General features: G+C 69.2%; 32 protein-coding genes and 4 pseudogenes. 16 read left to right on the forward strand and 20 right to left on the reverse strand.

Annotated features, from left to right (window positions below; translation table 11 throughout):
* Positions 1-706: 706 nt before the first annotated feature.
* From ACFY5B_RS37455 to ACFY5B_RS37465, 3 genes are all read right to left on the reverse strand, one after another.
* The gene (locus ACFY5B_RS37455) at positions 707-1,519 is read right to left on the reverse strand and encodes a type 1 glutamine amidotransferase (RefSeq protein ID WP_389979039.1); all 813 of its coding nucleotides are present in this window, start codon (positions 1,517-1,519) and stop codon (positions 707-709) included.
* A 120-nt stretch (positions 1,520-1,639) separates the two neighbouring features.
* Positions 1,640-3,076: an amino acid permease gene (locus ACFY5B_RS37460; protein WP_389979042.1), complete on the reverse strand. Its 1,437-nt coding sequence runs from the start codon at positions 3,074-3,076 to the stop codon at positions 1,640-1,642.
* A gap of 225 nt (positions 3,077-3,301) precedes the next feature.
* Positions 3,302-4,657: a glutamine synthetase family protein gene (locus ACFY5B_RS37465; RefSeq protein WP_389979045.1), complete on the reverse strand. Its 1,356-nt coding sequence runs from the start codon at positions 4,655-4,657 to the stop codon at positions 3,302-3,304.
* 268 nt (positions 4,658-4,925) lie between these two features.
* Between ACFY5B_RS37465 and ACFY5B_RS37470 the strand changes: the two genes are divergently transcribed.
* The 10 genes and pseudogenes from ACFY5B_RS37470 to ACFY5B_RS37515 all read left to right on the forward strand — a co-directional run bounded on the left by ACFY5B_RS37470 (position 4,926) and on the right by ACFY5B_RS37515 (position 14,969).
* A complete protein-coding gene (locus ACFY5B_RS37470) occupies positions 4,926-5,501 on the forward strand; it encodes a MarR family winged helix-turn-helix transcriptional regulator (protein WP_389979048.1) in 576 nt (191 codons plus the stop codon).
* A gap of 216 nt (positions 5,502-5,717) precedes the next feature.
* Complete coding sequence (locus ACFY5B_RS37475; protein WP_389979051.1) at positions 5,718-7,184, forward strand: aldehyde dehydrogenase; 1,467 nt, start codon at positions 5,718-5,720, stop codon at positions 7,182-7,184.
* A complete protein-coding gene (locus ACFY5B_RS37480; RefSeq protein WP_389979054.1) occupies positions 7,177-8,106 on the forward strand; it encodes a 3,4-dihydroxyphenylacetate 2,3-dioxygenase in 930 nt (309 codons plus the stop codon). Before ACFY5B_RS37475 ends, ACFY5B_RS37480 begins: the two co-directional genes overlap by 8 nt.
* A gap of 29 nt (positions 8,107-8,135) precedes the next feature.
* On the forward strand, positions 8,136-8,981 hold the full coding sequence (locus ACFY5B_RS37485; RefSeq protein ID WP_389979057.1) for a fumarylacetoacetate hydrolase family protein: 846 nt from the start codon (positions 8,136-8,138) through the stop codon (positions 8,979-8,981).
* Positions 8,982-9,023: 42 nt separating this feature from the next.
* Entirely contained in the window at positions 9,024-10,388 is a 1,365-nt protein-coding gene (locus tag ACFY5B_RS37490; RefSeq protein WP_389979060.1) for a pyridoxal phosphate-dependent decarboxylase family protein, read from the forward strand.
* A 158-nt stretch (positions 10,389-10,546) separates the two neighbouring features.
* Positions 10,547-11,353, forward strand: a complete 807-nt coding sequence (locus ACFY5B_RS37495) for an acetoacetate decarboxylase family protein (protein ID WP_389979063.1) — start codon at positions 10,547-10,549, stop codon at positions 11,351-11,353.
* A 19-nt stretch (positions 11,354-11,372) separates the two neighbouring features.
* A complete protein-coding gene (locus ACFY5B_RS37500) occupies positions 11,373-12,863 on the forward strand; it encodes an aldehyde dehydrogenase (RefSeq protein ID WP_389979066.1) in 1,491 nt (496 codons plus the stop codon).
* Positions 12,860-13,567 (forward strand): gamma-glutamyl-gamma-aminobutyrate hydrolase family protein, encoded by a 708-nt coding sequence (locus ACFY5B_RS37505; RefSeq protein ID WP_389979069.1) that lies wholly within the window; start codon positions 12,860-12,862, stop codon positions 13,565-13,567. The genes ACFY5B_RS37500 and ACFY5B_RS37505 overlap by 4 nt, the downstream gene beginning before the upstream one ends.
* 342 nt (positions 13,568-13,909) lie before the next feature.
* Positions 13,910-14,538, forward strand: a pseudogene (locus ACFY5B_RS37510) (MBL fold metallo-hydrolase); the annotation flags it as partial.
* Positions 14,539-14,543: 5 nt separating this feature from the next.
* On the forward strand, positions 14,544-14,969 hold the full coding sequence (locus ACFY5B_RS37515) for a nuclear transport factor 2 family protein (protein WP_389979072.1): 426 nt from the start codon (positions 14,544-14,546) through the stop codon (positions 14,967-14,969).
* Positions 14,970-15,892: 923 nt separating this feature from the next.
* Here the strand turns inward: ACFY5B_RS37515 and ACFY5B_RS37520 are convergent.
* Positions 15,893-16,717 (reverse strand): SDR family oxidoreductase, encoded by an 825-nt coding sequence (locus tag ACFY5B_RS37520; protein ID WP_389979075.1) that lies wholly within the window; start codon positions 16,715-16,717, stop codon positions 15,893-15,895.
* A gap of 139 nt (positions 16,718-16,856) precedes the next feature.
* On the opposite strand from ACFY5B_RS37520, the gene ACFY5B_RS37525 reads away from it, so the two are divergent.
* Positions 16,857-17,744 carry a helix-turn-helix domain-containing protein gene (locus ACFY5B_RS37525; protein ID WP_389979078.1) on the forward strand — a complete coding sequence of 296 codons (888 nt, stop codon included), beginning with the start codon at positions 16,857-16,859 and terminating at the stop codon, positions 17,742-17,744.
* Between the two features lie 31 nt (positions 17,745-17,775).
* On the opposite strand, the gene ACFY5B_RS37530 is transcribed toward ACFY5B_RS37525, so the two are convergent.
* The 9 genes and pseudogenes from ACFY5B_RS37530 to ACFY5B_RS37570 all read right to left on the reverse strand — a co-directional run bounded on the left by ACFY5B_RS37530 (position 17,776) and on the right by ACFY5B_RS37570 (position 28,826).
* Complete coding sequence (locus ACFY5B_RS37530) at positions 17,776-18,270, reverse strand: molybdenum cofactor biosynthesis protein MoaE (RefSeq protein ID WP_389979081.1); 495 nt, start codon at positions 18,268-18,270, stop codon at positions 17,776-17,778.
* Between the two features lie 146 nt (positions 18,271-18,416).
* Positions 18,417-18,731, reverse strand: a pseudogene (locus tag ACFY5B_RS37535) (radical SAM protein); the annotation flags it as partial.
* A gap of 44 nt (positions 18,732-18,775) precedes the next feature.
* Entirely contained in the window at positions 18,776-19,927 is a 1,152-nt protein-coding gene (locus tag ACFY5B_RS37540; protein WP_389979084.1) for an XdhC family protein, read from the reverse strand.
* Between the two features lie 135 nt (positions 19,928-20,062).
* The gene (locus ACFY5B_RS37545) at positions 20,063-22,270 is read right to left on the reverse strand and encodes a xanthine dehydrogenase family protein molybdopterin-binding subunit (protein ID WP_389979087.1); all 2,208 of its coding nucleotides are present in this window, start codon (positions 22,268-22,270) and stop codon (positions 20,063-20,065) included.
* Positions 22,267-23,247: an FAD binding domain-containing protein gene (locus ACFY5B_RS37550; protein WP_389979091.1), complete on the reverse strand. Its 981-nt coding sequence runs from the start codon at positions 23,245-23,247 to the stop codon at positions 22,267-22,269. The genes ACFY5B_RS37545 and ACFY5B_RS37550 overlap by 4 nt, the downstream gene beginning before the upstream one ends.
* 12 nt (positions 23,248-23,259) lie before the next feature.
* Complete coding sequence (locus ACFY5B_RS37555) at positions 23,260-23,910, reverse strand: (2Fe-2S)-binding protein (protein WP_389979094.1); 651 nt, start codon at positions 23,908-23,910, stop codon at positions 23,260-23,262.
* A 57-nt stretch (positions 23,911-23,967) separates the two neighbouring features.
* Positions 23,968-24,585, reverse strand: a complete 618-nt coding sequence (locus ACFY5B_RS37560) for a flavodoxin family protein (RefSeq protein WP_389979215.1) — start codon at positions 24,583-24,585, stop codon at positions 23,968-23,970.
* 1,107 nt (positions 24,586-25,692) lie between these two features.
* Positions 25,693-27,996, reverse strand: a pseudogene (locus tag ACFY5B_RS37565) (S8 family serine peptidase); the annotation flags it as partial.
* 224 nt (positions 27,997-28,220) lie between these two features.
* A complete protein-coding gene (locus tag ACFY5B_RS37570; protein WP_389979097.1) occupies positions 28,221-28,826 on the reverse strand; it encodes an amidohydrolase family protein in 606 nt (201 codons plus the stop codon).
* Between the two features lie 128 nt (positions 28,827-28,954).
* Here ACFY5B_RS37570 and ACFY5B_RS37575 point away from each other — a divergent pair, with 128 nt between their 5' ends.
* Positions 28,955-29,569: a TetR/AcrR family transcriptional regulator gene (locus ACFY5B_RS37575; RefSeq protein ID WP_389979100.1), complete on the forward strand. Its 615-nt coding sequence runs from the start codon at positions 28,955-28,957 to the stop codon at positions 29,567-29,569.
* A 343-nt stretch (positions 29,570-29,912) separates the two neighbouring features.
* Here the strand turns inward: ACFY5B_RS37575 and ACFY5B_RS37580 are convergent.
* From ACFY5B_RS37580 to ACFY5B_RS37605, 6 genes and pseudogenes are all read right to left on the reverse strand, one after another.
* Positions 29,913-30,359, reverse strand: a pseudogene (locus ACFY5B_RS37580) (ISAzo13 family transposase); the annotation flags it as partial.
* A 62-nt stretch (positions 30,360-30,421) separates the two neighbouring features.
* Positions 30,422-31,888: an RICIN domain-containing protein gene (locus tag ACFY5B_RS37585; RefSeq protein ID WP_389979103.1), complete on the reverse strand. Its 1,467-nt coding sequence runs from the start codon at positions 31,886-31,888 to the stop codon at positions 30,422-30,424.
* Positions 31,889-31,982: 94 nt separating this feature from the next.
* A complete protein-coding gene (locus ACFY5B_RS37590) occupies positions 31,983-33,512 on the reverse strand; it encodes an alpha-N-arabinofuranosidase (protein WP_389979106.1) in 1,530 nt (509 codons plus the stop codon).
* Positions 33,513-33,586: 74 nt separating this feature from the next.
* A complete protein-coding gene (locus tag ACFY5B_RS37595; RefSeq protein ID WP_389979110.1) occupies positions 33,587-34,450 on the reverse strand; it encodes a carbohydrate ABC transporter permease in 864 nt (287 codons plus the stop codon).
* Positions 34,450-35,409: a carbohydrate ABC transporter permease gene (locus ACFY5B_RS37600; RefSeq protein WP_389979113.1), complete on the reverse strand. Its 960-nt coding sequence runs from the start codon at positions 35,407-35,409 to the stop codon at positions 34,450-34,452. Before ACFY5B_RS37600 ends, ACFY5B_RS37595 begins: the two co-directional genes overlap by 1 nt.
* A gap of 24 nt (positions 35,410-35,433) precedes the next feature.
* The gene (locus ACFY5B_RS37605; protein ID WP_389979116.1) at positions 35,434-36,711 is read right to left on the reverse strand and encodes an ABC transporter substrate-binding protein; all 1,278 of its coding nucleotides are present in this window, start codon (positions 36,709-36,711) and stop codon (positions 35,434-35,436) included.
* 332 nt (positions 36,712-37,043) lie between these two features.
* Between ACFY5B_RS37605 and ACFY5B_RS37610 the strand changes: the two genes are divergently transcribed.
* Complete coding sequence (locus ACFY5B_RS37610; protein ID WP_389979119.1) at positions 37,044-38,249, forward strand: ROK family protein; 1,206 nt, start codon at positions 37,044-37,046, stop codon at positions 38,247-38,249.
* A 341-nt stretch (positions 38,250-38,590) separates the two neighbouring features.
* Here ACFY5B_RS37610 and ACFY5B_RS37615 read toward each other — a convergent pair whose 3' ends face one another.
* Complete coding sequence (locus ACFY5B_RS37615; RefSeq protein ID WP_389979122.1) at positions 38,591-39,010, reverse strand: hypothetical protein; 420 nt, start codon at positions 39,008-39,010, stop codon at positions 38,591-38,593.
* A 526-nt stretch (positions 39,011-39,536) separates the two neighbouring features.
* Here ACFY5B_RS37615 and ACFY5B_RS37620 point away from each other — a divergent pair.
* The 3 genes from ACFY5B_RS37620 to ACFY5B_RS37630 form a co-directional block, all read left to right on the forward strand.
* Positions 39,537-39,965, forward strand: a complete 429-nt coding sequence (locus ACFY5B_RS37620; RefSeq protein ID WP_389979125.1) for a hypothetical protein — start codon at positions 39,537-39,539, stop codon at positions 39,963-39,965.
* Positions 39,966-40,076: 111 nt separating this feature from the next.
* Positions 40,077-40,718, forward strand: coding sequence for a hypothetical protein (locus ACFY5B_RS37625; RefSeq protein ID WP_389979129.1), 642 nt, complete (start codon positions 40,077-40,079; stop codon positions 40,716-40,718).
* A gap of 36 nt (positions 40,719-40,754) precedes the next feature.
* The coding region (locus tag ACFY5B_RS37630) for a hypothetical protein (protein WP_389979132.1) at positions 40,755-41,195 on the forward strand (441 nt) is incomplete at its 3' end.

Raw genomic sequence — 41,195 nt, forward strand, 5'->3', positions numbered from 1 at the left:
GCGAACCGACAAGCTCGCGATCGCCTACCAGGCCGCACTCCACCTCGCGGGCATCCTCATCTGGACCCGACCCTGACCAAAGAGACAGAACCTAGGTCCTGGCTGGCGGATCATGCTGGCGACGCTGGTAAGCCCATCTTCGCGATGCAGCGCCGCAGCTTTCCTCCGACTTGATCCGCCGGCCAGGCCCCCGGTCGGCCGTCACTCGCCGGCGATCGTCTTCCAAGCTTCCCGGAAGAACGTCTTGCCGGCTTCGAAGAACGCCCCCTTCAGGAAGTCGCGACGCAGCGGCGCACCTGGGAGGACCCGCGCGACACCCCGCTGCAGCGGCTCGGCGACGACCTGCGCGCACCGGCCGGCACGGGCCGAGTGAGCGGGTGAGCCGGCGGGGGCGGGGCAGCACCGGACCGGGCCGTACGGCAGCGCTGCCCCAAGGCGCCTACACACCCGCCGCGCCGGTACAGCAAGGGGCCGACGGCACGCTGGTGGTGGCCTTCCACGGGGACGACGGCCGCCGCGCCACCTTCGACGTCTCCCGGCTGCCGCTGCCGGGCTGGCACCGGGCCACCCGTATCACCGGCAGGCGGTCATCACCCGGAGGGCGTGCGGTGAGGAGAAGGCAGGTGGGGATCGGCGACCAGGACCGTTCCATGGGATCTCAGCGCTCCGCCGGGTGCCCACTCGGTACCTGCTCGCCGCCCTGTCCCTATTCGCCCGGCCCGGTGGCGCGCCACGCGGCGGCCGACCGGTTTGCCGGCGGCTCTGGTGACGGCGGTGCGGCAGGGAGGCCGATGTTTTTGCTGCCGACGGCACGGGCCGGGGAGACCACATGGTCGAGGAAGGCGTCGACCAGGCGGTAGGCGTTCTCCCGTGCCACCGGTTGCATGGCGTGGCTGCATGCGACCAGTTCTTCCGGATCGATGCCGAGCCGCGCGCACTGCTCGGCGCCGCCGAAGTCGACCCAGCGCCGCACGACGGCCGGAATCGCCTCGGGGTGGAACTGGACCCCGAGCGAGTTCCCCACCCGGAACGCCTGGGTGCACACGTCGTTGCGGGCCATTTGCGTGGCGCCGGGCGGCGGGACGCAGCGGTCGTAGTGCCACTGCATCCAGGGGCCGGGCGGTATCAGGGCGGGGTCGTCGGTGTGGATGTCGACCCAGCCGATCTCGGGACGCGGGGCGGCCTCCACGGTCCCGCCGAGGGCGATGGTCAGTGCCTGGGCGCCGAAGCAGATGCCCAGTACGGGGATGCCGTGGTGGTGAGCCTCGCGCAGCAGGGCGAGTTCGCCGCCGATCCAGCCGCCGACCGTGGCCTCGTCGTACACCGACCAGGGGGCGCCGAGCGACACCACCAGGTCCCAGCCGTCGGCGTCGGGGAAGTCGAACCTCAGGTGGGGTGTGTGGTGCCGCTCATACGGGACGACTGTGAGGAGTTCGAGTTCGTACCCGCGCTGGACGAGCCTGTCTCCTACCAGTCCGGGCTCCGTCACGTGGTCGTGCCGGATGACGAGTGCACGCACGAGGAGCTCTCCTTCTGCGGAAGTTGGGGGGCTGGCGCAGTTCCGGTGTGTCCCCAAGGCGCTCAGACGCCGTAGGGAGGGTGTCGGCAGGGCTGCAGCCGCCGTCGGGGGAGACTCGCGCTACGGCTTGGCCTGGTTCCTGGCCCATGCGGTGCGGATGGCCGCGGCGATCAGGACGAGTGCGGTGAGGGCGGCGGTGGAGAGCAACTGGGTGCGTGCGTCGGTGTCGGTGCACATCAGGGCGAGGACACCGGTCATGCCGGCCAGGGCGGTCCAGCTCAGCCAGGGGTGGCCCCACATGCGCACGGTCGGCGTCCCGCCGGGGGTGTGCTCGGCAATCTTGCGAAGGCGCAGTTGGGCGAGGGCGATGGCGATCCAGACCACGAGGATGATGGCGCCGATGGTGTTGAGGAGGAAGGGAAGAACGCGGTCGGGGGCGAGGAAGTTGAGGACGACCGCGATGAAGCCGAAGGAGACGGAGGCGAGGACGGCCACGCGGGGGACGCCTCCGCGGGAGACGTTCAGGAGACTTTGTGGGGCGTCGCGGCGCTGGGCGAGGGAGAAGGCCATACGGGAGGCGCCGTAGAGGTTGGAGTTGAGTGCGGAGAGCAGGGAGGTGAGGACGACCACGTTCATCAGTCCGGCGGAGGCCGGGATACCGATGCGCTGCAGGACGCTGACGAAGGGGCTGGTGGCGGCGGAGGCGGAGTTCCAGGGCAGCAGCAGCACCATCAGGGCGACGGAGCCGATGTAGAACAGCAGCAGGCGGGCGATGACGGTGCGGGTGGCCTTGGCGACGGCCTGGGAGGGGTCGGGGGATTCGGCCGCGGCGATGGTGACCAGTTCCATGCCCCCGAAGGAGAAGACGACCGCGAGGAGTCCGGTCAGCACGCCGCTGATGCCGTGCGGGAGGAAGCCGCCGTGGCTGGTGAGGTTGGTCAGTCCCACGGGGTGGCTGCCGGGCAGCAGGCCGAAGACGGCGAGGGTGCCCAGGACGAGGAAGACGACGACGGCGGTGACCTTGATGGCGCCGAACCAGAACTCGAACTCGCCGAAGTGGCCGACGTTGAAGAGGTTGACGGCGGTGAGGGTGGCCATGAAGGCCAGGACGTAGGCCCACTGAGGTACGGCCGGTATCCAACTGTGGGCGATGGCGGCCGCTCCGGTGGCTTCGGCCGCCACGACGACGACCAGGAGCCACCAGTACAGCCAGCCGACGGTGAAACCGGCCCAGCGGCCGAAGGCTTTCTCGGCGTAGACGGAGAAGGATCCGCTGTTGGGCTGGGCGACGGCCATTTCCGCGAGCATGCGCATGACGAGCACCATGAGCAGGCCGGCCAGGGAGTAGGAGATCAGGATGCCGGGTCCGGCGGTGTGGATACCCGCTCCGGCGCCGAGGAACAGGCCGGCGCCGATGGCGCCGCTGATGGCCAGCATGGTGACGTGGCGCCGCTTGAGGCCGGTGCCCAGGACGGGGGCGCCGGGCTGGGGGCTGTCCTCGTTCTGTGAGTCTGCCGGGTGGGACGGGCTGTGGTCGGTCGACGTACGAAATGCCATGGGTAAACCTTCGCAAGGGGTGGACTGGCGTACGGACACGGCATCCCGCTGCGGCGGGGTGCGGCGAAGGGCCCGGCCCGCGCAGTGCGGCGCGGCAGGAGAAGGCCGCGACAGGCATGCGGGGGCTGCGCTGCGGCGACGGGCGGTCGGCGGGACGCAGGTGGAAGGAGGGCAGGGCGCCGAGCAGGTGCGGAACCCTGTGGTCGAGTCAGGGATGTGGGGCTGTCAGTTGATCTGGGCGTACTCGCGGAACTCCCAGTCGGTGACGTGCTTGTGGAAGCGGGCGAGTTCGTCGCGCTTGAAGGTGAGGAAGGCATCGACGAAGGACTTGCCGAGGATGTCGGTGAGCTGGTCGTCGGCCTGGAGGGCGTCTAGGGCTTGGCCGAGGTCGGTGGGCAGCTTGGTCGCGGCGTCGGTGTCGGCGGCGTGGCCGGTCGCCGGGGCGGGAGGCTCGGTGGCGGTGGTGATGCCGAGGTGGATGGCGGCCAGGAGCCCGGCGATGGCGAGGTAGGGGTTGGCGGTGGCGTCGCCGAGGCGGACCTCCAGCCGGGAGGCGGCACCGCGCTCGGGCGGGATGCGCACCATCGCGTTGCGGTTGTCCAGGCCCCAGTTGATCAGCCAAGGGGCGGTGGTGTGGGGGCCGAACCGCTTGTAGGAGTTGACGGTGGGGTTGAGCAGCGCGGACAGAGCGGGCGCGTGGGAGAGGACGCCGGCCAGGGCGTGACGGGCAGTGGCCGAGAGGCCGTGGGCGTCGCGGGGGGCGTCGAAGACGTTGGTCCCGTCCGCGTCGACGAGGGAGACGTGCAGGTGGAAGCCGGACCCGCCGCCATCGTTGAACGGTTTGGCCATGAAGGTCGCCAGCCGACCCTCGGCGCGGGCGAGTTCCTTGACGGCGGCCTTGAACCGGAAGGCACGGTCGGCGGCGTCCAGGGCCTCGGAGTGGTTGAGGTTGATCTCGAACTGCCCGCCGTCGAACTCGCGGTTGCCGCCGCTGACGTCCAGACCGAGCGCGTGCAGGGCGCGCGCGGTGCGCAGGAGGTGCCCGTCCGGGTCGGCCCGGCGGCCGGTGGTGTAGACGTTGCCCGGGGCGGGGGCGTAGCGGCGCCACCCGGTGGGCGCGTCGGTGTCCGGCTCGAGCAGGACGTATTCCAGTTCCGGGCCCACGAGTGCGGTCAGGCCCGCGTCGTTCAGGCGGGTGAGGACCTGGCGCAGCAGGTCCCTGGGCGATTCGGGCACGCTGCGGCCGGTGGCCGGGTCGAGGACGTCGCCGATGCACCACGCCACGTTCGGCTCCCACGGCAGCGGGACGGCGGTGTCCAGGTCTGGGCGCACGAGGATGTCCGGCATGCCCGCCTCCAGGCCGCCGGCGATGTCGGAGTGATCACCCAGGGCGCCGGTGTGGTAGACGGCGCGGCTGAAGGCGAGACCGTGTCCGGCAGCGTGCGGCAGATGGTGCAGCAGGATGTCCCGGCTGCGGTCGGACCCCATCAGGTCCGGGTAGGCGACGCGGAGGACATCGATCCCCAGGGCGTCCAGCGCCTCCATCGTCTGTCGGACCTGAGGGTCTGTGTGGGCGCTCAAGGATGCTCCAGTGGTGCGGCGATAAGCAGGATTCTGTCCGATGTGCCCGCGCGGTTTCTGCGGCTCGATGTCCGGCCGATGGCGTCAGGGGCAATCATTTGACGCCAAACGATAAGAGCCGGACGCACCGCCCACAAGAGGGTCAGTAAATTTTGCTCACTTCCATCCACTGACCGAAGGCCACTGCGGCCGAGTGACTGCGGGATACATTTGGCAGCAAACGAACATGTCGGCGGCTCCGCGTCGCCCCGACGCGAAGGAGGGCCCTGTGCCCGGGCCTCGTCGATCCATCACCGAGACCGAGCAGGTCATACAGCAGCGGCTGGGCGGCCTGGTACTGCAGCGCGAGGCCATGGCCGCCGTGGGCAACATCCACCGGGCCGCCGCGGCCGTCCGCAGCCATCTGGAGAACTCGGTGCTCCGCCCACATGAGCTGACCTGGACCAGCTTCGTGGTGCTGTGGGTGCTGTGGATCTGGGGCGAGGCCGAGACCCGATCCGTGGCCGAGGAGGCGGGCATCTCCAAGGGGACGCTGACCGGCATCGCGCGCACTCTCGAACCGCGCGGCCTCGTGGCCCGCTCGCCCCACCCCGAAGACCGTCGCCGGGTCCTGCTCTCCCTGACCCCCGAGGGGGAGAAGCTCATGGAAGAGCTGTTCCCGGCCTTCAACACGGAGGAGGCGTTCGTCTCCGCCCCGCTCAGCCCCGAGCAGTGCCTCCAGCTCGCCGACAGTCTGCGCGCCATCGTCGGCCGCCTCGAAGAGCACGGCGAGCAGCGCCGGCGGGAGCTGCTCGCCGGTGAGGACCTGGCCCCGCGGCGCTCGGGTCGCCGCCCGCGCCCGTAGCCGCGCCGCCGAAGTCCGGCCTGCCCGCGGCGCGCTCGGCCTCAGGTGCCGCGATTCTCGTCAGAGGAGGCGTGCACACTCCCGGCGCAGGGGGCCTCTGCCCCCACGCGGGCACACCGCCTCGTATCGTTTGATCCCAAATAATTTATCGGACATCCCTTGACACTTCCCAGCTCCCGTTATTTATTTGGGGCCAAACGAACTGGAGGTTGGGACATGACCCGCGATCCCGAAGCTGTCATCGCCGGGGTAACCGTTGACACCCGGCACTGGATCGGCGGCGAGCGCGTCGCCTCCACCGAGACATTCACCGACATCTCGCCGATCGACGGCAGCGTTCTAGGTGAGATCGCCCGGGGTACCGCGATGGAGGCCGCTGCCGCGGTGGCCGCCGCGAAGGCCGCTTTCCCCGGCTGGGCCGCCACCTCGCGCGCCGAGCGTGCCCGGATCCTGCACGCGATCGCCGACGGTGTGGAGAAGCGTCTGGAGGACCTGGCGATCGTCGAAACGTGCGACAACGGTGCCCTGCTGCGCTCCCACCGGCGCGGTGTGATGCCCCGAGTCGCGCACAACTTCCGCTTCTTCGCCGACTGGCTGCTGAAGCTGGACCACGAAGACTTCGAGACGCGCGGCCACACCAACCACGTCAACTGGGATCCGGCCGGCCCCTGTGTGCTGATCACCCCGTGGAACGCCCCATTGATGCTGGCCACCTGGAAAGTCGCCCCGGCGCTCGCGGCCGGCAACACCGTGATTCTCAAGCCCGCCGAGTGGTCCCCGCTGACCGCCTCGCTGCTGGCGGACATCGCCACCGAGGCCGGTCTCCCCGCCGGGGTGCTGAATGTCGTGCAGGGCTATGGCTCCGAGATCGGTGACGCGCTCACCTCACACCCCGACGTACGGCGCATCAGCTTCACCGGCTCCGTGCCCACGGCCAAGCGGATCTCGGCCTCGGCCGCCGCCAACCTCACCCCGCTCAGCCTCGAACTGGGCGGGAAGTCACCGCTGCTGGTGTTCACCGACGCCGACCTGGACCTCGCGGTCGACCTGGCGGTGGAGCAGTACGACAACGCCGGACAGGTCTGCCTGGCGGGCACCCGGCTGCTGGTCCAGGAGCCGATCGTCGAGGAGTTCACCCGCCGCTTCGTGGAGAAGGCGAGCGCCCTGAAGCAGGGCGACCCCCGCGACGAGGCCACCGACATCGGCCCCAATATCCACACCCGCCAACTGGAGAAGATCGACGGCTTCGTGCAACGCGCGCTCGCCGCCGGGGCACGCGCGGTCATCGGCGGCCACCGCAAGGACGGCCAGTACTACGCGCCGACCCTGCTCACGGACGTCGCCCAGGACTCGGAGATCGTGCAGGAGGAGGTCTTCGGGCCGGTACTGACCTTGCAGACCTTCACCACCGAGGAAGAAGCCGTACGCCTCGCCAACGGCACCCGCTTCGGGCTGGCCGCCACCGTCGCCACCGGTGACCCGGAGCGCGCCGAGCGCGTCAGTGGACAACTGGTCGCGGGCACGGTGTGGATCAACTGCTTCTTCGTCCGCGACCTCCAGGCCCCGTTCGGCGGTTCCCGCCTCTCCGGGGTCGGCCGGGAGGGCGGCACCTGGAGCTTCGACTTCTACTGCGACGTCAAGAACACCGTCACCGCCCCGAAGGGATGGCAGGACCATGGGTGAGATCGTCGGGGCGGGCCTGCTCGCCCATGTCCCCACCATCGTGCTCCCGAAGGAGGAGCGGCTGGCGCTGAACGAGGGCAAGGAGATCACCCTCGTCACCGGCCTGCAGCAGCTTCGTGAAGACGTCTTCGAGCGCGACGACTACGACACGGTCGTCGTCCTCGACTCCCACTGGGCGACCACGGTGGAGTTCGTGGTGACGGCGCAGGACCGACGGGCGGGGCTGTTCACCTCCGAGGAGCTGCCCCGCGGCATGTGCCGGATGCCGTACGACTTCCCCGGCGACCCCGAACTCGCCCACAACATCGCCTCGTTCGCCGACAAGCGCGGCACCTGGATCACCGCGATCGACGACGACTACCTGCCGATCTACTACGCCACCATCAACCTGTGGAAGTTCCTCGGCGAGGGCCTGCCCGGCAAGCGGTGGGTGACCATCGGCGTCTGCCAGACCGGCGACATGGAGGACCACCTCCGCCTCGGCCGCGCCCTGGCCGACGGGATCGCCGCCACCCCGGGACGCAGGGTCCTCGTCATCGCCTCGGGCGCCCTCTCGCACACCTTCTGGCCGCTGCGTGAGATCCGGGAGCACGAGGCCAGCGACCCCGCGCACATCTTCACGCCCGAGGCCCGCGCGGCCGACGAGAAACGCATCGCCTGGTTCGAGGAGGGCCGGCACGACAAGGTCCTCGACACCATGGACGAGTTCTGGAAGTACAAGCCCGAGGCCAAGTTCTTCCACTACCTGATGATGGCCGGCGCCCTCGGCGAGCAGGACTGCGTGGCGAAGGCCCGCCGGTACGGCGAGTACGAGAACTCCGTCGGCACCGGTCAGGTCCACCTCTGGTTCGACCGCCCGGCCACCGGCTGGACCGGCCGCGGACCGGCCGCCGCCACCTCACACACCCCGCGCGCCCTCTGAGCATCCTCCCCGCATCCAGGAGCCCCGCCATGCCCGAATACCGCCGCATTCTGCTCGACGGCGCCGCCGTCCAGGTCACCGTCGAAGGTGACGAACTCCTCGCCGCTGACGGCCGCCGTGTCAAGACGGAGGAGGCCCAGCACCTGCCCCCGGTCGTCCCGTCCAAGGTGATCGCCGTCCACCTCAATCACCGCAGCCGTGTCGACGAGTTCGGTATCGACCTCCCAGCCACCCCCACCTACTTCCACAAGCCGACCTCCTCTCTCAACTCCCACAAGGGCGCGATCGTCCGCCCCGAGGGCTGCAAGTGGCTCAACTACGAGGGCGAGGTCGCCATCGTCATCGGGAAGACCGCACGGAACATCTCCCCGGCCGAGGCGGGCGAGTACATCGCCGGCTACACCGTCGCCAACGACTACGGCCTGCACGACTTCCGCGACACCGACGCCGGCTCCATGCTCCGCGTCAAGGGCTCCGACACCCTCTGCCCCCTCGGCCCCGGCCTGGTCACCGACTGGGACTTCCACGGCAAGGCGCTGCGGACCTACGTCAACGGCAAGGTCGTCCAGGACGGGTCGACGGACGAGATGCAGTGGGACATGCACTATCTCGTCGCCGACATCGCCCGTACCATCACCCTCTACCCCGGCGACGTACTGCTGTCCGGCACCCCTGCCAACTCGCGCCCGGTCCGGCCCGGCGATGTCGTCGAGATCGAGGTCGAGGGCCTCGGCCGTCTCACCAACCACATCGTCACGGGCCCGACCGCCATCCGTAGCGACGTCGGTGCGCAGCCCACCGAATCCGAGGAAGTGCTCTCCACCGCGCTGGGCGGCGACTGGGAATTCCGCGGCATCCGCCCGCCCAAGCGCTGAGCCCGAACACGTCAACACGCGAGATCACGGAGGAGTGACGAGATGGATCTGAACAAGTGGCTGGCCGCGGCAGCCGCGTCGAACGCCGAGTGGGCGAAGACATTCGGCCCCTTTAACCCGCATCCGGCACTGGCCGTCGACGACAGCCGGTTCGCCGCCGCGTTCGAGGTCTTCACCGAGCGGCTGAAGGACAACTACCCCTTCTTCCACCCCCGCTACGCGGGCCAGATGCTCAAGCCGCCCCACCCGGCAGCCGTGGTCGGCTACCTGACCGCGATGCTGATCAACCCCAACAACCACGCCCTGGACGGCGGGCCGGCCACCGCCGCCATGGAACGTGAGGTGGTCCAGCAGCTGGCCACGATGTTCGGCTACGACACCCACTTGGGGCACCTGACCACCAGCGGCACCATCGCCAACCTGGAGGCCCTCTTCGTCGCCCGCGAACTGCACCCCGGCAAGGGCATCGCCTACAGCACCGAGGCCCACTACACGCACGGCCGGATGTGCGGCGTCCTGGGCGTGGAGGGCTCCCCCGTCCCCACCGACGACCTCGGCCGCATGGACCTCGACGCGCTGGAGGAGCTGCTGCGCGGCGGACGGATCGGCACGGTCGTACTCACCGCCGGTACGACGGGGCTCGGCGCTATCGAGCCGGTCCACGAGGCCCTGGCACTGCGCGAGCGTTACGACGTGCGCATCCATGTCGACGCCGCCTACGGCGGATTCTTTACCCTGCTGGCCGGCGCGGACGGCCCCGAGGGCCTGCCGGCCGAACCCTGGCAGGCCGTCGCCCAGGCCGACTCCATCGTGGTGGACCCGCACAAGCACGGCCTGCAGCCCTACGGCTGCGGCGCCGTCCTCTTCCGCGACCCCGCTGTCGGCCGCTTCTACCTGCACGACTCGCCGTACACCTACTTCACCTCCGACGAACTCCACCTGGGCGAAATCAGCCTGGAGTGCTCGCGCGCGGGCGCGGCGGCCGCCGCGCTGTGGCTCACCTTCCAGCTCCTGCCGCCCACGCGCGACGGGCTGGGCCAAGTGCTCGCGGCCGGCCGGCGGGCGGCGCTGCGCTGGGCGGACCTGATAGAGGACTCCGAACATCTGGAGCTCTACCAGCCCCCGCAGCTCGACATCGTCAGCTACTTCCCCGTGACCGCGGGCAACACGCTGTCCGGCATCGACGCGGCCAGCGACCGGATCCTGCAGGAAGGCATGACCGACACCCAGGACCCGGTCTTCCTCAGCACCCTCCGCGTCGGCGCCGAGCGCTTCACCGCCCGCCACCCGAAGATCACCGCGGACGCCGACGGCGCACGAATCCTGCGCAGCGTGCTGATGAAGCCCGAGTCCGAGACCTACGTCGAGCACCTGCACCAGCGGCTGGAGCAGCTCGCCCGCTCATGACCACCGCGGGCGCCACCGGCTCACCCCGGCCCAGCCGACGGTGAGCCGTAAGCCGGGCGCCCGGCCCGAACTTCACGCGTCGGCACACCACTTCCCCCGTCCGCCGCGTCTCGCGCAGGTGGCGTACCTGCCTCTGCTGAACTCCCTGGAGTGACGACATGTCCAGTGTCCGTGGCTACTTCCACCCCAAGACGGCGACCGGTGCCTCGTCGCTGATCCCCTCCCCGCCGTGGCGCTACTCCGGCGACCTGCTCACCGTCGAGTACCGCACCGACCCGGCACGGGTGCGGGAGCTGTTGCCCGAGCCGCTGGAACTCGCCGACGAGGACCCCGGCGCGGTGGCGCTGATCTGGGCCGACTGGCAGTCCTGCTCCGCCTCCGGCATCGAGTTGCTGGACCCGGTGCGCGCCCAGTACAAGGAGGCGTTCGCGGTCGTCCGCTGCACGTACAAGGGGCAGACCTACACCCGCTGCGTGTACATCTGGGTCGACAAGGACTTCGCGATCGCCCGCGGTCTGCACCAGGGGTATCCGAAGAAGCTCGGGTCCATCCACCAGACCCGCCCGCACCCCTACGGCCCGGCACCCCGCATCGAGGCCGGCGCCCGGTTCGGCGCGACCCTCGCCGCCGCCGACCGGCGCCTGGCCCAGGCCGTGGTGACCTTGCGGGAGCCGTCGGAGACGAACGGGTTCGTCAACGCCCACCCGATGGCCCATCACCGCTGGCTTCCCTCGATCGAGAAGGGCAAGGGCCTGGCCCTGGACGAGCTGATCGAGTCCGGCGCCACCTCCTTCGAGGGCGGTCAGGCGTGGGTCGGCGACGCCGACCTGGAGCTGTTCGAGTCACCCACCGAGGAGCTGGCCCGCCTGGAGATCCGCGAGCCGATCGCCGCGTACTACCGCCAGGTCGGCGTGGTCTGGGACGGCGGCCGACTGCTTGAGTCCGGCACCTCCGGCGCCGAGTGACTAGGCAACCGGAGACACCATGCGCAACGCCACCCACGAAGAACTGCTGACGCGGGCCAAGGCACTCAACCTGCCCACCCAGCACCACATCGACGGCCTGGCCGAAAGCGGCAGTGGGGCGACATTCGCCGTCGTCGCGCCCCGGGACGGACAGATCCTCACCCACGTGGCCGACGCAGGCGAGGCCGAGGTCGGTCTCGCGGTCGCGGCCGCACGACGGGCCTTCGACTCCGGCCCCTGGCCACGCCTGGCCCCCACCGACCGCGGCCGGATTCTCCTGCGGATCGCCGAACTCCTCGACGAGCGACGCGAGGAACTGGCGCTGACAGTCAGCCTGGAGATGGGCAAGCCCGTCACCGACGCCTACGACATCGAACTGCGCGCCGTCATCAACACCTTCCGCTGGTACGGGGAGCTGGCCGACAAGCTCACCGACGAGTCCCCACACACCGCCCCCGACGCTCTGGCCCTCATCACCCGAGAACCCGCCGGGGTCGTCGGCGCGGTGGTGCCGTGGAACTTCCCGCTCACCCTGGCCGGCTGGAAGGTCGCCCCGGCCCTCGCCGCGGGCTGCACCGTCGTCCTGAAACCGTCCGAGTCGTCCCCGCTGTCGGCGCTGCTGCTGGGCCGCATCGGCACCGCCGCCGGCCTGCCCCCGGGCGTCCTCAACGTCGTCACCGGCGACGGCCCGACCGCCGGCCGGGCGATCGGCCTGCACCCGGACATTGACGTACTGGCTTTCACCGGCTCCACCGCCGTCGGCCGCCACTTCCTGCACTACGCCGCCGACTCCAACCTCAAGCAGGTCTGGCTGGAACTCGGCGGCAAGTCGCCGAACATCATCCTCCCCGACGCCCCGGACCTGGAGAAGGCCGCCGCCACCGCCGCGTGGGGCATCTTCTTCAACCAGGGCGAGATGTGCACCGCCCCCTCCCGGCTCCTCGTGCACTCCTCCATCGCCGAGCAGGTCACCGAGGCCGTCGTCCGGCGGGCGCGGGAACTCAAGGTCGGTGACCCGCTCGCCCCGGCCACGGAGATGGGTGCCCTGGTCTCGGAGGCCCACCTGGACCACGTCCTCGACCACATCGCCACCGGCCAGGCAGCGGGCGCCCGACTGCGCACCGGCGGCGAGCGCACCCTCACCACCACCGGCGGCAGCTTCCTGCAGCCCACCGTCTTCGACCGCGTCGACCCGGGCATGCGGCTGGCCCGCGAGGAGATCTTCGGCCCCGTGCTGTCCGTCCTGACCTTCGACGACCTCGACGAGGCGGTACGGCTGGCCAACGCCACCGAGTACGGCCTCGCCGCCGGCCTGTGGACCTCCGACCTGTCCACCGCCCACCAGGTCTCCCGCGCCCTGAAGGCCGGCACGGTCTGGGTCAACTGCTACGAGGAGGGTGACCTCACCGTCCCCTTCGGCGGCATGAAGCAGTCCGGCAACGGCCGCGACAAGTCCGCCCACGCCCTGGAGAAGTACACCGAGCTCAAGACCACCTGGATCCAGCTGTGACGCGCCCGCTGATAGCCATCCCGGCCCGCTTCTCCGCCACCACCTCCGCCCTGCGCTACGCCGCCGAGGTCAACGCCCGCGCCCTCGTCGAGGCCGTCTGGCGGGCCGGCGGCGAACCGGTGAGCATCCACCCGACCGACCCCGCCGAAACCGACGTCGCCGCCCGGCTCACCCGCTTCGACGGCGTCCTGCTCCCCGGCGGCGGCGACCTCGCCCCGCACCGCTACGGCGCCGCCGACACTCACGACGCCGTCTACGACGTCGACGACCTCCAGGACGCCTTCGACCTGAAAGTCGCCCGCGCGACATGGAACTTGGGACTTCCCTTGCTGGCGATCTGCCGCGGCCTCCAAGTCGTCAACGTCGCCCTCGGCGGCACGCTAGAGCAGGACATGGGCGGACCCGACCGCGAGCACCGCCATCTGCTGCACCCGGTGACCATCCGCTCAGGAACACGGACGGCACACGTGGTGGGCGCCGACAAGATCGAGGCGTCCTGCTACCACCACCAGCGGGTCGACCGCCTCGGCGACGGCCTGACCGTGGCCGCCACAGCCGAGGACGGCACGATCGAAGCCCTCGAACTACCCTCCGCGCAGGGATGGTTCACGGCCGTGCAGTGGCATCCGGAGGACACCGCGCATCATGACCCCTTTCAGCAAAACCTGTTCGACGCCCTGATACGTCATGCCCGTTCCCACTGAGCAGCCCGGAGGGTGCTTCGGCAACTCGCCGCCACGCGGGCATGTCCAAAGCTCCGCGCCGGTCCTCGCCGCCGAACCAGAGGCTCCACAAGACCTCAGCGGCAGAAGCACAGCACGGCCGCCCCGGTCGCCGGCCGGCAGGGCGACGGCCGTGGCACGTCTGGGCGCACCGCTCATCACCCTCCACTGACGCCGGTCCGCCCCGGCGGACCGGCGTCCTGATCGCTTCGAGGAAGCCGACATCCTGCAGGCCAGCGGCCGCCCTGCGCGGCCCTGCCCTGCAACTGGACGTGGCCGGCATGGCCCGCAACACAGTGGCGCGATGCCTTCCTGGACGGGGCGGTGGTCGTCAGCCACGGGGACCCCGACTTCTACTTCGGCGCCGAAGTCATCGCTGACGCCTTCCCCGACGCGCGCTTCGTCGCCACACCGCTCGTCATCGAGCACATCCAGCACTCCTACGAGGGCAAGCTCAAGGCATGGGCGGCCCTGGGCGCGAACCTGCCGACCCGCCTGGTCGACCTCGAGCCGCTGACCGGCGATCTGACCCTGGAGGGCCACCGCTTCGAGCTCAAGGGCGGCCCCGCCCAGCTGCCCGACCGCCACTACCTGTGGCAGGCCGAGCAGCGCGCCATCCTCGGCGGAGTCCTGCTGTTCCAGCAGGAGCACGTCTGGGTCGCCGACACCCCCACCCCCGAGCACCGCTCCGCCTGGGTGCGGCTGCTGGACGAGATGGCCGCGCTCCAGCCCGAACTGGTCGTGCCCGGCCACCGCCTGCCCGGCACGCCCGCCGACGCGTCCGCCATCACCGCCACCCGCGACTACCTGTCCGCCTCGAAGAGGAACTGGGCAAGGCAGCCGACGGCGCCGCGCTCACCGACGGCCTCGTGGCGCGCTACCCCGATCACGGCATGCTCATCGCCGCCCAGATCGGTGCGAAGGTCACCAAGGGCGAGATGACGTGGGGCTGACCGCCATGACGACGCACGACAGCACCGACTTCGCCACCTCCATCGCCCCCGCCGACGTCGTACGCCGCCAGTACCTCGCCTCGGCCGCCGGGGACCTGGAAGCCCTGCGTGCCACCCTCGCCCCGGATGTGGAGTGGACGGAGATGGCCGGTTTCCCCCTCGCCGGTACCTACCGCACGCCCGACGGCGTGACGGCGAACGTGATGGAGAGGCTCGGCAAGGACTGGGACGACTGGATCGTCCATGACGACACCTACGTCGTCGACGCCGAGAACGTCGTCGTCCTCGCCCGCTACACGGCAGTCAACAAGGCCACCGGCAAGCCGATCGACGTCCGAGTCGCACACCACTTCGTCGTCCGTGGGGGACTGATCGTCCGCTTCGAGCAGTTCGTGGACACCGCCCTCATCCGCGAGGCCATGACGGACTGACCCGCCGCGGCACCGCATGGTGACCGCGGCGTACGAGTGACGGTAAAGCGTTCGGCGTGATTTTCAGGACAGTCTCGGCCCTGTTCAGACATCCAGGGTGAACAAAGCAGTCGCCGCTATAGCGTCACGCAAAAGGCCCGAAAAGGCGGGACCTGGCCGGGACGGGCACCGGGTGCGGGACGACCGGGCGCCCCCCGCCTGGCGGCTACAGTTCGCCGTCGTGACCGCTGGACGGGGGCCAGCCCGTACACCACCTCTCAGGACGCCGACGTTACGACCTGCCCTACGACGTCCCGGTCTCGCCTACCGCGTCGTGCAAGAGGTCCTCACCAACATCCGCCGCCACGCCGCCGGCTCCACCGAGATCACCGTCCGCCTCACCCATCACCGCCAGGCCCTCGAGGTGACCGTGCTCGACAACAAAGGGGACGGCAACGTGCTGCCTGCCGCGGCCCGTGGCACGGCTGATCGCCGAGACGAGGCCAGGGGTGAGCAGCCGTCGTACATCCCTTCGGTGTATGCGGCTTTGGCCGGATGGAAATCACCACCCGCAAACCCGGGACCAGGGGGTCCACCTGCCTGCGCTGCGCACAGCACAGCACATGGATGAACGCTCGCCATCCCACGCCGCCCTCTCCGGCTTCCGCGACGACGCGCAAACATCGGGCGGCGCGCTGCTGCCCCGCCCGGGCGGTCCCAGAACCTGCCGCCCCTACCGTGCCGCACCCTTCACCTGGGCTACCGCCCAGACCTCCCGTATCACCGGCAGTCGGTCATCATCAGGAGGCCGCGCGGTGAGGAGAAGGCCCAGGGGGATCCGTCCCACGGTGGGGTCGAAGGTGCCAACCCAACCCGGCCTGCGGTGCGTCAGGGCCGGAGGCCGGGCGGCAGCACGGAGCAGGAGGAGACGCCTGAACCGGCGGTTATGCGGCGTCGCCCTGAGCCTGGGTGGCGACGTCGGCCCATTCCTCCCAGGTCTTCAGCCGCTCCGCGTAGACCTGCGGGACGAAGTGGAGCGGGAAGTCACCGAAGAAGACCCGCAGCGGCGGGTTCTCGGCGTCCACAATCTTCAGCAGGGCAGCGCCGGCTGCCGCCGGGTCGCCGTTCTGGACGTTGCTCATGTTGGCGACCACAGCGGCGTGCAGCTCTTCGTAGACGGGCAGGTGCTCGGAGAAGGCGGCGGAGGAGCCGCCCCAGTCGGTGGCGAAGCTGCCGGGCTCCACGAGGGTGACCTTGATCCCGAAGCCGGCGACCTCCTGCGCCAGGGAGTCGGTGAGCCCCTCCAGGGCCCACTTGGAGGCGTTGTAGCCGCCGACGAGGGGGAAGGTGATGACGCCGCCGATGCTGGAGATCTGCACGATGTGGCCGCTGCCCTGCGCCCGCAGGATGGGCAGGACGGCCTGGGTGACCCACAGGGCGCCGAAGAAGTTGGTCTCCATCTGGTCGCGGACGTTGCGCTCGGTCAGCTCCTCGACCGCACCGAAGAGTCCGTAGCCGGCGTTGTTGACGATGACATCCAGGCGGCCGAAGTGCTCGTGCGCCCGCTCCACGGCCTCCAAGGCGGCGGTCTTGTCGGTGACGTCCAGGGTCAGCGGGAGGATCGCGTCGCCGTGCGCGGTCACCAGGTCCGCGAGGGAGTCGGTGTTGCGGGCGGTGGCCGCGACCTTGTCGCCGCGCTCCAGGGCTGCCTGGACGAACTGGCGGCCGAAGCCGCGCGAGGAGCCGGTGATGAACCAGATCTTGCTCATGGGAAACTCTCCCGTTCGAGATGAAGTCTTACAAGAGGACTCTACGTCATCCTGATACTAAGTATCAACATGAGTTGTCGATTCGGTGAGGTACGCTGCTCCGCACCAGCGAGGCACGTATGACAACGGGAGGACAGAGATGTCTTCGCATGTGGCGCCCGGTGACCCAGTGACGTCCGGACTCGACCGGCGTACAGAGCTGAGGGAGTTCCTGCGTTCTCGCAGGGCCCGGATCAGGCCGGAGGACGTCGGTCTGCCCTCGCACGGGCGGCGGCGGGTTCCCGGGTTGCGGCGCGAGGAGCTGGCCCAGCTGGCCGGGGTGTCGTACGCGTACTACGCGCGCCTGGAGCAGGGGTACGGCGATACCATGTCGGCCGAGGTGCTGGACGCCGTAGCGCGTGCCCTGCACCTGAATGAGGAGGAGCGTGAGCATCTGATCCGGTTGGCCCAGCCCGACCGGCAGAGCACGACGCAGGCCGTGCCGCCGCCGCAGCGACTGCGGCCGACCGTCCAGCACCTGCTCGACACGCTCGGCGTGCCCGCCTACGTCGTCAGCCGGCGCTTGGACATCCTGGGGTGGAACCGGCTCGCCACCGCCGTCTTCGGGGACTGGGGCCGGCTGCCGCCCGAGGAGCGCAACACAGCCCGGCTGACCTTCCTGTCGCCCGAGGCGCGCGCCCGGTACGCCGACCCGGAACGCAGAGCTCTGGAAGTCGCCGGCGCCCTGCGCATGAACGCCGGCAAAAGCCCCGACGACGCGCACTTCTCTTCCCTGGTCCAGGAGTTGTCGGAGAAGAGTGAGGAGTTCCGGCGGTTGTGGGCACGGCATGAGGTGAGCTGCGGGAGCGTCGGCGAGTCCGTGCGCATGCGGCACCCGCTGGTGGGAGAGTTCGACCTCGTCCACGAACCCATGGCGCTGCCCGGGGGCGCCCCCATGCGGCTGGTCACCTACCACGCCGAACCGGGCTCCCGCTCGGAGGAAGCCCTGCGGATGCTGGCCAGTTGGGAGATGGAACCGCTGCGCTGAGAGTGGAAGCCGGCCGCAGCCGACGACCGCGCTACGCACCAACCCACTCATCGGTTCCGTCCGAGAACCTCTGATGCTTCCAGACGGGCACCTCGTACTTGAGGTCGTCGATCAGTCTCCTGCAGGCTTCGAAGGCGTCTCCCCGGTGCGGACACGCGACGGCGACCACCACCGCCGTATCCACCACCGCGAGGTCACCGACCCGGTGCAGCGCGGCGAGGGCGCGCACCGGGTAATTCGCCACGACCTCCTCCGCGATCCGCAGCGTCTCGGCCTGGGCCGTCGGGTGGCACGAATACCCCAGGCCGTTTACGTCCGCGCTCGCGTCATGGTTGCGCACCGTGCCGGCGAACAGCGCGATCCCGCCCGCTGCCTCGTCGGCGACCGCCTGGAAGACCTTGTCGAGGGAGAGCGGTGCCCGCCGTATCGCGATCAGTCTGATCGGCTGCGGGTGCGCCTGCTCGCCGGGGTGTTCGTGGGCTCGGTCCGCTTCCCCGCCCGCATACGTCCCTGGCCTGCCGGTCACTGTCGCAGCCCCCGATCGCCGACATGGGCCGCGCGGGCCTGGACGACCCGACGTTCGTCCAGCAGGTCGGTCTCCTCACGGGCGAACAGGCAGTCGCGTATCTGGCCGTCGGCCGTGAGGCGGGTGCGGTCGCAGGCCGCGCAGAAGGTCAGGGAGATCTGGGGGCGCCAGTCGAGGGCGGCGACGCGCTCCACGATGCCGACCAGACCGGGGCGCAGCAGTGGCTCGCCGCCGGTGATGCGGACCTCGGTGACTCCGAGGAGACGGACCGCGATGCCGACGAGGCAGACGATCTCGTCGTCGGTGAGCAGGTCGGGCCTGGCCAGCCAGCGCAGGCCCTCCTCGGGCATGCAGTAGGTGCAGCGCAGATTGCATCGGTCGGTCAGTGAGACCCTGAGGTCGGTGGCCACCCGGACGTGGGTGTCGATGAGCACGGGGCCTCTTCTCAACGCGTGTCGGATTGTTGTGGCTCCGCAGAGAGTGCGCGGCAACTCGGCGCGTGCGGTCAGGCGACCAGGACGGCGGCCGGTGACGGCCGGGCCGCCGGGAGGGAACCGTGGATGGGGCCGGGGACACGGGACAGGGGCAGGCCGGTGGCGTTGTGGGTGTGGGCGATGATCTCGGCGGTGATGGAGATCGCTGTCTCCTCGGGGGTGTGGGCGCCGAGGTCCAGGCCGATCGGTGAGCGCAGGCGGGCGAGGTGCTCCTCGGGCACGCCGGTCTCGCGCAGACGTTCCAGGCGGTGTTCGTGGGTGTGTCGGGAACCCATCGCGCCGATGTAGCCGACCGGGAGGCCGAGGGCCACGCGGAGCAGGGGGATGTCGAACTTGGCGTCGTGTGTGAGGACGCAGATCACGGTGCGGGCGTCGACCTCGGCGTGCTCCAGGTAGCGGTGGGGCCAGTCGACGACGACCTCGTGGGCGTGTGGGAAGCGTTCGGCGGTGGCGAATACGGGGCGGGCGTCGCAGACGGTGACGCGGTAGCCGAGGAACCGTCCGGCCTGGCTGAGGGCGGCGGCGAAGTCGACGGCGCCGAAGATCAGCATGCGGGGCGGGGTCGCGTGGGTGTGGACCAGGAGCGTCAGCTTGTCGGGACAGGTGTCGGCGTCCCCGCCGACCTGGATACAGGCACTCCGGCCTACCCGCAGCAGCGCGTCGGCCTGGGCGGCCACGGCCTTGTCCTCCTGGAGGCCGCCCAGTGTCCCGTCGTACGCGCTGCCGTCTCCCGAGACGGACAGGGTGCGGCCGAGAAAGCGCTGCGGCCCTTCCACGACCTGTGCCACGGCGACGGGCAGACCGGCCAGCACCTGTTCCAGAGCGGTGGTGAGCTGGGGCTGGTTGGCGGGGTCGACCCGCTGGACCAGGACTTCCAGCTCGCCGCCGCAGGTCAGGCCCACGGCGAAGGCGTCGTCGTCGGAGTAGCCGAACGAGGCCCGGACGGGGGGTTCGCCCGACTCCAGCACCTGCCCGCACAGCTCGTAGACGGCGCCTTCCACGCATCCTCCGGAGATGCTGCCGACCGCCTCGCCGCCGGTACCCACGGCCAGTGCGGTGCCGGGCGGCAGGGGTGCGCTGCCGCTGACCTGGATGACGGTGGCGAGCGCGAAGGGGCGGGCCTCGCGGCACCAGCGGTACAACGTGTCCGCGATGTTCAGCATGACTGGTTCTCCTGGGAAGGTGGGAGCCCGCCGCCGCGCCGACATGGGGGATCGGAGGCACGGCGGCGAACCGTTCAGCGGGACGGTGTTCGGGACCCCGGCAGGGTGGCGGGAGGGGCCCCGGCCGCCCGGGGTTCAGAGCAGGGCTTCGGCGGTGATGGGCAGTTCGTGCACGCGGCGTCCGGTGGCGTGGAAGACCGCGTTGGCGATGGCGGGTGCCACACCGATCTGCACGAGCTCCCCCAGGCCCTTGACGCCGATGGGGTCGGCCTTGTAGTCCTCCCCCTCGAGGTAGACGGCCTTGAGATCGGGGATGTCGGCGTTGACCGGGACCAGATAGTCCGCGAGATTGGCGTTGACGATCCTGCCGTCACGGTGGTCGGTGACCGTGTGCTCCAGCAGGGCCGCGCCGATGCCGCCCACCATGCCGCCGATGGCCTGGCTGTCGGCGAGCTTGGGGCTGATGATGCGGCCCGCGTCGTAGACGCCGAGCATGCGCCGCACCCGGACCAGGCCGAGCCGGGCGTCGACCGCGACCTCGGCGAACATCGCGGCGTAGCCGTACATCGAGAACCGGCTGTTCTCCTCCGGGGCCCAGGACCCGCGCGACTCCAGGTGGGTGCGGTTGTTGCGGGCCAGGAGCTGCCGGTAGGTCTCTCCGCGCGCGGGGTCGCCCTTCAGGTGCAGCCGTCCGCCGCGGACCACCACGTCGTCGGGGGCGACGCCGTGCAGCGGTGAGTGCTCGTCCTGCACCGCGAGGGTGATGGCCTGCCGCCGCAGCTTGTCGCAGGTGTCCTGAACGGCGGATCCGACGCTGGCCATGGTCTGCGAGGCGCCCTGGGCCGGGGCCGGCGGCATGGCGGAGTCGCCGAGCCGGAATTCGACGTCGCGTACGGCCAGGCCGAGGGCGTCGGCGGCGACCTGTGTCATGGAGGTGTACGTGCCCGTGCCCGTGTCGTGGGTGGCGGACTGGACCACCGCGGTGCCGTCGGCGTCGAGCCTGGCGTGGGCCTGGGCCTGTCCCCGGAAGACGTCGTAACAGCCGGTCGCCACACCGGTGCCGATGAGCCAGTCGCCGTCACGGGTGGAGCGCGGTGTGGGGTCGCGCCGGTGCCAGCCGAACGTGCGGGCGCCGACACGGAAGCACTCGCGCAGCCGCCGGGTGGAGAAGGGCTGCTGTGTCGACGGGTCCTCGCCGGGTTCGTTGCGCAGCCGCAGCTCGATCGGGTCGATGCGCAGTTTGTAGGCGAGTTCGTCCATCGCGGTCTCGATGGCAAAGGCAGCGCTGCCGTAACCGGGGCCGCGCATCCACATCGGGGTGCTGACATCGAGCGGCACGATCTGGACGTTCTGGCTCACGTTGGGCACGGCGTAGAGCATTTGTCCGAGCGCCTGGTTGGCCTCCCAGAACTGCTCGTAGCGGGAGGTCTCGTACTTCATCTCGTGGGTCATCGCGGTCAGCCGTCCGCGCCGGCTGCTGCCCAGGCTCAGCTTGTACTCGTAGGCGGGCCGGTAGCCCACCGTGAAGTACATCTGCCTGCGGGTCAGCGCGAGTTTCACCGGACGCCCCACCTCGCGGGCGGCGAGAGCCGCGATGACGACGTGCGGCCAGGCCCGCAGGGCGTTGCCGAACGCGCCACCGATGAACGGCGAGAGCACGCGCACGTTCTCCGGCGGGATCCCGAACACGGACGCCGCCTCGTTCTGCGTGCCGATCACGTATTGGGTCTTGTCCCACAAGGTGAGCTTGTCGCCGTCCCAGCGGGCGATGGTGGCGTGCGTCTCCATCGGATTGTGGTGGTTGCGCGAGAGCCGGTAGGTCATCTCCATCCGGACGTCCGCAGCACCCAGCGCTTCTGGGGCGTTGCCCCGTGCGTAGGGCTGCGCGAAGGGCGCGGGTCCGTCTTCGGCCGGACTGCGGGCCAGGTCGGTCGACGGCTGTTCTGCGTCGTAGGAGACCTTCACCAGGTCCGCGGCGTGCTGCGCGGCCTCCAGCGTGGTCGCCACCACCACGGCGACCGGTTGGCCGAAGAACCGGACGGCGTCGTCCTGGAAGACGTGCAGCCGCTGACCCGGGAAGGGAATTCCGGCCGGGTTGTCGCCGTACGCCAGCCTGGGCGCGTTGCGGTGGGTGATCACCTTCAGAACGCCGGGCTGGGCTTCGGCGTCGCGCGTGTCGATGCCGGTGATTCGGCCCCGTCCGATGGTGCTGTTGACGATGACGGCGTGCACGACGCCGTCGATGTCATGGTCGGCGGCGTACTTGGCCCGGCCGGTGACCTTCAGCCGTCCGTCGACCCGGGACAGCGGGGCTCCGACGGCTGCCTGCGGCTGCTGGCTCACTTGCCACCTCCTACGATGCGCAGTTGGCGCTCGATGGTCCGTTTGAGCAACTCGACCTTGAAACGGTTGCGTTGGAGGGGCCGGGCCCCGTCGACGGCGTGTTCGGCGGCCTTGGCCCACAGGGCGTTCGACGGCCGCTCCCCGATGAGCTCCCGCTCGACGGCGGGCAGCTTCCAGGGGACGGTGCCCACTCCCCCAGCGGCTACCTTCGCCTCGCGGATCACTCCGCCGCGGATGTGCAGGGCGACGGCCGCGGAGGTGAGCGCGAACTCGTAGGACTGCCGGTCGCGGACCTTCAGATAGCCCGATCTCAGCGGGCGCGGAAGAGCCGGGATCTCCACAGCGATGATCAACTCGCCCTTCCGGACGGCCTGTTCATGGTTGGGGGTGTTGCCGGGCCGCAGCAGGAAGTCGACGAAGGGGACACGGCGCTCCCCGTCCGGGCCCAGCAGGTGCACGGTCGCCTCCAGAGCGGCGAACGCCACGGCGACGTCGGAGGGGTGCGTGGCCACGCAGGCGTCGGAGGTGCCGAGGATCGCGTGGGTGCGGTTGTGGCCCTCCAGCGCGGCACAACCCGAGCCGGGGTCACGCTTGTTACAGTCGGCGCTCACGTCACGGAAGTACGTGCACCGGGTGCGCTGCATTATGTTGCCGCCGATGGTCGCCATGTTGCGCAACTGCGCCGACGCGCTCAGCTCCAGCGCCTGCGAGATCACCGGATACGAGGCCCGCACCTTGCGGTCGGCGGCGGCCTCGCCCATCCGTACCAACGCGCCGATGCGCAGGCCCCCGCGTCGGGTGACCGTGACCTCGCGCAACGGCAGGCCGGAGATGTCGATGAGCGTCTTGGGGCGTTCGACGGTCTCGCGCATCAGGTCGACCAGCGTGGTGCCGCCAGCGATGTAACGGCCGCCGGCCCGGCCCGCGGCCACGGCCTGCCGGGTGTCGGTGGCCCTGGTGTAGGAGAAGGGATGCATGGGGACCGGGCCTCATTTCCCGTGCGCGGTCTGCTCGACCGCCCGCACGATCTTCACGTAGCAGCCGCAGCGGCAGATGTTGCCGCTCATGAACTCCCGGATCTCCTCCGGCGAGCCGGTGTGCCCCTCGTCGATGCAGCCGACACCGGACATGATCTGCCCGGAGGTGCAGTAGCCGCACTGGAAGGCGTCCTGGTCGATGAACGCCTGCTGCAGCGGGTGCAGCCGTTCGCCCTTCACCAGGCCCTCGATGGTGGTGACCTCCGCTCCCTCCAGCCGGACCGCCAGCGTCAGGCAGGAGTTGACCCGGCGGCCGTCAACCAGGACCGTGCAGGCGCCGCAGGCACCGGCGTTGCAGCCCTTCTTCGAGCCGGTCAGGCCGAGGTGTTCGCGCAGCAGATCCAGCAGCGAGGTCCGGTTGTCGACCGTGACCGTGTGCCGCTCGCCGTTGACGGTCAGCGAGACGCGACTGGTGGGCGGCGCCTCGGCGGCGACGGCGGACTCGGCGCCGAACACGGACGGCCCCGCCACCAGGCCGCCCGCCACGACAGCACCGCCGACGGCGGTGCTCGCGATGAATGTGCGCCGGGACGGGGCGGACGAAGACCCCTCAGGAAATTCCTCGGGGGGAGCAACTGTGGACTCTGGGGGTTCGGTGGACATGCCCACTCTCTTGGTCGACGGCGGACGGTGGCGGTACCGAGTGATGCCGAAATGCGGTTACGCGGCGGATTCCGTGTCGGACTCGGGTTGTGTGTAGCCGCCCGGGAAGCGGGCGGGCGGCGCGTCCTGGGCGAAGAACGTCTTTGCGTGCGCCAGCGCGTCGGTGTCGTTCAGGACGTCACCTGGTGCGGTGCCGTTGCCCCGAAGGACGCCACCGAAGTTCATCCGCATGTACGCGGCCCAGTGGTTGATGGTGCTGACCAGCGGTTCGGCGAGCCAGGGCAGGTCACCCGCGGAGGTGGTGACGCCCCACAGCGTGCGCCCGGCCATGGCCGCCCGGAAGTCGAGACCGGGGGTGTACAGCCAGGACGTCCAGGTGTCCAGGTAGCGCTTGGTGTGGGAGGACAGCGAGTACCAGTACACCGGGGAGGCGATCACGATGTCGGTCGCCGCGAGGGTGGCCTCGAAGAGGAGCGCGAGGTTGCCCTCCTCGGGCCGCGTGGTGTGACCAGTGCCGTGCCGCAGGTCGTCGAAGTCGGGGAGCGGATGCTCGGCCAGCGAGATCCACTGCTGCTCGAAGTCGGCGGGCAGGTGCTGGGCGGCCCGGCGCGCGAGCATCTCGGTGTTGCCGTTACTGCGGTGGCTGCCGAGAACGAAGAGGAAGCGACGGGACAAAGGGGAACTCCTTGATCGGTACGTGGGCTTGATCGGTACGTGGGCGACAGCTGCGGGTGAGCAGTCCTGCCGGGTGCCCTCGTGGTCTGCCTGTGTCGGCGATGCCGGTCGGACGGCGTTTCGAGGCACGGCCCGCGACGCGGCGGACGGAGCGGGCCTTCCGCCCAGGAGAAGTGCGGCGGCCGGGCTCGACACGATCGACATCCGCCTCACCAGGCCATCGGTGCGGCACGGCATCCACTGTGCGGCACGCGGCGCGCGACAACGAGCGGACAGTTTTGGGACGACTCTCGTAAGTACCACTGCCGTTGGTACGTCTGGTAGTAGCAGGCAAGGCTGTACACGTCTGCCCCCGGGACAACTGTCCATTGTCCCGGGGGCAGACGGATTGAGCGTGGTACTTACGGCGTGACCGTCAGCACCGTGCGTCCGACGGTTTCGGAGCCGTCGCCGTACTCGACGACCCCGAGGTACCGTTCGCCCCGAGCACCGTCCGGCCAGGTCACCGTGAAGTCGGCACGGTCGCCCGCGGTCACTCGCCGGGTGGCGGGAGCGACCGTGGCGCGGGCGCCGGGCTCGGGCTGGCCGACCCTCCAGGTGTGCAGGGTGAACTGCTGACTCGTCACGCCCTCGGGCAGCGCGTACTGCAAGACGTAGACGTCGTAGTCGCCTGGCGGCAGGTCGACGTGTTCGTCCGATCCGGGGCCCGGCAACGGGCCGACCCTGTTCCCGTCCTGGTCGACGGCGTACAGGTCGAGGTCGCTGCCGGGGAGGTGGTCGGCCTCGTTGATCGCGACGCGGGTGAACGGGGCCCCCGCGGGGGCATGGACGCGGACCTTCGCAGTCGCGTCCGAGGCCTTCGGGTGCAGGGAGAAGTCGTCGTCCGGGTCGGCGCTGGTGAGGGTGCCGGTGGTCTTCTCGGAGGTGTAGAGGTCCGCCGCCCTCGCGGTCAGCTCGCCGGTCCACCCGACCCGGGGGGGTGAGGGCGACGGAGTCCTCGCCGTCCACGACCGTTTCGGCGGGCGCGGAGAAGCGGGCCGCGCGCAGAGCGATCTGGCTGGTGACGCGATGGTGACTGTGTGCGTCGCTCCAGGTAAGGGTGCCGAACGACCAGCGGTCGTACGCGGCCCCCGCGCGGGTGAACTTCACCTTGTTCGTGGCCGATCGGCCCGGCTTCAGCGTCAGGCGCTTCGGGGTGACCTCGGCCTTGTAGCCGGACGGGGTCTGCAGCTTCGCCTGGTAGGTGGCGGTCCTGCCGGACACGTTGGTGACCGTACGGTTGACCGTTTGACCGCCGAACACGTCGCCCACGGAGATGGACGGGTAGTTCAGGTCGCTCGGGTTGGTCTTCGGGACGTTGGCACAGGGCTCCGTGCCCTCCACGGCCGCCGGCTGTACGTCGATGGCGCACAGGTACGCCGTCCAGTCGGCCGGCGTGGAGTCGTAGACCAGGCCGGGGTCGGCGGCCCGGGTGACCCGGGGCGAGCCGGCGCCGTAGTCGAGCGGTGTCGCCGGGGCCACGTCGTTCCCCTCGCCGGTCATCCGGCTGATGGGCTCGCCCTCGTTGTCCTTCGTCGTCGCCGTGGTCATGAGCGCCGACTTGATTGCCATCGGCGACCAGTCGGGGTGCAGGGACTTCAGCAGTGTGGCGAGGCCCGCGATGTGCGGGGTGGCCATCGACGTACCGTCCATGAAACCGTACTCGCCAGGGTATCCGGCGAAGCCGCCCGGCACCGTGCCCGCCGCGATCATCTGGCCCGGTGCGGCTATGTCGGGCTTGAGCAGGTCGCCGCCGCTGAAGTGGTCGGGGCCCGAGGAGGAGAAGCCGGTGATGACCGGAGCCTGAGCGCGCTTGCTCACGGTGGGGGTGAGTTCGGCGGTGGCACCCGCGGTGGAGGCGTACTCCTGGACGGCCTCCCGGTCCTCCGAGCCGAGCACGAACATGGGGAACTGCGGGTCGGAGAAGAGGTCCTGGCCGGTGGCCGGTGTGTTGACCAGGATCATGGCCGCTGCGCCGGCAGCCTTCAACTCGTCGATCCTGTCCTGGTATTCGAAGCCGGAGCCGCCCCGGTCACAGACGACGACTTTCCCCTTGGCCTTGTCCGGGTCCAGCGTGCCGGGCGCGCAATGCTCCGCCTGCGCGGCGCCCTCCTCGCGGACGTCGCCGGCGTTGACAAGGGGGGCCGCGGAGACTCCGTCGACGAGGGCCGGGCTGGTGAAGCGACGGCCATTGCCGAGGACCAGCGTCGCCTCGTAGCCCGTGTCGTGGGTTTCCGCGGCGACCGTCGTGATCCACGGCGCGGTGTTCTCCACCGTGTCCGGGCCGCTGTTGCTGGCCCCGGCCGACACGAACACTCCCGCCTTGGCGGCGTTGAACATGGCCTCCAGGGACGTCGGATCGGTCAGCGCGCCGCCGATCGAGAAGCTGATGACGTCCACGCCGTCCGCCACGGCACGGTCGATCGCGGCCGCGCTGTCCACGCCCGGGCAGCCGATGCTCCAGCACGTCTTGTAGAAGGCAAGGCGCGCCGCGGGGGCCCGGCCGCTGAGCCGGCCGCCGACGTTGGTGCCGGGAACGGATATCGGGGTGTTATAGCTGCCGGCGATCGTGGTGCCGATGTGCGTGCCGTGGCTGTGCATGTCCAGCGGCGAGGGCACGTCGATGGGTTGCGGGTGGGGTACGCCCCGGCGGAACCAGGCGGCGCCGATCACCTTGTTGTTGCAGGTGACGTTGTGCTCGGGGTCGGGGGCTTCGCCCTTGTCGCAGGTGCCGTGCCACTTCTTGGCGATGACGTCCGCGTCGGGGCGGGGCTCCGGCACGGGGGCGAGCATCGGGTTCTTCGGATCGAAGGGGTCGATGACCGCGACGATCGTCCCTTCACCGGCGTGTTTCGGGCCTCCGGACTTCGACCACAGGCCCTTCTTGCCGCTGAGGCCGAGGAAGCGGGGGACGTCGGGTGGGGCGGCTTGTGCCCCGGCTCCGCCTGCGGCCAGGTTCCTTCTCCGGCTCTCACCGCCCGTGACGCTTTCGCCGCCGCCCGCGGTGGGCGCCTGCGGCGCCTGAACGCCGTCGGCGCCTGCGGGAGGGCGGCCCGAGGGCCCGGGCTCGACCGGCCTTTGGATCGTGTCCCGTGTCACCGAGACCACGCCGGGCGTGGCGGCCAGCTTCGCGGCCTGCCTGCCGGTGAGCCGGGCGGCGAAGCCGTTGAACGTGTAGTCGTACTCGTACAGCGCCTCGACGCCGGGCACGGCGTCCAGCACCTTGTCGCGACGGTCGTCCAGGTGGCTCAGGTACTTCCTCACCGTGTCCGCGTCGGGATCGAGCCGCTTCCCCTCGACCGGCGCGGTCCGCTTCAGCCCGGGCAGCCCGCCCTCGTAGGCGGCGACCGGTTCGTCGGCGAGCTTCACCACGTACGTGCCGACGTGTCGGTCCGTGTTTCCGCGTGGGCGATCGGCGCCATGCCGGTCAGCGCCAGGGCTCCGGTGAGAAACGGCGCCATGAGCACACGAGTGGCCCTGACATTTCTTTGGTTATACGTCAACTTAGGTCCGAGTTGGTCGATTTGATGCGAATGACTGCCCGTAACCCGGGCGGCCCACATCCACTGCACCCCCGGGCCTCACTGTCACAGGCGTCATAGCCCAAGAAGCGCGATACTGCTGTCCAGGCCCTGGGAGATCTCTACCTCGGTGCGTGGCGGCACGATCGAGGCAACGCCGGCGTCCTTCTCGATCACTCCGCCGTCCGGCGCGACCGTGTCGCGAGTGATGCCCGCGAGCTGTAGCGCCTTGGAGTTGACGGCCACGGCGTGGAAGGAGAAGTCGGTGAGGATGACGGGGTGGTCACCCGACACGGGGTCGAGGTCGGTGCGGTCGGGCGGCCGGGGGAGCCGGTTGTCGTTCCAGCCTTGGCCGCGAATCCACTCGTTGGGCGTCGCGGACGCGGCGACGGCAGACCGCACGATGTCGACGAGCTCGACAATCGTCGCGGTGTCGACGTTGTACGACAGCGGCGGCAGGACCAGTGCGAAGGCACTCAGGTGCAGGTGGCGACGATCTTGCCGCCGCGGATCGCCACGGCCTGTGACTGTCTGAAGCCTTTGTCCATCATCAGGACTCTGCCGTTGAGCACCACCGTGTCGGCGTGCTGCTGCCTGGCTGCTCGCGCCGCTGCCGCGGGCGCAGATCCCAGTCCTGCGGCTGATCCGGCGATGCCGAGCGCTACTTGCCCCGGCGATCACCCCTCATCGGCTGACTTCTCTCTCCTGCACGGAGCCTCCTGATGGAACGTCGAAACCAAGTACCAGGAAGAGATCCTAGCTTGCCGCGAAACTCAGTATCAAGCTGAGCTTTGGTGTATCCTTCACGCATGACTGACACCGCCGGCACTTCCTCTGCGGCCAAGCCCGGACTGCGTGAGCGCATGCGCGCGACGGTCCAAGCCGAAGTGACGGACGTAGCGCTCCGGCTCTTCACCGAGCAGGGGTTCGACGGGACGACCGTCGACCAGATCGCCGCCGAGGCGGGACTGTCGCGCGCCAGCCTCTTCCGGTATTTCGGCACCAAGGAAGACATCGTCTTGGTCGGCTTGGAGGACACCGGCCGTCAGATCGCGGAGGCCCTCACCGCCCGCCCCGACGGCGAACGGCCCTGGGAAGCGCTGCGCCGTGCCTTCGACATCCTGATCCGGATGAACGAGGCCGCACCCGAGCAGACACTCAGTTACCTGCGCATGCTCCAGGAGACTCCGTCACTGCGCGCCCGGCACCACGAGAAGCAACTGCGCTGGCAGGAATTGCTGGTACCGGACATCGCACGGCGACTGCAGGCCAGCCTCGACCAGCCGGAAGACCCCAGGGCGAACGCGCTGGTCGCGGCCGCCCTCGCCTGCCTGGACGCCGCCTCCACCGGTTGGGTGGCCTGCGAGGGAGCTGTCCCTCTGGCTGTACTGCTCGACCGCGCGATGGGCGCATTCGTGGAGTAGCCGCCGGGTCGGCGTGAGCACGCCGATTGACGAGGGCCCGGGCTCATGCTGAGCCCGGGCCTCGCGCCTTGTACGCCGCGTGCATGAGCGGACGTGACCACGTTGATGTCGAATGTGTACGGCCCCTGTTGATCCTGGCAGCCGGCCTGTTCGCCGCCGAAGTACTCACACCGGCAGTCAGCGCCCTCACCGCGGGACGGTGGTAGGCGTTCGTCGGCGTCCTGGCCTCCCTCGGTGCCGTACGCGAGAACACGCCGGCCACGAGGCCGTCGCAGACCGGACCGACGACGACACGAGCCCGGCGCTGCTCGAAGGCGCATGGCCGCAGCCACGCCCCGGCCCTCTGCAGGCTGAAGCCCTCCTCGCGCAGGAGGTCGCCCACCGTGTCCGCGGAGATCTTGTGACCTTGCCGGGTCAGCTGCTCGGCGAGCTTGGGGGTGGATTTGGTGGTCCAGCGCAGCGGCGACATGGGATCTCCGCGGACGTCGGGCTCGACCAGGGTGAGGAGTGCGTCTCGAACGGCTGGGTTCAGGTCGACGACGCGTTTGCGGCCACCTCCGGGCCTACGGATGCGTCCCAACGGGGCCTGGCCGGAGTCGAGTTCCCGCTTTCCGGCAGACACAGTGGCTTCACGGACACCGGCGGCACGGGCGACCACTCTGATCCAGCCGTGGCCGAGCGACCGGGCCTCCGCCCCTATCAACAGGCGACGCTGCCGCTCATCGAGGTGCGGCAGAATCGCACTGAACTTGGCTGCCAGCACAGCACGTTGCCCTTCCAACCCGCTCATGCCAGACCAACGAACCACCGAGCGGGAAGCCACGAGTTGCAGATGTGCACGCCCTTAGAGGGTCACGACAGGTTCCACTTCTGGCTGGACATACCGGCGCCCGCTTCTTGGTCCACGGCCGCGCCCTGGGTGGTCGAGCTGCCCGCGACACCGATGTTCAGGCCGCTGCCCACGCCGACGAGCATGTACGTGCTCCCGCTGAAGCTGCCGGTCAGGTTGAGGTACCACTGCTGGTTGGTCCCGCCGTTGCATGTCCACTGCTGCAACTGCAGTCCGGTGGCGGTCGATTTGCTAGGCACGTCCAGGCACAGTCCGCTGTTGACGTTCTTCAGCGTGTAGATGTTGTCCGCGACCTTGGTGAAGGTCCACTTCTGGTTGGCGCCGCCGGTGGACGGCCACTGGATGACCTTGCCGCCGTTCGACGTGGACGAGCCGGACACGTCCATCAGCAGGGAGCTGCCGACATTGGTCAGGGTGTGGACTCCGTCAGAGGGGAGCCCGCCGCCCGCCGTCCAGGTCCCCGCCGCGGTATCGAGGGACCACGTGGGGTACTGGCCGACGTTCACCGTCGTTCCGCGGATGGTCATGGGCAGCCAGATCAGCTGGGAGTTGCCCAGGTCGTTGGTGTTCCAGCGGTCGCCGGCGTAGATGTACGTGGTTCCGGACGTACCCTGGACGGTGATGATGTTCGCGGTCTGGCTGTTGTAGGTGTTGGTGCCGGGTGCGGCGAAGTTCTTGTATGACGACCAGGGCCCGGAGAGCGAGGTGGCGGTGGAGTAGACGTTGTCGTTGGTCCGCCATCCCGTGAGGTGGGAGCCGAGCAGGTAGTAGATGCCGTTGACCTTCACCATGGCCGGTGACTCGGCACTGGGCAGCAGGGCGACGGCGCTCTCGACGGAGAGGTAGTCGGCGGAGAGCTTGTAGATGCGCAGGCCGTTGTTGCGGTCCTCACTCATCAGGTAGGCGGTGCCGTCGGTCTCCTGGAAGAGGCCCATGTCGCGGCTCAGGTTGCCCATGGGCCGGAAGCTGCCCCGGTAGGTGTAGGGGCCGCAGGGTGTGCTGCTGGTGGCGATGCCGACCTTGGCCTCGGCGTAGGTTTTGCTGTCGATGTGCATGTACATCACGTATGTGCTGGTCGACGCGTTGTAGATGACCTTCGGCCGCTCAACGATCCGGTTCGGGCCGAGGTCGCCGCTGGACTGCAGGGTCAGCGCGGCGCTCTGGTAGGTCCAGGTGTTCAGGTCGGTCGAGGTGTAACAGGGGATGTTCTGGAAGGACGTGTCCGCGCTGGTCCGTCCGGTTTTGTCCTCACCGAAGCCGTACCAGGTGCCACCGACCTTGACGATGCCCAGGCCGTGCAGCTGCAGCGTGTTGCCGTTCTGGTCGGTCCGGGTGGCACCAAGGGTGAACGACACCGAGTCCGCGTGTGCCTGGGGTGCGGGCAGGACGAAGGCGGCGATCATCGCCAGAAGGGCGATGATGGCTCTTCGGCCGGCGGTGCCCGACCGATCGAGCAGTGTTCTGACCATGGGTTCACCTCTCCTTTGAGGCACTGAGGGTGGCTGGAAGTCCCTGTCGGGACGCCGGTCAGGGGCATGGCCCTGACCGGAGCGGGGTTGCGCGTCAGGTCGTGGGCGCGATGGTGATCGTGTTCCAGGACAGGGGGGGCAGCACGGCCCGCAGGGCGCCGTCGCGTGCGCTGGTCTCCCCCACCTGGTGGGGAGTCACCCGGCCGGGTGCCTGCAAGGTGTTGGCCGCGTGACGGTCGGGGTCGGTCAGGACCGTGTGCCGGACCTCCCCGACCGGGCCCAGTGCCCGCAGATCGGCGGTGAGTTCCAGCGGCCGTGCGGTGTCGCGGTTCACGGCGAAGACGGTCAGCGTCCCGTCCTCGCCCTGTACGGCGGTGGCGTGCAGCAGGGGCACCTCGCCGTACCGGGCGGTGTCATGGACGGGGCTGTCCAGTCCCAGTCGGAGCACCTGGCCGCGGCCATGGCGGGCCGCGTCCGCGAACGGGTAGAACGTGGTCTGCCGCCAGGCCGGGCCGCCGGGCTCGGTCATGATGGGCGCGATCACGTTGACAAGCTGTGCAAGGCAGGCGGCGGTGACGCGGTCGCAGTGGCGCAGCAGGGTGATCAGCAGGCTGCCGACGACGACGGCATCGGTGACGGAGTAGACGTCCTCCAACTGGCGCGGGGCGACGCTCCAGTCGGGGGTGTCGGTGTTGTTGACCGGGCGGCTCTGGTACCAGACGTTCCACTCGTCGAAGGAAAGGTTGACGCGCTTGGCGGAGTGCCGCTTGGCGCCGATGTGGTCGGCGGTGGCCACCACTCCGTCGATGAACGCCTCCATGTCGGCGGCCGAGGCGAGGAAGCTGTCGACGTCTGCGTCACTCTCCTCGTAGTAGGCGTGGCAGGAGATGAAGTCGACGAGGTCGTAGGTGTGTTCCAGGACCGTCGCCTCCCATGTGCCGAAGGTCGGCATGGCGCGGTTGGAGCTTCCGCAGGCGACCAGTTCTAGGCCGGGGTCGATGTCGCGCATGGCCTTGGCGGTGACGGCGGCGAGGCGGCCGTATTCGTCGGCGCTCTTGTGGCCGAGCTGCCAGGGGCCGTCCATCTCGTTGCCCAGGCACCACAGTCGGATGCCGTGCGGTTTGTCGACGCCGTGGGAGCGGCGCAACTCGGACCAGGCCGTGCCGGCGGGGTGGTTGGTGTATTCGAGCAGGTCGAGTGCCTCCTGCAGGCCGCGGGTGCCGAGGTTGACCGCCTGCATGGGCTCGAGATCGGCCTTGGCCGCGAAGCGCATGAACTCGTTGAGGCCGAACTGGTTGGTCTCCACCGTGCGCCACGCCGCGTCGAGCCGGCGGGGGCGCTGATCCGCGGGGCCTACACCGTCTTCCCAGCGGTAGCCGGAGACGAAGTTGCCCCCCGGGTAGCGCACCATGGTGACGCCCAGCTCGCGGATGAGGGCCAGGACGTCGGTGCGGAGTCCGTCGGTGTCGGCCGAGGGGTGGTCCGGCTCGAAGACGCCGGTGTAGACGCAGCGGCCGAGGTGCTCGACGAACGATCCGAACAGCCTTGGGTTCACCTCGCCGACGGTGAACTGGGGGTCGAGGTGGATGACCCCGGTCAGCGGTGTGCCGCCGTGGTTGGGCATGGAGGTGCTCCAGGAGGAAGGGGGTGCGAAGGGCGACCGTGGGGCGGTTGCCGGGTTGGGTGCGAGTGCCGCCGTCAGCCCTTGATGCCGGTGTGGGCGACGCCCTCGACCAGGTAGCGCTGCAGGAAGAGGAAGACGAACACCAGCGGCAGGATCGACACGGTGGCGGCCAGGAACAGCTCGTGGAGGTTGACCGTCTGTGCGGTGGTGAAGGTGGACAGGGCGACCTGGACCGTCCAGGTCGACTGGTCCTGGCCGATGACCAGCGGCCACAGGAAGGCGTTCCAGTTGGTGATGAAGGTGATCACCGCGATCGCCGAGAAGAAGCCCCGCGAGTTGGGGACGACGATCCGCCAGTACGAGCCCCAGTAGCCGAGGCCGTCCATCCGGGCCGCCTCCTCCAGTTCCTTCGGGAAGTCGAGGAAGTACTGCCGGAAGAGGAAGGCGGTGAAGCCACTGAACAGTCCCGGGACGATGAGACCTTGCAGGGACGACACCCAGCCGAGCGAGGAGACCAGCACGAAGCTGGGCACGAAGGTGACCGCGCTGGGAATCATCAGGGTGGCCAGCACCGCGTAGAAGATCTTGTTGGCGTGCCGGTGCTGGATGCGGGCGAGCGCGTAGCCGGCCAGCGAGCAGATGAGCAGTTGCCCAGCCGTGCCGAGCACCGCGACGACCAGGGAGTTCCACATACTGCGCGCCATCGGGACCGCGGGGTCGTTGAACAGCTCGGAGATGTTCTCCCAGTGCAGTGTGGTGGGGAAGAACTGCCAGTGCGCGCCGGTGATGTCCTGGTCGGTGGAGAGGCTGTTGCGGACCAGCAGATAGAAGGGGAGCAGGAACAATAGTGCCATGATCACGGCGACGGTGTAGACGCCGACCGCGCCGATGGAGCGGCGCCGGCCGCGGTGGCCGACCGCTGTCGGGGAGAGCGCCATCAGCTGTTCGCCTTTCCGAAGCCGAAGATCTTGCCCTGCAGGAGCGTCACCATGGCGATGAGCGCCGAGAGGACCAGCGCGCCGGCGCTGCCGTGACCGAAGTCCTGCCCCTGCCCGAGAGCCGTGTAGTAGAGGTAGACCAGCGGCGGCCGGGCGTAGGGCGTGTTGGGCAGGATGTTGTAGAACTCGTCGAACGCCTGGTACGCCGCGATCAGCAGGAGCAGCACCACGGCGACCGAAGTGGTGCGCAGCTGCGGCAGTGTGATGTGCCGGAAGGTTTGCAGGCCGGGCCTGGCGCCGTCGGTCCAGGCTGCCTCGTACAGCTCCTTGGGGATCTGCTGGAGGGCGGCCAGGAACAGGATCATGTAGAAGCCGAGCTGCAGCCATAGCCGTACGGTCACCAGCACCAGCCAGTACCAGGGCGGGGAGACGGTGCCGATCCAGGCGACCGGCTCGATGCCGAACCAGCCGAGGACCGTGTTGGCGAGGCCGAAGCGCACTCCGTTGAAGATCGACAGCTTCCAGACCATCGAGGCGACCACGTAGGAGCACGCGGTCGGGATGAAGAACACCGAGCGGAAGAAGGCCCGGGCGACCCGGATGCGGTGGACCAGCAGGGCGAGCGCAAGGGCCAGTACGTAGGTGAGCGGAACGACAATCAGCGCGAAGAGCGAGAACGTCCACAGGCTGTCGGTGAAGGGTCCCTCGGTGAGGATGTCCACGTAGTTGTCGAGGCCGACGAACTTGGTCGGGGAGACGGTGTTCTGGGCCTGGAAGAGGCTCAGGTACAGGCTCCAGCCGACCGGTACGTAGACGAAGACGAGCAGACCGGCGAGGAAAGGAGCGCTGAAGATCCAGAAGCTCCGGTTGCGCCCGCGGGCCGCGCTGGTGGCGGGCCTTCGACGGGCGGCGGGGGCGGGGGGTGCCGTGGCACCCTTGCGGGTGCCACCACTGGTCATGAGTGCCATGTGCGGACGGGCCTTTCAGCCGATCTTCTTGAGCTCGGCCTCGACCCGGGTGCGGGCCTTCGCCACCTCCGACTCAGGGTTCTTACCGCTGACCACGGCGTTGTTCAGCATGTCCTGGGAGATGGTCATCATCGCCTGGGTCCAGTACGGGTCGTCGTAGTGCCCCTTGGTGTCGAACAGCTGCACCGCCTCGGCGGCCGTGCCGCTCTTGAGCTTGGTGGCCTTCGCCGCCAGGCTCTTGCGCGGGGGGATGTGGAAGCCGTAGGAGGTGCACCAGTCCTCCTGGTAGTCCGTCTTCGTGATCCACAGCCACTTCACGAACGCCTTGGCCGCGTCCACGTCCTTCGCCTTGGCGCTGACGTAGGTGGACCAGCCGCCGTTGTAGACGATCTGACGGCCCTTGTCCCCCACGGCGGGCAGCGGGACGATCCCGAAGTCGTCCCCGAGTGCCTTCTGGATGCCCGGCATCGCCCACATGCCGCACCACTGCATCGCGGTCAGGCCCTGGGTGAACGCGGAGGGGTCCCACCAGTCGGTCGGGGCACCGAGCAGCAGCGTCTTGCTGGTGTACAGCTCGCGCATCTGCTTCAGCGCCGCGACGGTGGCCGGCGTGTCGAAGGCGACCTTGTGGTCGGGGGTGAGCAGTTCGCCACCCGTGGCCCAGATCAGAGGGCTGGCGAGCGCGTCGGTGCCGGCCTTCTGCCCGAGGTAGAGGCCCTTGACGCCGTCCTTGGTGAGCTTGCGGGACGCCTCGATGAGCTCGTCGAAGGAGGTGGGCGGCTCGACCCCCGCCTTCTCCAGCAGGCTCTTACGGTAGTAGAGGAACTGCGGGTCGTCGATCATGCGGATGCCGTAGACCTTGCCGTCCACCGAGTTGGCGACCAGGTCCTTCTCCGTGAAGTCGGACTTGACGTCGGCGATGACGTCGTCGAGGGGCACGATCTGCCCGGACTTCGCCATCTGCACGTCGGGGTGGAACTCGAAGACGTCCGGACCGTTGTTCGACACCAGGCCGCTGGCGAGCTTGGAGTTGTAGTCGCCGGGGATCCACTGCACGGAGACGTTCGCCCCGGGGTACGCCTTGGCGTACCGCAGCGCGGCCTGTTGCGTACCGGCCTCACCGTACTGGTGGTACCACTGGCTGATCGCCGCCTTGCCACCGGTCGAGCCGCCGCGACCGGTGTTCCCGCCGCAGGCGGCCAGTGCTGCCGCCGCCGCGGCCACGCCGGACGCGCGCAGCAGCGTCCTGCGGTCGAAAGCTCTGATTCCTGCGGAGCTCTGGTCAGGGGACATGACCCACCTCTTCTTCAATTCGGGGCGGTTGTTCGATTCGGAACAGCACAGGCAGACGGCATCCGCACACGCAGAAACGTTCCGTGGGGGTTGCGGAGGCCAGGCGCGACGCGCGTCGGACGGACGCGGTCTGCGGAGAGAGGGAGGAGAGCCGGAAGCGATGACTTCCAGCCATCGGGGCGGTTTCGATGCGGTGAAGCGAGAGGCAGATTATGCACGCAGTCCCCCTTCGTCAACAGCCCAGAAAAAGTCATGACCGGTCGCTGACCACCGCGGGGTGCCGGGGTTACGATCAGGCGGCCGAGTCCGACACCCGAGCTCCGGATGGTCCCGTGAAGCGCACACACCAGGACATTCGACGGATCAACCGGTTCGCTGTGATGCGGCACGTCATCGCCTCGGCCCCCGTGGCGAGACGTGACATCGCCACGGCCGCCGGTCTGTCGGTGGCCACCACGGCGGACATCGTCAGCGAGCTGCACGACCTCGAACTACTGGCCGAAATCGGCCAGCAGGAATCCGGTGGAGGCCGTCCGCGTAACCTCCTCGCCCCGGACCCCGACGGCCCCCGGCTCATCGGGGTCGACATAGCCGAGACCTACGTGCACGTCGAGGTCTTCGACCCCGCCCTGCGGGTGCTTGCTCGGGCCGAGGAGGAGCTGCATCCGCAGCACAACCCGCCGGAACACGTGGTGGACCGCATCGTCTGCGGCATCGACACCGTCCTCGACGAGCTTCAGGTGCCCGACGACAGGGTGCTCGGGGTGGGCGTGAGCGTCCCCGGTCAGGTAGGGCCCAACGGGAAGGCGTCGGTCTTCGCGCCCAACTGGAACTGGCGCGACGTACCGCTCGCCGCCCTCCTCGCCGAGCGCATCCCTTACTCCGTCCGTCTGGACAACCCGCTGCGCGCGAGCACCGTCGCCGAGTTGTGGTTCGGCGCCGCCCGTGGCCGGGATCACGTGGCCGTGCTGACCCTCGGCACCGGCGTCGGAGCCGGCCTCGCCGTGCACGGGGCGATCTACCACGGCGCCACGAACACGGCCGGGGAGTGGGGACACACCAACCTGGTCCTCGAGGGCCGGCGATGCCGTCGAGGGTGCGTCGGATGCGTGGAGGCCTATGTCGGCGCTCCTGGCATCATGCAGCAGCTGCAGGATGTCGCGCCGGACAGCCCTTTGCTCGTCCCCAGCGACCAGACGGCCACCATCAACGCGCTGGCCGCCGCCCTGTCCGTGGGGGACCCGGTCGCCGAGCAGACCATCGCCGCTACGGGCGGCTACCTCGGGGTCGCCATCGCCAACATGATCAATCTGTTCAATCCTCAGATCATCGTGCTCACCGGCTGGGTGGCCGACAGGCTGGGGGAACACCTCCTGCGGCACACCCGCACCACGGCGGCCCGTTACGCCCTCGACGAGCCGTGGGAGGGCACAGAAATCATCCTGTGCCCCATCGACCGCAACCCGGTGAGCCTCGGCGCGGCCACTCTCGTCATGGAGGGCTTCCTGTCCGAGGCCGGCACGAGCAGCCGCTCCTGAGACACCCGCCCAGGGTTCGAGCCATTCGATCGCGCGGATGACGAGCTGCCGGTATGCGGCACGGTACTGCCGCCGTTCCGCTTCGTCGGACCGGGCGGGGGCAGTACGACGGCCATACGGCTGGTCCGGTCCCGGCAGGCGGCCAAGAAGACTGGCAGTCCAGGGCGGCGTATGCCGCCCTGGAGCGGGAGGAACTGCGCGCGCCGACGCGGTGGGCCGGGTCGGCTGCCGGGAGCCCTGGCGGGTCAGCTCTGCTGCCAGTTTCCGGCTAGCTGTCCTGGACCGTCTCGGTGCGCGTCGCTGCCCGACGAGCGGCACGCAGCCGGTGCCGTGCGAGACGACTATCCGCCGCACCCTGGCCCGCCTCGATGCCGATGCACTCGACCGAGCGGTGGGCGCCTGGCTGGCCGACCGCCGCATCCAGCCCGGCCCGAAGGCCCGACACACGGTGGCAGTTGACGGCAAGAGTCCGCGCGGCGCAGCCAGGGCCAAAGGCCGCAAAATCCACGCGGATGTGGGAGCCGTCCACACACGCCGTCGACCAGTCGAGCTCGCCGGCGGCGTTCAGCTCCCATCGCTCCAGCCTGCGCCAGCAGGTCTAGCCCGGAGCCGAACCCCAGCTCCAGGGGCAGAAGTTGCCAGGCTATGTCGTTGTAGAGGACATACAGGACGCCCTGCAGACGAGCCGGACCGGCCACCGGCCGCGGCCGCGGCGACCGCTCCGACCAGGGCGGCAGCAGGGGTTCGACCAGTGCCCACAAGTCGTCATCGACGGGTCCACGGCCGAGTACTCACACCATCCCGAACGGCCGAATCGTCACATCGGTCACGGCCAACCAGGACACATCAACAAGATCGTGGTACGAGCTCCAAGTGGCGTTGCGTTCATTTCGTTCACTGCGTGATCACTTGACCGCAGTGATCATCGGGCGAATACTCGGCCACGAATTCAGCTCGACGAAGGGGAAGTACGGGAGGGCCGGGAGGGGAGACGCCGCGCAGAGCGCCGCACTCAATCAGACCATCACCCTCTCGACATATTCAGTTCACCTTCAACGCAACGCCTCGACACCCACTTTACCCGTTCAGAAAAGCGCACAGTGGACGCTTTGGCCTGCCCTGAATTTCCTTCACTAAAGCACTCGCAAAAACCTTACTTGAAGTCTTGACTTGTAATTCGGCAAGCCACATATTGATTCCGCCGAGCGAGGTTTCGTAGCTCACATTCGCTTCGTGAGGGTCCATCATTCGACCCTGCCCGCTCCATGAACCGAAAAGGAAGCAAAGATGGCGAAAGTACGTCCAGTCAAGCGCGCGGTAATTCTGGGCCTCGCGGTCGCGGCCGCAGTAATCACGCTGCCGGGTACGGCACAGGCCCAGTCCGGCTCCCGCATTTGCGGGAATTACTGGGACGCGAGGGCCAACGGGAAGACAGTGGGAAGAGTCGCCAAGGTCCTGGAAGTCCCCAAGGTCGAGAACGGTATCTGCCTGCGGGTCATCGACCACACGAACAGCATCGGCAACATGCAACTGCCGGGCTACAAGGGAAAGGTCACCTGGAATCCGCGGCAGGTGATCCGGCTCTGGACCTGCGAAGAGGCCGGCAACCTCTTCAACCAGAAGTACGGGGCTGATCCCTGCAACCACATGAACAGGGTGGATCTCATCGGTCAGGTGAACGGCCGCCACGCCCAGGTCTGGTCGGATCTGTACTGAGCGAAAAAGCAGGACAAGAACCGCGCAGGGGCAAGCGAGGAAAACGGAACGCCTGCCCTCGACACGCCCAGGTATCACCCAGCAGCGACAGCCACATGAAAAGGCAACGACATGCACGGTAAGGCTATCGGGCAACGCATCCTGATGGGCGGGGCCCTTGTCGCCGCGACGGCGGTCTGCATGACCGGCACGGCGAACGCGGCGACGACCACCTGCTTCAGCCAGTCCTTCTCCGACGGAGCGAAGACCGTCCCCGGCACCGGCGGCGGCCACGTGACCCGCGCGATCACCCTCCAGCGGGCGAACAACACCTGGGACGACTGGGTCTACCGCGGCCGGAAGAACGTGTGCGCCCGAGACTCGAACGGATGCCCCTACTCGTGGGAGGACTCGGTCACCAAAACGGTCAACTGGTCCGTCGGCGGCGGTACCTCACTCGGCAACGCCTCCTCACCGACCGGGAAGTGGCTCAACGTCGTGCTTCCCCTGACGGTCGGATACCAGAAGACCACCGAGGTCAGCAAGAGCACCACCATCGGCGTCAACGCCAAGCCGGGACAGACCGCCCAGCAAGTCATGATCGCCGTCCGCCGCTGGACCCAGGGCAACTACGCCGGCGGATGGGTCCGCACCAACCGCGGCTGCCAGAACGGCACCACCTACGAGTGGAACGGCAACGCCAGGTTCGGCAACTGGACCAGAAACGTGTTCGTGGAAGACAAGGTCGGCTGGGCCCTCAACGGCCGCATCTGACCAGCAACGGATGGAAGGAAGACAGAGGAGAATGCGGTGAACCGCAAAACCGTCTGGCAGCGCGTTGTGATGGGCGGGGCCCTCGTCGCCGCGTCGGCGGTCTGCATGACCGGCACGGCGAACGCGGCGACGACCACCTGCTTCAGCCAGAGCTACTCCGACGGCGCGAAGATCGTCCCCGGCACGGGTGGCGGGCACGTGACCCGCGCGATCACCCTCCAGCGGGCGAACAACACCTGGGACGACTGGGTGTACCGCGGCCGGAAGAACGTGTGCGCCCGAGACTCGAACGGATGCCCCTACTCGTGGTCGGAATCGCAGACCAAGACCACCGGTTGGGCCATCGGCGGCGGCACCGACATCGGTAACAGCAGCTCACCATCCAAGAAGTGGTACAACGTCGTGGTTCCTCTGGTGGTCGGTTACCAGAAGACCACCACCATCAGCAAGACCACCACCATCGGCGTCGACGCCAAG

The sequence above is a fragment of the Streptomyces sp. NPDC013187 genome, from assembly GCF_042899705.1.
Taxonomy (GTDB): Bacteria; Actinomycetota; Actinomycetes; order Streptomycetales; family Streptomycetaceae; genus Streptomyces; species Streptomyces hawaiiensis_A.

What these genes read in the sequence shown, in the direction of transcription:
- ACFY5B_RS37460 (WP_389979042.1), bottom strand. Translation starts at nt 3,076, where the DNA reads ATGGCATTTCGTACGTCGACCGACCACAGCCCGTCCCACCCGGCAGAC.
- ACFY5B_RS37475 (WP_389979051.1), top strand. Translation starts at nt 5,718, where the DNA reads ATGACCCGCGATCCCGAAGCTGTCATCGCCGGGGTAACCGTTGACACC.
- ACFY5B_RS37480 (WP_389979054.1), top strand. Translation starts at nt 7,177, where the DNA reads ATGGGTGAGATCGTCGGGGCGGGCCTGCTCGCCCATGTCCCCACCATC.
- ACFY5B_RS37485 (WP_389979057.1), top strand. Translation starts at nt 8,136, where the DNA reads ATGCCCGAATACCGCCGCATTCTGCTCGACGGCGCCGCCGTCCAGGTC.
- ACFY5B_RS37490 (WP_389979060.1), top strand. Translation starts at nt 9,024, where the DNA reads ATGGATCTGAACAAGTGGCTGGCCGCGGCAGCCGCGTCGAACGCCGAG.
- ACFY5B_RS37495 (WP_389979063.1), top strand. Translation starts at nt 10,547, where the DNA reads ATGTCCAGTGTCCGTGGCTACTTCCACCCCAAGACGGCGACCGGTGCC.
- ACFY5B_RS37500 (WP_389979066.1), top strand. Translation starts at nt 11,373, where the DNA reads ATGCGCAACGCCACCCACGAAGAACTGCTGACGCGGGCCAAGGCACTC.
- ACFY5B_RS37515 (WP_389979072.1), top strand. Translation starts at nt 14,544, where the DNA reads ATGACGACGCACGACAGCACCGACTTCGCCACCTCCATCGCCCCCGCC.
- ACFY5B_RS37520 (WP_389979075.1), bottom strand. Translation starts at nt 16,717, where the DNA reads ATGAGCAAGATCTGGTTCATCACCGGCTCCTCGCGCGGCTTCGGCCGC.
- ACFY5B_RS37525 (WP_389979078.1), top strand. Translation starts at nt 16,857, where the DNA reads ATGTCTTCGCATGTGGCGCCCGGTGACCCAGTGACGTCCGGACTCGAC.
- ACFY5B_RS37540 (WP_389979084.1), bottom strand. Translation starts at nt 19,927, where the DNA reads ATGCTGAACATCGCGGACACGTTGTACCGCTGGTGCCGCGAGGCCCGC.
- ACFY5B_RS37550 (WP_389979091.1), bottom strand. Translation starts at nt 23,247, where the DNA reads ATGCATCCCTTCTCCTACACCAGGGCCACCGACACCCGGCAGGCCGTG.
- ACFY5B_RS37555 (WP_389979094.1), bottom strand. Translation starts at nt 23,910, where the DNA reads ATGTCCACCGAACCCCCAGAGTCCACAGTTGCTCCCCCCGAGGAATTT.
- ACFY5B_RS37575 (WP_389979100.1), top strand. Translation starts at nt 28,955, where the DNA reads ATGACTGACACCGCCGGCACTTCCTCTGCGGCCAAGCCCGGACTGCGT.
- ACFY5B_RS37585 (WP_389979103.1), bottom strand. Translation starts at nt 31,888, where the DNA reads ATGGTCAGAACACTGCTCGATCGGTCGGGCACCGCCGGCCGAAGAGCC.
- ACFY5B_RS37590 (WP_389979106.1), bottom strand. Translation starts at nt 33,512, where the DNA reads ATGCCCAACCACGGCGGCACACCGCTGACCGGGGTCATCCACCTCGAC.
- ACFY5B_RS37595 (WP_389979110.1), bottom strand. Translation starts at nt 34,450, where the DNA reads ATGGCGCTCTCCCCGACAGCGGTCGGCCACCGCGGCCGGCGCCGCTCC.
- ACFY5B_RS37600 (WP_389979113.1), bottom strand. Translation starts at nt 35,409, where the DNA reads ATGACCAGTGGTGGCACCCGCAAGGGTGCCACGGCACCCCCCGCCCCC.
- ACFY5B_RS37605 (WP_389979116.1), bottom strand. Translation starts at nt 36,711, where the DNA reads ATGTCCCCTGACCAGAGCTCCGCAGGAATCAGAGCTTTCGACCGCAGG.
- ACFY5B_RS37620 (WP_389979125.1), top strand. Translation starts at nt 39,537, where the DNA reads ATGGCGAAAGTACGTCCAGTCAAGCGCGCGGTAATTCTGGGCCTCGCG.
- ACFY5B_RS37625 (WP_389979129.1), top strand. Translation starts at nt 40,077, where the DNA reads ATGCACGGTAAGGCTATCGGGCAACGCATCCTGATGGGCGGGGCCCTT.